The organism is Halioxenophilus sp. WMMB6, assembly GCF_033283405.1.
Taxonomy (GTDB): domain Bacteria; phylum Pseudomonadota; class Gammaproteobacteria; order Pseudomonadales; family Cellvibrionaceae; genus Halioxenophilus.
The window spans coordinates 230,686-288,356 of the sequence record NZ_JAWMQR010000007.1; the positions used below are offsets into that span (position 1 = coordinate 230,686).

Consider the following 57,671-nt stretch of genomic DNA (forward strand, 5'->3'; position numbering starts at 1 on the left):
CATAGGCCTCCATGCTACCCACGTTAAAGGTATACTCCGACTGCAATGTACCGGTCCATAGGGGCGTGTAGTCGGACCGGAATTTAGCCCGACAGGCGGCTATGTTATCGCCACCGGTAGCAGAGCGAATATCGCTGACTGACGGGATGGCGCCACTGCTGTCGGGTTGGCCATCGGCCGGCAGGTAGTCATTACAGGGGATGGTGCCGTTGTCGAGTTCACCTTTGGAGTAGCTGAGCAGTAAGCCCATATCCCAGTTGTCGCTAAAGCGATAAAAGTTCTCAATCTCCACACCGTTTACGGTAACTGGCACCGCCGCGACGAAGTTAAATTGGTCAACCGACTCAATAAATTGTGGAGTGCCAGAAGTATTGTCAACTTCGGTGCTGACAAAATAGACCCCCTCGCCGCCACTGCGGAACGGATAGTTATCAAACTCCTGGTGATAGACCGTAATGTTGACGCGCAATCGGTTGTCCAACCACTCCGATTTTATACCAAACTCAATGGAGTCTGACTCTTCGGCATCGAGATTTTGGAACGAGTCTTCGCGCTCTGTTTGAGCAAAGCTAAAATCACCCACGACATTAATGCCCGGCCGCCAGGAAGTGCCGTAACTCCCGTAAGCCAAAAGGTTATCGGCAAACTGGTGTTTCAACGACAGCGACACAATATTGGTGGTGGTGCTGTCGTTGATGGCTGAAATAGTATTGCCACTGACAACAACATCCGATTCAGTCTCATAGTCGATATAGCGTCCACCCACAGAGAGTTCGGTGGCATCGTTAAAGTGGTAAGAGATGTTGCCGAAGATCGACTGCTCGGTGGACTTGCTGCTGGTGGTGATTGGAGTATTAGCAGTAAGAATATATGTGGCCGGAGAAGCAACGGTACCGAAGAATACCGGTGTTTGATTCCCAAGCTTGTTGTGTGGCTCGGTCACCTGATGCAGCGCCCCTACCACAAAATCGACCTTGCCATCGAATAGGCCGTTGGTGGTCTGCAGTCGAATTTCATGGCTTTCGGCATCGGCCTGGGCATTGAGATCCTGACTAAAATATTGGAGCTCTTGCGCGTAGGTGGTATCAAAGTAGCCACCTGGATCTTGAATATCGTTGCGCAGAATAATCTGCTCGGTAATAGAGCCGGCGTAGTTCAACGAGAAGTCACTAAACTGCCAACTCGCCTCCAGACCGGTGCGGCGTAGATCCTGCTCCGAATAGTTGGTGTCATTGGAGATCGCTTTGCGATCTTCAGCGCGAATAAACGGATCGGATACCGCTAAGCTGCTATTGGCAATCGACGCCGATTCAACATGAACGGGCAGGTTGCGTGTTGGCTCCAGCTGTTGGTAGAAAAGATTAAAGCTGAGTGAGTCGGTGGGTTCAAAGCCGGCCGAGAAGCGCCAGCCTTTGTTGCGAAAGCGGGCCTCCTCGCTGCTGGTCAGGCTCTCTACCTCTGTGCTGTCGTTCTCTTCCAGAATGCCAGCCAGGCGGATGGCCAGCATATCTTCCACCAGAGGAATATTGATGGCCGCTTTGGTGTTGTAACCGTCGGCATTGATGGAGGTAACATCGACAAAACCGCTGAATTCATTCATCACCGGCTTTTTGGTGGTGATGGTGATCGAGCCGGAGGGCGAGGCGCGACCGCGCAAGGTGCCCTGGGGGCCGCGCAACACTTCAATCTGTTGCACATCAAACAGGGCCTGCATGGCAATAGTGGCAACCGCCGGCGCATCATTTAAATAGAATTCAACCGTTGGGTTAAAGCCGCTGGCAAAGCTATCGAAGCGCACACCACGCACAGACGCACTGGGCGCCAGTGGGTCTTCCGCCAGTGTTAAACCGGCGACAACACTCTGCAGATCTTCCAGTTTACGGATATTCAGGTCGGACAGCGCCTGTTCCGATACCGCGTTAACAGTGATTGGCACATCCTGAAGGTTTTCGTCTTTGCGGCGAGCCGTGACGATAATCTCCTCCAGTACGAGCATGTGCTCGCTGTCACTTTGAGCAAAAGTGGGGGTGGTAACTCCCAGGGTGGTGCTGGCAATGGCGATTGTGAGCAAATTACGGGATTGCAAAATACGAGGCACAGATTGTCTCCTGCTTATTATTATTGGTTGGACTACTGATTATCCCTCTCGACGCGCGAGGCGTTGGATCCGAATTGTCTATTATTTTTAGTTGATAATAATGTTGTCGCGGCGGCTCGTCGGAGCAGAGGAGCAACTGGTTGCAGTCACAGTAGCTTGATTGGCCGTAATCAGATTGTTTGCGCTTACTGGTCCGGTCTGTATAAGCCAGTACATCATTATTATGGCGCTAGTATAAGCGCAGGAGTCGGCAACTTCCTAGTCGGCGACCCCTTTTATTGAATTATCGTCGTTAACCTTAAAGGGATCTGAAATGGGACCGGCCGGTTTTGACTGCCGCCGGGCTAGTAAAAAGGAGTGCCGTAAACGGCAATGGTGGGGCGGGTTACTGGCTTTGTTGTACCGTTTTCAACAGTTCCTGGTCGGCGAAGCCATCGGCCACCAGGCTCTGGCTGGCCTGGTAATCGCGGATGGCGCGGCGGGTTTGGGGGCCCAACTGGCCATCGATAACGCCCGGGTCGAAGCCGTGCTCGGTGAGCGCCTGTTGCAACACCATGACCTGATCTTTAGTCAATGGTGTGGTGTTGAGTGGTGGCTGGCGCAGGTGGCCGGCGCCGTTGATGCGGTCGGCCAGGACGCCCACAGAGAGGGCGTAATACTCCGAGCGGTTCCAGCGCATCATCACCGCAAAGTTGTCGTACACCAGAAATTTAGGGCCATTGTGGCCGGCTGGTACCAACAGTGCGGCGGAGAGCGTCTGTTCGGCGTCACCGGCCAGTGCGCTGTTGTCGGCCTTAACAACCCCCAGGGCCTGCCATTGGCCCAAGGTTTGTGGGCGATCGAGGCCGGCCAGCTGATAGGGGAACTCGGCTGGCAGTTTGACCTCCCGCCCCCAGCGCAGCTCGCGCTGCCAGCCCAGTTGCTGCAGGTAGTAGGCGGCGGAGGTGAGGGCGTCCGCCCGGCTCTGCCAGAGATCCACGCGCTGGTCACCATCGCCGTCGATACCGTATTTCAGGTAGGCCGAGGGCATAAACTGGGTCTGGCCAATGGCGCCGGCCCAGGAGCCCTGCATATCATCCACCGCCACCTGGTGGCGATCCATCAGACGCAGGGCGTTGAACAGTTCGCCAGTAAAAAAGGCGCTGCGTCGCTCGTCGCAAGCCAGGGTGGCCAGGGTATTGAGAATCGGCATCTTGCCAATGTTGCGGCCGAAGTTGCTCTCCATGGCCCAGAAGGCGACCAGGTATTGGCCGGGCACACCGAAGCGTTCGGTTAACCCCTTGAGAAAATCGCGGTGCTCGGCCAACAACTCCCGACCCTGGCTAATGCGGTAGTTGGTCACACGCCGGTTAAAGTAGTTGGCGAAGGTCTGTACAAACTCCGGCTGATTGCGATCGAGTTCGATGGTGCGTGGGATGGGCTGTACCTGGCCGAGAACGGCGATCATTGGTTCTGGCAGGTTTTCATGGCGGGCTTGGGCCTGCAGGCGGGTTATGCACTCGGGGAAGGATTCGGCAATGCTCTCTGCGGGATTCTCGGGGTCGCTCTCTACGGGGGGGGCCTCTGCCGCGCTGAGATTGGCTGTCCCCCAAATAGTGCTACAGATGAGGGCTATGCGCAGAGGGTTTAAAACTTTTACCGACACGGAAACAACACTCCAACAGCAAATTATCGGCCTGGAAATCTATACGACTTCACCACTACCCGGTAGTTCTGCAACAAATTGTTTACCAAAACGCCGGTTTCATCAAAGGCACAGTGTGATCCAAGTGCGGCTGCGGGCTTTAGGTGCCCCTAGAGCGGCAGATAAAAACCGGCATTGACGGTGTTGCGTTCGGTAAAGGTATCGTCATCACTGTAGGTGTAGTTGAGCGTAACGGCAAAGTTAAAAACGTTGAGCACCAGCAGATCAAAATTGAAACCGACCACCGCCTGGTTGATATCGATATCGCCCTGGCCGTTGGCGTTGCTGATGGCGTAGCGGCGCAGGCTGAGGTCCACTCCCTCCCGGCGAATGGAGAGCGGCCCTTTAAAGGTGTAGCCAGAGTAGTTGAGCACTTTCGTCAGCGATAGCTCATTGAGGGCGACACGCTCGGCAAAGAGATCGTGGCTGAGTGCCGGCAGGTAGAAGTTGCTGGGGTCGTTGATGATGAAGTTGGGCTCTTTTTTCAGCTCTACCCCGCGCCGGTTGAAGCGGTCCACTGCGGCTGTGTCGCTGTTGGCGTACTTGCCGTGCAGGCGCAGGTAGAACTCGGCCGGGAAGTCGGTGCCGAGATTAAACTCGGCACCGTTGATGGTGTCGCCCCGGTCATCGACGGTAAAGAGGTTGGCGGTGAACAGCTGGTTGGTGAGCCAACTGGTGCCGTAGCTTTCCCGGCGGTCGATAGCCAGCTGCCAGGCGAGGGGCTCGCGCTCGTCCAGTTGGTAATCCTGGTAGTAGTTGCCGGCCAGCTCCGCCCGCCAGAAGCCGGTTTGCAGGAAGGGCAGGCGCAGTTCGGCACTGACACCGAAATCCCGGGTATCACGGCCGAGGCTGGCATCGGCGTAGCCGTCGTGGGCGACGTAGTAGGTGTTGAGGCCGGCCAGCAGAAAAAACTGGTTATTGGTGAAGCCGACGCCCATTAAATCGCTCAGCTCTTTATCGCGCTGCGCCCAGAAGTTAATTGAGTTGCGCGCCAGCGGGTCGGCAAAGCGGAAGTTGACGGCGTACAACAGCTCGGTGCTGGTATCGCCGTTGTCATCCTCGGTTTGAGTGCTGAGGGCGATATTGCCGCCGCTGTAGCGGATATTGCGCAGCAGGCCGTAGGGGGTGTCGGTGGTCAGTGGCTCCGGCTCCAGCTCGGCAAAAAACTGCGCTTGCTGTTCGGCCAGACCGCCGGGGCCGTCCCAAAAGAGCTGCAGGTCGAAGGGGGTGTCGCTGCTGGCGGCTAGGGGCTCCAGGCTGTAGTAGTAGTCATCGGCGGAGATGGCGGCCACCAGTACCTGATCGCCCTGGGTCAGCCGGGCATCGATCACGTTATCGGCGGCGAGCACCCGCTCGGTGGTCTGGCCGTCGGTGCGAAACAGCGAGCTGCCGGTTGCGCTGTTGGCAATAAAGTAGACCCGGCCACTGTCGTCGACATCGCAGACAATGCTGTAGAAACCCGGCACCGTCGCCACCGCCTCCCGGTTGCGAAACAGAGTTCGCTCGCGGCCGTTTTGCACAAAGTAGTAGAGGTCGTCGTTGTGCACCAACACCGAGGAGTTGACCGCGCCGTAGAACTGGTCACCGACATAGAGTTGCGGCTCCAGGTAGGAGGTGACGGTGTCGAAATAGACCTCGCGGCCGTCGGCCAGGCTGCCCTGGTAAATTTTACCCGCCGTGCCGGGTTTGAGCCGGCCATCCTCATCAAATAACCCCTGATGAATGCGCCACACGGAGGTCTTGCGGCTGTCGACGGTGTAGCTTGCCTGGTCCAGCTCAAACACGCGGCCGGTGGCCAGGCTGCTCTGCTGTTGTTGGTTTTGGGCTGTGGTTGTGTCGTAGCGATTGAGCAGTGGCGCGTGCGCAGGCTTCGGGCTGGTTAAAAAGAGCAGTTCATTCTGGCTGCGGTTTAACGGGCCGAAATAGTGTGAGCGGGCCACCACCGGGCCGCTGGCCAGCTGCATGGCTTCTGCCTCCTGGGCCATAGTGGCAGCCCAGGCGCGAACACTGCGATCGAAATTTTCACCCACCGAAAGCCGCATTGGCCGGTTGACCATAAACGGCCAGAACCAGTAGCGGGAGCGGTTGTTGAAGTAGTGGTTGGTGGCCTCCAGGCCGTAGTTTTCCGCCAGAAAGTACTGGAATTGCGCGCCGAAGGTGTAGGCCCCCTCGCCGTAGGGGAAGTTGAGCGTGGCGTTGTAGAGCCGGGCCGGGGTCAGGTAGCCGGCCTTGGCGTGGACGTGGGTCATGGCGCGAAACCGGCCACTGTAGAGTCGGCCACCCTGGCCGTGCCAGGACTCATTTAAAACCGCATTGCCCTCCAGCATAAAGCGCGACTCAAATAGATTGGGCACAATCGACGGCAGCAGCGGTGTGCCCACGGAGCCGTTGCGCAGCACCTTAAACAGCGAGCGGGAGACGACATTGTTTTTGGCGTTGTGCTGGTAGTTGTGGGCGGTTTCGTGACTGAGCAGGGTATCGAGCCAACGACTGGTGGCGAAGTAGTCCACCGCTTCGGCTCCGGCTAGGTAGTTGATCTGCCGGTTCAAGGGGTACTGGGTGGAGTAGCCGTTGGCAATCTGGTTGTGGGAGGACATCAGCCCCACCGCCATCCGATAGTCCATGGCGAAACCGAAGTTCGCCTCGTAAAGGCTCTGCAGGCGGCGCTCCACTGCCGCCGCGTGAGCGGCGGCGGGCAGGTTCTGTTCGGTAAAAATCAGTCGGCTATTGCCCACATCCTGGGTGAAGTAGGGCTGATCCTGGGCCACGCCGGAGAGATTCTCCTCCACCAGGTTTTGTGCCAGTGCCACGTTGGGCAGCACCAGCGCCAGCCACCAAAAACGGGTCGACATCCACTATCCTCTCAATCTTATGGCGGCGATGGTATGTCGAATTGGGCCAACAAACCAGATGGCGCCCGACCGTTGACGCCGTTAAACAGTCCGGTGAGTGGCTTTTTGTGACGCGTTACAGATGGCCGCTGTTGCTCACCGCCTGTTGCCAAAAGTAGATATCGGTGCCTACCTGCTGGCGCAGCCCGGCCACCACCTCATCGGCGTCGTCGGTGGCTAGGATCAGTTCAAACTGTATGCGTTTGCGGCGGCCGGTGACCTGCTCGGCCAGCGACAGGCGGGCGTGCTGGCCGTGGCCGGCCACCGGGTAGGAGGTAAAGCCCGGGGCTGAGGGAATGGCCAGCAGATAGTCGACCAGCTCATCCTCCAGCTCCGGCGGAATATTTAAAACCAACAGTTGTTGCATGGTGAGTCTCCTCGGGCCTAGGCCGTGCGGTGGAAGTAGCGGTAGATGATCGGCAGCAGGAAGAGGGTCAGCAGTGTCGAACTGATCAAACCGCCAATCACCACCACCGCCAGCGGTTTTTGAATCTCCGAGCCGGGGCCGGTGGCCAGCAGCAGCGGCACCAGGCCCAGGGCGCAGGTGGTGGCGGTCATCATCACCGGCCGCAGGCGGCGCACCGCCCCCTGCAGCACCACGTTGTCGATGGTCAGCCCCTTGGCGCGCAGCTGGTTGAAGTAGGACATCATCACCACGCCGTTCATCACCGCAATCCCCAACAGGGCGATAAAGCCCACCGAGGCCGGTACCGACAGAAACTCCCCGGTCAGCCAGAGGGCGAACAGGCCGCCAATCAGAGCGAAGGGGATGTTGGAGAGGATGATGGCGGTCTGCTTGATGGAGGCAAAGGTGACGAACAGCAGCAGTGCAATCAGGCCGAGGGCAACCGGCACCACCAGCAGCAGACGCTGGGCGGCGCGCTGCTGGTTTTCAAACTGGCCACCCCAGGAGAGCGTGTAGCCGGTGGGCAGTGGCACCTGCTCGGCGATCAACGCCTTGGCCTCATCGACAAAGCCGACCAGGTCGCGTCCTTCAACGTTGGTGCGAATCACGGCAAAGCGTTGGCCCGCCTCGCGCGAGACGCTTACCGGCCCCTCAATGCGCTCGATCCGGGCCAGCTCCGAGAGGGCGATGGTGCCGCCCGCAGGCAGGTTGATCAGGTCGTTGCTCAGTTGCGCCACACCGTCACCGGCGGGCTTGGCGAAGCGCAGGGTGAGTGGTACCCGCGCCCCCTGTTCGATGATATTGCCCAGCGGCAGCCCTTCGAACTCGGCGCGCAGGCGGCGTTGCAGCTCATCGGTGTTAATACCCAACTGGCCCGCCCGGGGGCGGTCGACATTCACCTGCAGGTACTGGGCGCCCTCGTTAATGGCGGCGATGGTATCCACCGCACCGTCGAGTTTGCTCACCTGCTGGCTGATGGCCTGGGCCAGACGGTTGAGCTCGGCCAGATCGGTGCCAAACACTTTGATGGCGATATCGCCGCGGGAGCCGGTGAGCATCTCCGACACGCGCATATCAATGGGCTGGGTAAAGCCAAAGTTGAGTCCGGGAAACTGGGCCAGCACCTGGCGGATCTTCTCCTGCAGCGCGTCCTTATCGGCCACCTGCCATTGGTCGTGTGGTTTCAGCTGCAGGAAAACATCGGTTTCGTTGAGCCCCATGGGGTCCATGCCGATCTCATCCGAGCCACTGCGCGATACCACCCGGGCGATCTCCGGTACCTTACTAATCAGCGCCTTCTCCACCTGCTGCACCATATGAATATTGGCCGGCAGGTTGATTGAGGGGATGGACTCCAGCTGCACGATGATATCGCCCTCGTCCATTACCGGCAGGAAGGTTTTGCCAATAAAGGGTAACAGGCAGCCGGCCGCCACCAGCAGGCCGGCGGAGAGCACAATGACCGGTTGCGGGCGCTGCAACACCCGGCTGAGCAGCGGTTGGTAGAGTGCGATCAGTTTGCGGCTGAGCCAGGGCTCCTCTTCGCTGGTCTCCTGCAACAGCAGCGAGGCGATCACCGGGATCACGGTTAGTGAGAGGACCAGGGCGCCGATCAGGGCGAAGACGATCGTCAGCGCCACCGGCACAAACAGCTTGCCCTCCAGCCCCTGCAGGGTCAGCAGCGGCAGGAAGACGATAATAATAATGGCCACGCCGGAGGTGACCGGTACGGCCACATCTTTCACCGCCCGAAACAGAATGTGCAGGCGTGGCAGGCGCCGGCTCTGATCGCTGCCGTGGCGGTGCTGATCGGCCAGCAGCGAGAGCATGTTCTCGACCACCACAATGGCGGAGTCGACCAGCATACCGATGGCGATCACCAGCCCGCCCAGGCTCATCAGGTTGGCGCTCATGCCCAGGCGCTGCATCATGAAAAAGGTGAACAGGGCCGAAAGCGGCAGAATACAGGCCACCGTCAAGGCCGCGCGCAGGTTGCCGAGGAAGAGCCCAAGTACCACCAGCACCAGCACCACCGCCTCCACCAGGGCGCGGCCGACGGTGCCGACGGCGCGGCCAATCAGGTCGCTGCGGTTGTAGAAGACATTAATGGTGGTGCCCGCGGGCAGGTTGGGCTGCAGCTCGGCCAGTTTGGCGTTGATGCCCTCAATCACATGGCGGGCGTTGGCGCCGCGCAGGCCAATCACCAGCCCCTGCACCGCCTCGCCCTGGCCATCCACCGTCACCGAGCCGTAGCGCTCGAGCTCACCCAGGTGAATATCGGCCACCTGGCTGAGGGCGATGGAGTCGCCATCGGCGTTAGTGAGGCGGATATTGGCGATATCCTCGAACGAGGTGAGTGCTCCGGCAACCCGAATCAAAATCGCCTCTTCGCCCTGGTCCAGGCGGCCGGCGCCATCGTTGGCATTGTTGGCGGTGAGCGCGGCGATGATCTGCTCGCTGCTGATCTTGAGGGTGGCCATGGCCGCCCGATTGGGGGCTACCTCATAGGTTTTAACAAAACCGCCCAGGGAGTTGACGTCGGCCACACCGTCGACCGTGCGCAACGCCGGGCGAATGGTCCAGTCGAGCAGAAAGCGGCGCTCGGCCAGGCTCATCTGGTCGTTGTCGACGGTGAACATAAACATGTCACCGAGTGGTGTACTCATCGGTGCCAGGCCGCCACTGATGCCGTCGGGCAGCGCCTCCCACAGGTTGTTGAGCCGCTCGGCCACCTGCTGCCTGGCCCAGTAGATATCGGTGCCCTCGTCAAAGTCGAGGGTGATGGCGGTGAGTGCGTATTTGGAGATGGAGCGCAGCATCGCCTGCTTGGGAATCCCAAGCAGCTCCACCTCGATGGGTTGGGTGATCAGGCTCTCCACCTCCTCCGGGGTCATGCCGGGAGCCTTGATGATGATCTTCACCTGGGTGGGCGAGATATCGGGAAAGGCATCGATGGTGAGGTTGAGCATGGCGCGGGCGCCAATGCCCATCAGCAGCAGCGTCAGCAGGCCGATCAACAGCCGCTGACTGAGGGAAAACTGAATCAGTCGGGCGAGCATTATTCACCGCCCCCCAGGCCCAGTTGTACCCCTTTCAGCTGGGCGGTGCCCTTCACCACCAGCTCCTCGCCGGGGACGATATTGGTCACCGCCAGGTAGTCGGCACCGAGCGGCTGCAACTGCAGCGGGCGCACCTCAACCCCCTGCACCTGGCGTACATAAACGTAGGTGGTGTCGCCGGTGTGGGTCACCGCACTGGCCGGCACCCGTACCCCGGCGACGGGGCTGGCGAGCACCAGCGTCACCTGTTGGCCGGGGGCCAGCCCGGTGGCGCCATCGAAGCGGGCCAGAATCTCCAGCGTCTGGCTGGAGCCGTCGAGCTCGGCGTTTTTACTCATTAGGGTGAGGCCCACCTGCTCCCCCTGCACACCCAACTGGTCGCCGGGTTGCAGCCCGGCCATCAGCGCCGGCGGCACCTGGGCGCGCAACCAGAGCTGGTCACCACTGGTCACCGTGGCCACCGCCTGGTTGGCGGGAATATAGTCGCCCGGGGCGAAGAATGCCCGGCTGACCACGCCCGCCTGGGGGGCCACCAGGCGGTATTGGCCGGGGGCGAGGTCGCCCTTGAGCAGGTCGTTGAGATCGCTGTCACTGAAGCCGGCCTGGGTCAGAATGCGCTGGCGACCCGAGAGGGCAAAGGCGGCCGCCTGCAGCTGACGCCGACTACTGTCGAGTCGCTCCTTGGCGATGATGCCCTCGGCGTAGAGCTGCTTATCCTTGGCCAGTTCAACCTGGGCGGCGGTCAACTGGTTGCGGGCCTCGAGCCACGCCTCCTGACTCTGCAGCAGGGTGGCGCTGGAGAGGGTGGCGATCACCGTGCCGGCCGCTACCTGGCTGCCACCGGCCGCCTGCCAGGTCTGCAGCTGGCCATCGTAGAGGGCGCTGAGTTGCGCCTGCGCCTGGGGTGAGTGGATCACCAGGGCGGGCAGTTGAAAACCGTGCGCGGCGCTGTTGGCGGTGACCGCCTCAAAATCGATTGCCAGGCGCGTGATAGCCTCGCTGTCGAGTTCGATCAGGGAGTCGCCTTCGGCCCGGGCGAGGGGATTGTGCAGCAGCAATACGCTGGCCAGCAGTGCATGGAGGGTTGCATAGCGGGTAGTGCGGGCAGTAATCATGGCAGTTCTCCCAGGGTCTGTTTGTAGGTGGAGATGAGCGCCTGTTGGCGCAATCGCAGGTGCAGCCAGCGCAGCTCGCTTTGGCGGTGCTGTTGCAGGGCGAGGATGGTGGGTTGAATGGTGGATTCGCCCAGGGCAAAGGCGGTTTTGGCCATCTGCCACTGGCGCTGGGTGAGCTCGCGGCTCTGTTGCGCGTAGGCCAGTGCCGATTCCAGGGTATGCAGCTGGTGTTCAACCTCGTGCAGCTGTAGCTTGAGGTCGAGACGGGCCTGTTCTATGCGGGCGTCGAGCTCGGCCAACGCCACACTGGCGGCGGAGCTCTGTACGCGGCTATAGCTTTTGCCGCCAAACGGAATCGACAGGCTGAGGCCCAGGCTGTCGTTTTGCGGGTCGTTGTCGGCAGCCTGCTGGCGGCGCACACCAATACCGAGCGTGGCATTACCGGCGGTCTGGTGGCGCTGCTGGTCGGTGGCGGCCAGTTGCTGCTGGCGCAGGCCCAGAAGATAGGCGAGTTGCGGGTGCTCCGGGGTGATCTCACTTGGCTCGGGCAGAGCCTCCAGCCACTCTTTGGGTGCTGCATCCAGGCCGGTGAGTAGATGGTAGCTGCGCTCGGCGTCGACCATCTCCGCCTGGCTGGCCAGCAGCTGCTGTTTGGCATCGAGCACCAGCGCCTCACTCTGCAGCACGGTGCTTTCGGCGACCTCGCCCGCGGCCAGCCGTTTGTTGCTGATCGCCAGCAGGGCTTCGCTATCGGCCAGCGCCTGTTCGGCGTGGTTGAGGTTGAGCCGGGCCAGGGTCAGTTGCGCCAGGCTCTGGCGCACCCGGCCGGCCACCAGTAGGGTGAGGTGTTGCTGCCAGTTCTGGCTACCGTTGCTGTAGGCTTCGGCCAGTTGCCGGGCGTTGCGCTTCTCGCCCAGGCGCCAGAGGTCAAATTCGACTCCGGCTTCGGCCTCGGTGTTGCCGAGGTTATCGAAGCTGGCGTCGTCCCAGTAGCTGAGGTTGAGCCGCGCCGGCGCCGGGCTCAGGCTACGGCTGAAGCGCGTCTGCTGCTCGGCCTGTTGCTGGTAGGCGCCACCGATACTCTGTTCCGGTGCTCGCGCCAGGGCGGCCGTGACCACCTCGGCCAGGGTAAGGCGCTCGCTCAGCACCACTGCGCTGTGCGCTTCGGCCGCTTCGTTCGCCATGGCACTGGTTGCCGTGCCGAGCAACAGGGCCATTGCCCAATGTTGTAAAAATCGAGGCATAAACACGCTCGCCACCTAAGTAATGGAGTTGGCGGCATGCTACGGGGTGGTTTGTCAAAACTTTGTCGACAAATGGCTGGTGCAGGAAATATTCATGGATGGCTGGTAATCCGCCCGAATTTTGACATTCTCTTGGCGTTTACTGTGGCACCCTGTGCGGCTAGTGACCCATTTCAGGAATTAAGATCAGCAGCGCATGAAACTGTTAATAGTGGAAGATAACCGCGATATCTCGGAGAACATTGCCGACTACCTGGAGCCCAAGGGGCACCAGCTGGACTTTGCCGGCGACGGCGTGCAGGGGTTGGCACTGGCGCTGAATGACGACTTCGACGCGATTGTGTTGGATCTCAATCTGCCGCGTCTGGACGGCATCAGCGTCTGCCAGCAGCTGCGCGCCAACAATATCGCCACCCCGGTTATTATGTTGACCGCCCGCGACCAGCTGGACGACAAACTGCTCGGCTTTGGTGCCGGTGCCGACGACTATCTGGTCAAGCCTTTTTCGGTGAAGGAGCTGGAGGTGCGCCTGCAGGCGCTGTTGAAGCGGCTACACCATTTTGGTGAGGCCGAGGAGCTGGTGGTGGCCGATCTGCACTACAACCCCAACACCCTGGCGGTGAGCCGGGCGGGAAGGCCGCTGGAGTTGAACCCTATCCAGCGCAAACTGCTGGCCCGGCTGATGCAAAGCAGCCCCAATGTGGTTAAACGCGCGGAGCTTGAGACTATCGTCTGGGGCGACGACCCGCCCGACAACGACATCCTGCGCACCCACGTTTACAGCCTGCGCAACATTATCGATAAACCCTTCGCCAGCAAGCTGCTGCACACGGTGCACAGTGTTGGCTACTGCTTGGCGGAAAAATAACAGCGCGATTGCCTATGGATATAAAAGTGCCTACGGATATAAAAAAGAGAACCCTGCGTCGGCGTTTGATTGTCAGTACGGTGGCGATCGTGTGGGTGATCAGCAGCCTCTTTGCCGGCGGTCTGTTTCTTCTGAAAAAGCAGCTGGAAGAGGCCACCTTTGGCCGCTATGTGCAGAAACATATCGAGGCGGTAATCGCCAACAATCTGGATGAGTCGTCGCTCAATAACAGCTGGTTCAGCGAGTGGCTGCTCTATCGCGGCGAGCGGGTGGCTGAGCTGCCGGTGGCCATGCGTGCGCGAGCACCCGGCTCCTACCACAACATTACCTTCAACGGCCGCTACTACCACCTGGATATCGCCGAGGCCGATGGTGAAAAGGTCTTTCTGCTGTACGACATCACCGACTGGGAGCAGACCGAGCACTCGCTGCTGATCTCGCTATTCATTGGTGTGCTGGTGGTGTTGGTGATTGCCCTGCTGCTGGCCAGCCGCCTGGCCGACAGCATACTGGCGCCGGTGAAACGGCTCAGCGCCCGGCTCAAGTCGATTCAGCCCAACCAGCGCGGGTTGCGCATCGCGCCGGAGTTTGGCGACAGCGATATCGAACAGATCGCCCAGGCGTTTGATGCCTACCTCACCCGCATTGATCACTTTGTCGAGCGCGAACAGCTGTTCACCGCTGCCGCCAGCCACGAGCTGCGCACGCCGTTGTCGGTGATGCTGGGCGCGGTGGATGTGCTTGAAGCCAACAACCCCGCTGCCGCCGGCGGCCGGGCCCTGCAGCGTATTCGCCGGGCCTGTGCGGAGATGCAGGCCTTTATCGAAGCGAGTCTGTTGTTGTCCCGTGAAAAAGACAACACCACGGGCGAGGCTGACAGCTGCCAGCTGGCCGAGGTGGTGGCGCAGGTGGTGGAGGATTTTCGCGGTGCCATCGCCGGCAAGGGGCTTGAGCTGGTGGTCGAGTGTGAGCCGGGCGGCTGCCTGCCGGCACCGGCCAGCATCGTTAAAATCAGTATTGCCAATCTGCTGCGCAACGCCCTGGAGCATACCGCGGCGGGGACGATCTCGGTCAGTTGCGGCGGCGATTGGCTGACGGTGGCCGATACCGGCGAGGGTATCGCCAGCGAGGATATTGCCAAGGTGTTTGAGCGCAGCTACAGCACCAAGGCCGAGGGTACTGGCCTTGGCCTCAATCTGGTGAAGCGTATCTGCGACCGTTTCTGCTGGGCTGTCAATGTCGCCAGCGTTGCCGGCCAGGGTACCCAGGTAACGCTTAACTTTGCTGCCGGCGGCCAGGCGCTAGGGAGCGCCTAACGGCCGCTTGTTGGTCAGAGGACGCCAGTAGGAGGGGTCCTCTTTGTTGCGCAGGGAGAGGCCGTTCAGGTGTAGGTCGGCCACTTCGGCAAAGGGGATGGGTAGGCTCGGTGCGCTGCCGCTCCACTCAATGACATTGTGGCGATAGGCGATCTTCCACTCGCCATTACGCCGCTCGAAGCGGTCGAGATAGCGGCCACCGGCCAGCCAGTTGCTGTCGTCGCGATTGCGGCCGATAAACAGATAATAGATCTCGCTGTGGGCGCTATCGCCGTCAATCTCGCAGCTGTGATTGAGTAGATTGTGTTGCGTGGCGACCTGGCCGTGCTCGTGCAGCGGCTGGGCCCAGTCGTAAATCTCCGCGGGGCCGGCCACATACTCGCCGGCGGAGAGCAAGGCGTCGTCGTGAAAGGCCGATAAAAACAGCTCGCGGTCAAAGCGATCCATGCCGCGGCTAAAGCGCACCAGACAGTCGTAAATATCCTGGCGATCAAGCAGGGTGGCCAGGCGGGCGTAGTTATCGTTGGCAGCCGATTCGGTCGTCATGGTTTTCTCCTCTGGGCGAGCCACGCTCGGTGCCCGCCAGCTGGTTATTGTTATCTTAGGTTGCTTTATACCCCGGGCTTGCGCGTTCAGCGGCCGATGGGCTGCCAGATGGGTGCTCCCCGGGTTTCGCGCAGCGACGGAATCTCCCGGCCATCGATATCCTTAATGGCGTACTGCTGGGCCATCTCGGCGGTAATAAAGGTACCGCCGGAGTGGCGCATCAGCTGATCATCGGCGGCCAGGGCGGCGATCACCCGGCCGGGAAACTCCGGCGTGCAACCATCTTTTATCTGCGTGGCGGCACCGCTCTTTAGGCCGGGAATATTGGCCAGATTGCGTTCGGCCCGTTCGGTCATGGTCAGCCCCTGCCAGAGGGAGATGGAGGCGACCTTGTGGGGTTGCAGCTCAATGGCCATATCCCGCGCCATGCGATCCACCGCCGACTTAGCGGTACCAAACACCACGCCGTAGGTGTAGGCAACGCCGGTGTAGCCGGAGATGGCGACAATCAACCCCGATTGCTGCGGCACCATTATCTGGGCGGCGTGCCAGGCGGCGACAAAATTAGAGCGCACGCCGACATCGATCATCTCCCAGTTGCTGAGTGGTTTCTGCCAAAAGCCTTTGGCCTCGGTCAGGTCGTCGGGTAGGGCAAAGGCGTTATTGACCAGTATATCGAGTCGCCCCTGCTCCCGTTTTACCTGCTCAAACAGCTTGGCTACCTGCTCGTCATCGCTGTGGTCGACGGCCACGGCAATACCCTGGCCGCCGCGCTCGGTTACGGCGGCGGCGGTGGCGCCGACCGTGCCGGGCAGTGGCTGGCTGCCCTCAACCAGGGTGCGGCCGGTGACATAGACCGTGGCACCGGCTGCGCCGAGGGCCAGGGCGATGCCCTTGCCAATACCGCGGCTGGCGCCGGTGACTACCACCACCTTGCCTGTTAAATCGCCCATAGGTTCACCTCATTCTCTTTTTTTATTAGCTTGCCTTTTTATTGGCTTGGGGGGTGGTTGGCCGCGGCGGCTGCGACTCTGTTATTGCTCCCTGTCGGGGTGACCTTCAATGAAGAAACTCTCGCTGAAATCATCGAAGGTTTTGCCAATAAACTGGTCACCGCTAAAGGCCATGCCCATCAGCCCCTGGCGCCAGTCCGCCGACTGCCCCCAATCCTGGGACCAGTCGTAGAGCATTGTGCGCTCGATAATACGCCACTCACCGCGTCGTTTTTCCAGGCGGTCGAGATAGCGCCCGCCCAGTACCAGGTCGCGCTCTTCACTACCGGTGTTGACCCGGTGGTAGGCCATAACGTGGGTCTCGGCGGCGGCCTCCTCGTCGGATTCCAGCTGAATCAAGGTCTGCCCGAGGATGTGTTGGGTGAGCACCACCGCGGGCGAGCCGGGTACCACCCACTCCAGGTAGGCGGGCAGGTCACCGGCAAAGATGCCGTAGTCGGTGGTGGCAGAGGGCCAAAAACAGCGCTTGATGCGCTCGTCGCAGCGGCGGTCCTCGCCGCGGGCGAGACGGGCAATGCAGTCGCGGATCTTTTCCCGGTCAAGCAGCGCCTGCAACTCGACGGGAATGGTCGCTGTAGCCATAAAGCATCTCCGAATGTTTATTGTGTTTGAGTGGGCAGTTCGATTTCCGCCTGGGCGGTAGCCGAAGTGACTCCCAATTGATTAGCCATTCTGAAATCAACCTGCACCAGGTGGCGGCCGTCGGCATCGACCAGTTTATCGACCACCGTGGCATCCATCACCGAGATGTCGCCGGTAAAGGAGGGGCCCCGGTAGGCGCAGTTGGAGTGGACCACCGACCCCCACTCCCCGGCCCAACCGGCGAGGTAGTCGAGTATCCAGGCGCCCATCGAGGCGCCGTAGCCGTAGCCGCGCGGCATGCCAATCTGGCGGGCGAAGCGGGGGAAGAGATGGCCGCGCGATGGGCCGATGTAGGCACCGTCGGTCATCTCCGGGTTTTCCAGCTCAAGCACCGGGTCCTGCTCCTTGCCGGCCATATCGCCGGTAAAACCCAGGGCTTCGATATCGAGATCGGTGCGTCGTTTGACGCCACACCAGATGGTGAACAGGTAGGCGCGCCACTCGGTGGTAAAGCTGGCGATACTGTGTGGACCAATGATGCGGGTGGGTAATTTGTCACCCACCTGCACCGACTCCCAGCAGCGCTGGCCGTGGCCGAGCTCGTGCAGCATCTTGATCCATTCAAATTTTTTGGCTTCCAGCTCGCGCAGCTCGTCGTCGCCCCACACCGGGTCATCAGCGTCCCCTGGCGAACCGCCCATCTCCCGGGCCAGGTCGGGCCGATAGCGAATGGCGGTGGAACGCTGGGTGGCAATCAGGTCGCCGTGCTGATTGTAATAGTAGTTATCGCCGCGTTGAAAACAGGTGGGGCCGGCGAATTTGGTCTCTTTCACGGTGTAATCGATGGGTACCCGGTGGTTGTGCAGCCTATCTCCGGGAAATATGCGGGGCCCGTGAAACCACCACTCGTCGCCGCCGAAGATCAGGTGCGAGTGGGGAATAGCGCCGACACAGGAGGGACCGGTGCCGTGGGCATCGTCCATGGCCACGCAAAAGGACTGCGGCGCGACCAGGCCGGCAAAGCGGCTCTCGCTGGCGAAATCGGAGTCATAGTGCAGGCGGTTGGGGTAGTGCATCGCCTGTGCCCAGCGGCGAATATCATTGTGGGCAAAGGGCTCGCGCATACGGGCCGGCTGAATAGGGACGCCGATATGGCGGTCGAGATCGGAGCAGTCCAATACTTTGTCGTTCATGGTTGTTTCCTGAGCGGGCTTCGCGCTTGGCGGGTGTGGCCTGTTGTCGTTTTGTGGGCCGGGAAACAGTCATTGTATTGAGCCGAATTTGTCCCTGGTTAGTCAGTTGGCGCAAAAAGGTGGCACTTGGCGCAGTGCTCGATTAGATGGTGCCCTGGCTCAGGCGGTACTGGTGCGGTGAGAGGCCAGTCCAGCGACGGAAGGCGCGGCCAAAACTGGTGCGCTCGGCGTAGCCCAGAGAGTCGGCAATTTCGGCGATGGAGAGGCTGCTGTGCAGCAGCACATACTTGGCGTGCTCGAGCCGCTGCTGCTCGACGATACCGCTGTAGGTTTTGCCGGCGTTGTGCAGGCGCGCTTGCAGTGTACGCAGTGGCAGGTTGAGGCTGCGGCCGCAGGCTTCAATAGAGAGGTCGCCACCGGCCAACTGCCTGGCAATAAAGTGTTGCACCCGCTCCACCACCGACTGCCGCGGTTCGGCCTTGAGCCGATACATATAGGCGTAGAGCAGCTGAAAGAGAGGTCCGTTGGCGCTGGCCACCGGTGCCGGTAACAACTGGCTGGCAAAGGCGATGGCGGATTTGTGGGCGCCCAGTCGTACCGGGCAGTTCAGGCGCTGCTGCAACTCCTGGTGGGTGGCCGCTGGCAGGCGATCGGGCAGGCAGACATAACTGGGCCGAAAGTCGGTGCCGCCGACCGCTTGCAGTACCCGCAAATTGAGCCAGAGCCCTTGGAAATTGGCCTGGGTGTTGGCTCCCATGGGCGTGCGCTCGGCCCAGCAGAGCTCGGCGATCTCATCACCCTCGACCAGCGTCAGCACGCTTTCGGAGCAGTGCGTGATGGGCAGAAATTCGATCAGGCAGGCAAGGGCATCGCGCAGGGTGGCGGCGGCTCGGCAGAGGCTGAGTACCGAGCCATACACCTCAGGTTGCTGATGCTCGGCCAGGTGTAAGCCAAACAGTGGGTCGGCCAGGCTTTCGGCGCAATCTTCAAACAGGCTGGTCAGCACCCGGCAATCGATAAAGTGGTCGCTATCGTTGAGGATGCGCTGTTCCAGGTTGTGCCGGGCCAGAATCTCCCGGTAGTCGCCACCCAGGCGGGTGATCAGTTGCGGCAGCTGCTCAAGATTGGCGGCGCGTACCTGGCAGGGTTCCGGTAGCAGGTGCAGGGGGCGGGGCAAACTGAAAAAGGGCTCACTGGGCATGGCGGTTTTACTCGCTTGCTGTCAGACCAACCGGTCTGCAATGGTTATTATTTGCGCGTGGCTAATAGTGCCGAGTAAAGCACGGCCCGGGTAGCTAGACAAGGCGGCTGGTCGGGGCGGGTGACCCGATTTCGATAGCGATAGATCAGTTTGCCGGGCACCTGACGGGGGCGGCTGCTTATAATGCTGCCAACCAACCGCAGAACTATAAAAACCGGCAGAGGTGCAGTAACCATGACCAATTCACGTCCCCATCCTTCCGAACCCCTCACGGCGGTCGTCACTGGCGCCAGCTCCGGTATCGGTAAAGAGACCGCCAAAGCCCTGGCCGGGCTGGGCTATCGGGTATTCGCCCTAGGGCGGGACCCGGAGCGGCTGGCTCAGGCCGGGCGGGAGATAACCGCCGCTGCCGCCAAACCGGAGGCGGTCAGCCTGCTGCGCGGTGACTTTGCGCTGCTGGCCGACAGTGCCCGGCTGGCCGTGGAGATTCTCGCGCAGACCGACCGCATTGATGTGCTGGTCAATAATGCGGGCGGGGTTAACGACTCTCTGCAGATGACCGCCGAGGGCTTCGAGCAGACCTTTACCAGCAACTACCTAAGCCCGTTTCTGTTTACCCAGTTGCTGCTGCCGGCGCTCGCCGCCAGTGCAGCCGAACGCGGCGAGGCGCGGGTGCTGGCCACCTCTTCCATCGGCCACCACAGCTGCCCGGGTATCGACTTTGACGACCTGCAGCGGCTGCAGAATTTCACCACCGGAGGCGCCTACACCAGTGCCAAACTGGGCAATATTCTGTTCACCCGGGAGTTGGCCAAACGCTACGGCGGCCAGGGCATCACCGCCCACGCCATGGAGCCCGGCGTGGTGCTGGAGAGCAACTTCGTCAGCCACGCCGACGCAACCATGCAGGCCTACATGGGCACCCTCACCGAGCAGGCGGTGACTTCAGCAGAGGCAGCCAAAACCCTGGTGTGGCTGGCCAGTCACGCGGATCTGGATCACGCCAACGGCGGCTATTTCTATCAACTGGCGCCGGCGGCGATGAGCGAGGCTGCCCGCGACGACGCCATGGCCGAACGGCTCTGGGCGGAGAGTATGGCGTTGGTGGCGGCCTACCTGAAAACTGGCGATTAAGGCATCACGCCGGCAGCCAGCGCAGTACTTCGGCCAGGGTGTGCGGGCGGGTGAGCATCGCCTGGTGGCCGGCATCGATACTCACCCGATGGTCGGCGTTAAAGCGCTCGGCAAAGATAGCCTGCCAGTGCAGCGGCAGGCTCCTGTCCTGCAGGCAGAACAGAAACGTGGCCGGCACCTGGGTGTGCGGGCGGTAGTCCCAGCTGCTAAAGCGGTAGCTCTGGGCCGGCCAGTTGTCGGCGCCCAGCTGTGCCAGAAAGTGCTCGGCCTGCCCGGCCGCCATATCCCCACAAAACATCGCCCGGTAGCGCTGCTCAAGTGTTGAGCTCTGCGGGCTGAGTGGCCAACCCACCTCGTGCTCCTGCTCGCCATGGCGGCCACTGCCCAACATGGCCAGTACTGTTTGCCCGGGCAGGGGAATGGAGCAGCTGAGGTAAACCAAGCGTTGAAACAGCTGCGGGCGCGCCGCGACCATCAGTGACATCACCTGGCCGGCCTGGGAGTGGCCAACCAGCGTCACCTGGTCAATGCCGGCCGCGGTAATATCGGCAATCAGCTCCTCGGCGATAGCCGGCAGGGTCAGGTTGTCGGTGGTGCGGCCGCGTTTTACACCACAACCGGGGACATCCAACGCCAGCAGCAGGCCGAGTTCGGCGCCGGCCTGCTGCCGTAGCTCCGCCAGCGTATCGCGCCACACCCAACTGCCCTGGCCACCGCCGTGAATAAAGGCGTAGTGGCGTGGGCTGGGGAAGTGAGTCTGGTCAGCGGCGTCGGTGGGCCTAGGTGCTGGCATCGCGCTTGGCCAGGTCCTGTTGCAGATTGCCCGCCGCCAGGTAGAAAAAGAGTGCGGCCAGGGCCAGTGGCACAATCGACACCAGGAAGGCGTAGCGGATGGCCAGGTCGCCATAGCTGGGGGTGAGCAGATCGCTGATCCAACCCACCGCCGAGGGGCCGATACCCATGCCGACGATGTTGTAGGTAAGGGTGAAGAGCGCCGCCGCCACGGCGCGCATATGGGGCTTGGCCAGGTTCTGCACGGTGGCCAGGGCGGCCCCCATCCACCAGCCGCCCAGTACCAGCCCGACAGCTCCGCTGGCAATCACCAGGCGGTAGTTATCGAGCATGATAAAACCGAGGTTAAAGGGCACGCATAAGAGGCCGCCCACCGCCGGCAGCCACATGTAGTAACGCACATCCCGCTGGCCCAGCTTGTCGCTCACCACAGCGCCAATCAGCACGCTGAACATGGCAAACAGGTGGATAAGCCCCAGGGCACCACCGGCCTGTTCGGCGGTGACGCCGTGCACCCGGCGCAGAAAGGTGACATCCCACATATTGACGCCAAACTGGGCAAACATGGTGAGGCTGGCGGCAATAATCAGAAAGCGAAACGAGGGCAGTTTCAGCAGGTAGCGGCACACCGCCAGGAAGGAGGCCTCATTGGCGGCAACCTGGGTTTTAACGGTATCGGTGGCGCCGCGCTGCGGCTCGCGCACGGTGAGGAAGATCACCAGCACAAACAGCACACCGGGCAGACCCAGGGCGATAAATGCTGTGCGCCAGCCGTAGTGGGTGGCCACATAACCGCCCACCATCAAGCCCAAAATAGCCCCCAGTGAGCCCCCCAATCCGTAGATGGAGAGCGCCGTGGCCCGCCGTTTTTGCGGAAAGTAGTCGGCCACCAGGGAGTGGGCCGGCGGCCCGCCACCGGCTTCACCCACGGCCACGCCGACGCGTAACAGCAGCAGGTGCATAAAGCTTTGGGCGTAGCCGGAGAGGGTGGTCATCAGGCTCCAGACCAACAGCCCCAGGCCGATGATATTGCGCCGGCAGCCAACATCCGCCCAGCGGGCGACGGGTACCCCGGCCAGCAGGTAGAAGGCGGCAAAGGCGAAACCGGTGAGCAGCCCCAGTTGAGTATCGGAGACGGAAAACTCCTTCTGGATATCGGGCAGAATGGTGGAGATGAGCTTGCGGTCCATCACGTTAAAGATGTTGATGGTGAACAGGATGGCGAGCACATACACCGAGTAGAGACGGCGGCTAGCGGTGATCTGTACAGCCGCCTCAGGGTGGAGGGAGTGATTCATAAATTATTATTGGTTATTGGTTATTGGTTATTGGGCTTAGAGACAGTCCGGGTTAGGACGCCAGTCACTGATGTTTTGGCAAGGACGCAGAGTACCGCCTGTTCGTCTTGCACGCCAGCCTTGTTGTGCCGGCAGCTGTAGACGTTGGCTGCTGGTGGAGTAGGTCGATAAACATGGCTTATTTCCGACACGGATATAAGTTCGTAATAGCGGACAGTATAAATAGACTAGAGTGACTAACCACAGGCTTCATGCGCCGCTTATAAGTTCGAATAAACGAGGTCATTTATGTTGGAAGGTCACCATTTTCAAAACGCCTACATCACCCGCGATATTGGCAAGGCTCTGCAACAGTTTCGCGACCGCTGTGGCCGGGAGAATGTCGCCAGCTTCGAAGTGGAGGTGGATGTCAAAACCCCCGGCGGTGAAGGCAAAGCAAAAAACAAACTCGCCTTTATTTGGGTGAACAATCTGCAGTACGAATTGATCGAACCGGTCTCTGGTTTGGTCGATGTTTACGGCGATGAACTGCCCGCGGATGACCAGTTGAAATTTCACCACGTCTGCATGCGCGTCGACGATTGGGAGGAGTTTAGAAGCCGTGTTGATGAGCTGGGCTACCCGGTGGTGTTGGAAGGTGGCAGCCCGGAATTAAAATATGTCTATCTCGATGCCCGGGATTTTTTAGGTCACTATTTAGAATACGTTTGGATGACCCCGCAGCGCTGGCAACAGATTGGTGGCCAGTAAATCGTTAGTTTTACTCCTCGGCGGGAAAATTCAATTCCAATAAAATTCCATGGGGATCGCGCGTAAAAAACTGCGTCATTTTTAACGCCTGAAGCTCGTTTGTGGCGAAGTCGGCGCCCATCGTTTTTAGTCTTTCCAACATCTCCTTTTTACCGGTGCAGCATAAGGCTACGTGGTGAATGGGTAGGGTTTGACTGCTGGGTGATCTGCTGTCGCCGGCAGCTAACAGGGGAATGGGCCACTGCCGGATCATGCTCGCGTTACTGTCGGTCGACAGGTGAATAATCGGCTGCTCGTTATGATCGTAGAGCCACTGCGACTGGCTGCTGCTGAACATCGATAGGGTATTGCGCGCACGCAGGCCGAGCAGCTCACTGTAAAACTGAATAGTGGCGTCGATATCCGGCGTGCGAATATTGATGTGGTCCAGGCGCTGTACTTTCATTGATTATTTTCCTGTGGCCCATAGGGTAAAAAAATTAACTGGGGCGGGCCTTGCCCATGCTGCCAATCATGCCGCCATCCACCAGCAGGTCGCAACCGCTGATAAAACTAGCCTGGTCGGAAATTAAAAACAGGGCCACCTTGGCGATCTCATCCGGTTCTCCCAAACGCCCCAGGGCAATGGCCTGCTTCATCATGGCAAAGCTCTGGCTTACGACATTCTCTTTATTGCCCGCCTCGGTGGCAATTAAACCCGGTGAAATGGAGACCAGCCGTTTCCCTTCCCGGCCCCAGGCCATGGCGAAGTCGGCCACATAGTAGCGCAGTGCTTTTTTGGCGTAGGCGTAGGCGAGCCCGGTATTGGTTAGTGGGTTTTCGGCCAGGGCGTCGAGTTTGGCAAACAGATCGGTGGCCAGGGGTTCAGCCAGAATCGCTTCCACTTCGCTATGGGTGGGCACCATATAACCGCTCGACGACGAGATACAGACCGCAGCGCCGCCACTGTTTATAACCGGGCGCAGGGCCTCCAGAAATTTCACGCTGGCGATCAGGTCGATATCGACAATGCGTTGCCAACTGGTCATGGTGGGGGTGACTCCTACCGTGTGAATAACGGCATCGATACCACCACCACTGGCCATGGCCTTAACCAGGGTGTCCACGCCACTGTTGTCAGTGACATCCAACTGGAAGGCCTCCACCAGGGTTTCGGTTGGTAGCCGGCCTTGCAGTTCGGCGAGCCCGGCGATGGTCAGGTCGGCCAGAATCAGATCGTAACCCGCTTTCGCTCCCAGTTCGGCGCAAACCTGCCCCATGCCACCAAAAGCACCAGTAATTAACAGACGTTTACTATTCATGGTGTCGCGACTCCTTACAGCTTTTTTTATTTTTTGATAATTGATTAACACACTGCGGATGGCAGCTGTGCTCGAAGACAAAACTCGAATTACGGCCGCATGTTTTTCGCCATGGCCAACAGCGCCTGCTCGCGGGGCAGGGCGGTGAGTTGCTCAAACAGTTGCTGGTAGTGGGGGCTGCTGATAAACACCGGGCCATTTTTAATATTGGCCAGGGTGCGCTTGGCCACCTCATCGGCGCTCATGACATTGGTCATTTTACTGGCGTCCAGGCCGCTGTTGCTGAGTGCCTCGGTATCGGTGGCGCCGGGGCAGAGGGTGAGTACGTCGATATTGTGCTCTTTCAGCTCCGCCCACAAACCTTCGCCCAGATTTTTAACCAGGGCCTTAGTGGCCGAATAGGCGGTGGAGTAGGGGCACCCCAGCAGCGCTTCCACCGAACTGGTAAAGATAATACCGGCGGATTGACGTTGTTGCAGCCGGGGAATAAAACCGTGCGCCAGCACCAGCGGCGCCTGACAATTGACCTGCAGCATGGCCAGCATCTGCGCTCGGTCCACTGCACTGAATTCACCCTTGGTGCTGAAGCCGGCATTGCTGATCACCAGGCCGATATCCAGGTTGCGGGTGGCGCTGAGCAGTTCATCCAGTTGGGCGAGCTCGGCGAGATCGGTGGGCAATACCACCACGTCAACGGCGTGCTGTTGGGTTAGGTGCGTGGCGAGGCTCTGCAAACGCTCCGTGCGCCGGGCGGCGAGCACCAGATTAAAACCGGCGCTGGCGAGATTAGTTGCCAGTGCCAGGCCAATACCGGAGGAGGCACCGGTGATTAATGCACAGGGGCCGTAATCGTTGAGTAGTGCCTTAGCGTCGAACATCAAAATTCACTCGGTTTTTATAGTTTTGCCGCAACCGCGGATTGGTAAATTTATTTAATAACATGGGGAGATTCCAGGCTAATAAAAACAGTGGTGACAATGGGAAGTTGTGCCGCGATTAGGCCACTGTGTTGCCGCCGGTTGTTCCTGATCGTGCCCAATTATTACGTTTCTTTCTTATACGTGGGCTCACCTGGGCCAGGGCTCGCACTGGCTCCCTGGCCGGATCATCCTCAAGGTCTGTGGTTGTTTCAGGACTCTTTCGGCTCTGCGCCACGCTTGGCCATGGCAAAGCTGCGGCCAAGGTGATCCCTATAGCCATTCGGCACCGGTGGGAGGTGCCAGAGTTTGCCCTCGTCGCGAATGGCGTCCAGCTGTTCGGCGATGCTGTCTATGGTCCAGTGGGGGCGATAGACTCCCGCCGTCTCGGCGATAAACGCGCGCGCCACCCGTCCGGCCATGGCGATATAGAGTTCGCCGGTGACGGCGCAGGATTCGTGGGCGAGATAGCCCACTACCGGTGCCACCAACTCCGGCCCCATGGGTGGGTATTGGGAGATATCCAGCCCCTCGGCCATGCGGGTAACCGCGCCGGGCAGGATGATATTGCTTTTGATGCCCTTATCCGCCCCCTCCAGGGCGATAACATTGTTGAGTCCGATGGTGCCGGCTTTGGCAGTGCCGTAGTTGGCCACCTGCTGCGTGCCGTAGAGGCCGCCGATGGATGAGGTGAGCACAATGCGACCATAGTTGGCCGCCGCCATGCGTGGAAACGCGGGGCGCACCACATTGAAGGCACCGAGTAGGTGCACATTCAATACCGCCATAAAGTCTTGGTGGGAGATCTCCTCCAGGGAGCCGTAGCGCACATTGCCGGCGTTGTGGATCAGCACGTCAAAGGCGCCGTAGTGGTCCATAGCCGCTTCGATGATCGCCTGGCCACCGGCTTCGGTGGCGACCGTGTCGGTGTTGGCAATGGCTGTTCCGCCGGCGGCACTAATCTCGTTCACCAGCTGCTGGGCGGGGCCGGCGTCCACCGGTGAATCGCCGTGCACGCTTACACCCGGATCGTTGACCACCACGCGGGCACCGAGGCTGGCCAGTAGCAGGGCATAGGCTCGTCCCAAACCGCGGCCGGCACCGGTAATCACCGCCACCCGGTCATCAAATCGTCGTTCGCTCACAATTGCCGTCCACTGTTCTTATTTAGGCTGCACGCAAACCCTCGCCATGAGTTCGGCTTGCGTAGATGCGCAGACATTTTAGTGAGCGAAAAATCCTCTTGGTTAGCCATTACCCGCAAGGATGTGGCTTTTGGTGCAGAAGTGAGCAGCCGATGGCAGGGCATGGCTAAAAAGGGCGTCGGTGTGGCTGTCGGCCAAATAGACTCACGGGGAGAGGTTGGCGGGCACTGCCATGCCCGCCCGGCGTTTTAATCGCGGCGTTTGTAGCCGGTGAGCATCGCTTTGGGCAGGGACTCCCCGTGCAGGCGGCTGGAGATAATCACACCGCCCACATGCAGGATGATCATCAGAATCAGGAAGTTAACGCCGGCCTCGTGGACCTCTTCCCAAAACTCCTCGCCGGCGCTCTCGGCGCGTTGGTCGTCATCGTGGTCGTCGTCGGCCACGGCCTGGGGCAGGGCGCTCATCTGCCAACTGGCGGCCAGGGGGCCGCGGCCTTCGCTAACGGCATAGAGCTTGAGACCACTGACAGTGGTCAGCAGCAGGCCGGCCAGCAACAGCAGGATCATCACCCCGCCCAACGGGTTATGGCCAAGGAAGCGTTTGGGGTGGCCGCCCACCATACTTTTGGCGTATTCAATTACGGCGGCCGGGCGTTTTACAAAATCGCTGAAGCGGGCGTGTTTAGAGCCGATAAATCCCCACACAATGCGTGCCAGCAGCAGGCAGACGATGGCGTAGCCGGAGTAGATGTGAATAGGGCTCTCGCTCTCGCCGGTGAAGTAGCTGAGGGCAAACAGCGCCACCAGTGACCAGTGAAAAATTCGTACAAACTTATCCCAGACATAAACCTGATCGCTCATAAAAGACTCCCGTGGGCGGAAAATTAACGACCCCGGAATGATGAGATCAAGGCGGGGGCTGTATTGGCTGCTACTATGCTGGCGCGGTGGTCAGCGTACCATCGGACAAATGTCCCAAAGCCACATCAATCAAGGGCTTGGGACTAAAGTCGGATCAGACAGCGGGTGGCTAAAAGTCGGTGAACAGATACCTGAACTACGAAACTTTACTGGTTGGATTTTTACTGCTGGTGGCGCTTGCCAGTGCCGGTGACCTGGTTACCGACCTCGCCAATGGCGCCGCGGCCGGGCACCTGCTGCAAGAGCTGATTCTGCTGTTGTTGGCGCTGGCAATTTTGGCGTGGCTGATACGCCAACTGCTGCGTGGGCGGCAACAGCTGACGCGGTTGCAGACTGAGCTGGCCGAGGCGCGCAGCCACGCGGCTGCCAGCTCGGCGCGGCTAAGCCAGGCCCGGCAGGCCTTTAGCCAGGCGATTGCCGATCAATTCGAGCAGTGGCAGTTGAGCCCGAGTGAGTCTGAAATCGGCCTGATGCTGCTGAAGGGCTTGAGTTTGAAAGAGATCGCGCTATTGCGTGGCACCATGGAGAAGACCATTCGCCAGCAGGCCAGCGGCCTCTATCAAAAGGCGGGGGTTAATGGCCGGCACGGTTTTTCGGCCTGGTTTATGGAAGATCTGCTCAGTCCCCCGCAGCCTGCCGACGAGTCAAATCAGGGGCGATAAGCGGGCGGCCACTGGCGCCAAGGCGGGCTTCCGGTCGCTGCAGGTGTCCTGATCGCGATACTCCCCGGCGTTTTAACGCCCAACCGGCTTGAGTAGACTCGATCAGGCGCACTGCCAGTGCCTGTTAACCAACAAAAATAACAATAAAGCGAGTTGGCCATGAATCGAACCCTTCTTCCTGCCGCACTCATCAATCTGCTGGCTGCTCTTATCGTTTCCGCGCAGGCGAGTGCGTTAACTACCAACGAGCAGCGTTTGCAACCCCAGTGGCAGCAACTGGACGGCAATGGTGATGGCCACGTCAGTCTGACTGAATTACACCCACTGCAGGCGCGGGCCATGCAGCTTAGTGATAACAACCATGATGGAGAGATCAGCTTGAGCGAGTATGTTGAGTACAACGATGATCCGGGCGGTGCCGCCAACATTCCCCTGCCCGAGAATGTGACTGTGCAGCTCGACCTTCCCTACGCCGGCAGTGACGACCCACGCCAGCGGGTCGATCTTTACCTGCCGAAAAAGCCCGCAGTCGATGGGCCACTGCCGGTGGTCTTTTACCTGCACGGTGGCGGTTGGTTAATGGGCAGCAAGATCATGGCGCGCTCGCAGGTGTTGAACCTGGTCCACAGCGGCCGTTTTGCGGCGGTCTCGGCCGGTTACCGGCTCTCCTGGGCGGCCAGCTGGCCGGCGCAAATCCACGACGTGAAAGCCGCTGTCCGCTGGTTGCGCGGCAATGCCGGCCACTATGGCCTGGATGGCAACCGCATCTGCGCCATGGGCGCCTCGGCCGGTGGCCATCTGGCGGCACTGCTGGGGACCACCGCCGGCGATGCGGCGCTGGAGGGCGACTTGGGCGACTACCCCAAGGAGTCGTCGGCGGTGCAGTGCGTTATCGACTTCTTCGGCCCCGCCGATCTGGCGGCGGTGGTCAGCCAGGGGCAAGTGAGCCTAAGCAAGCCGGTGTTTGATCTGCTGGGTGAAAGCGATCCAGAGCAGCGCCTGGCCAAAGCCCGGCAGGCATCGCCGTTGTTCTATGTCAGCCGCCAATCAGCGCCGTTTATGATTTTACACGGCACCCGCGACCCGCTGGTGGCCTACTCCGACTCCGTTGCTCTGCGGGAAGCACTGCAGGTGGCTGAGGTGCCGGTGATCTTCCAGTCCATCGAAAACGGCGGCCACGGCGATTTTGCCAGTGTGGTCGATGAGGTGAACCGGCGGGTGGCGGCGTTTCTTGAGCAGCAGTTCTACGACCCGGCAACCCTGGTGGCGGCCCAGGTGATGGTCCACCAGCTGCAGCCTTAAGGCTTCATACCTGGGGGTTCACTCCGCGCGGTTCATGGCCTCCAGCGAGCGGCGCATGCAGTGGGGGTCGAGCAACTCCCGGTGCAGCTCGTAGGTGATGGTGGCGGCGATCACGACATTGGCCTGGGTCTGAAAGTCGGTGATGGTGTCGAGTGCCTGGCTGAACTGCCACAACTCCCGTTTGCGGCCGTGGAAGGCGGTGAGGTAGTTGAGGGCGCTGTCGGGCAGGCCGTGATTCTGGCGCAGGTTGGCAGCAATCACTTCGCCGGCGCTGGCCAGATTCTGCTCCAGCATATAAACAACCCCCAGCAGGGCCACGGAGTAGACCTGGGCGGTGCGTTTGATGTAGGTGATCAGCTCGCTCAATTTGACGTTTGTGGGCCCGGTGAGGGTGGTGGGCAAACCCAGTGCAGCCAGGTCCCGGCGAATCAGGTTGGCCTTGTGGTTGGCGGGCGAGAGGTAGTCGGCCAGGGCAAACTTTTTGTGCTCATCGAGCAGCAGGTTGACCACATCAAAGCGGCCACCCAGAGCCTGGAAGTGGCTCTCCAGCGTTTCGCGCAGGGTGAGGTGCAGGCGCAGGAAATGGCCGTATTCAGCTGGGCTTAAGGTCATCAACCAGAAGCGCATATAGGGGAAGGAGCGCGACAGCTCGCGTCGGTTTTCCCGGGCCAGCCGTTTCAGGCTGACCGATATTCTGGCCGGTTTGCCATACAGCGCTTCCCGGGCCTGTACTAAATCAATGACCTGTCCCACCGCAAAATCCCTCCTAGATCAGCCGCATTCCCTGCGCTCTGTTGGCGCGAAATTCAACTATAGCCAGTTGCTTGACTAAAATGCAAGCATAAGCTACGCGGCGGTGGGGAAGGTGGATGAATGGTTGTTCAGGAGCGTCCGGTGCCGGCCGCTTACCACCAGCTGCTGTGGCTGCCGGCCTCCTTGGAGGGGACTCGATAGCGCTCGGAAGCGCCGCCGGTGGCCGAGGATTCGTTCATCTCCTCGGGGCCGTGGTAGGCGGCCAACGAGCGGTTCCAGGCCTGATTGGTGGAGCGCGGTTGGGTGTGACCGATGCGGTTCCAGTGGCCGGAGGCACCCGGCGGTCGGTGGCCCAGAATGGCCCTGCCAAACTGAAAGATGGTGGTGGTGACCACACTGCGGTACCAGGCCTTGGTCTGGTGGTAGGCGGCACTGGTGGCCCGAATCGGCTGCGGACTGCGATTGCGCAACAGGCCAAGGGTGAGCACCTGCAGACCGACTGGGGAGGTCTTGGCGGGGTTGGAGTAGCCGTACTTGGCACGGTTGTTGGGGTTGGTCTCCCGCTGCCCGGCCTTGCTGGCATCGAAGGAGTAGAGGGTGAGTGGGTCTGACGGGGCCGAGGCGAGGGTGTGCAGTGCCCCCGCCGACTTCCACTCGTTGATGCGGCGGTTGGCGGTGGAGCCGCTGACGTTGAGGTTGCCCTGTAACTCCTGACGGGAGAAGAGCCGGCTGCCAAAGGCGGCGCGGGCCTGGGCCTGTTCGGCGCTGTCGCCGCCACTGCCGCTGCCGACGCCTAGATTGGTCTCGGTGGCTGGGTTGATGGTAATGCGTACCCACCAGTTGCCGCCCCGTTCAAAGGGTTCGATGGTGGTTAACCCATAGCGGGCGCGAATGGCCGCCAGCAGCGGTTGCAGAAGGGCGGCGGTTACCCGGTTGCCGCTCAGGCGGCGGGCGGCGGCAATGGCGGCCTGGCCGGCCAGGCGCAGCCGTTGGTTGGGGTCGTTGGGGACGCCGGCCTGGGCAACAAAGCGGCCGAGCCGGCGCGCCTGGGTGACAATCCAGGCCACCACCCGGTCGATACCCCGGTTGATGGGGGCGCGCACCCGGTTGATCAGATTTTTCACGGCATCGGAGACCCGGCCAAGGCCGGCAAAGCGGGCCAGAAAACTGATCACCAGGGTGAGCATGCCGGCCATGGTCGACTCCACCCGGCCGGCGGCTGCGGCCAGACGCCCGGCGGCGATGGCGGCAATGGAGTTGATAAACGACATGGCCACCTGGGCAATGGTGCGCAACCGTTCAACGAAGAACATCACCGTGTTGTAGATGGAGATGATCGCCTGCACAAAGGCGCCCACCGGCGACAGCATGGAGGCGAGCTTGGTGATCGCCTGTACCACTATGCGGTTGCGGACAAAGGTGATGATCTGCTCGATCACCATATCCTTGAGGTTGCTTAAGCCCTCCAGCAGTTGTTGCCAGGCGGCGGCCGGTCCCTCGGTGACCAGGGTGCGCACCAGGGCAAAACCGGACTCCATAGCACCGACAGCGGTTTCGCCCACCACCCGCACCAGTTTCTGGCGAATGTTCTGCCAGGTGAGGCCCAACACACTCAGCACAAATTTGAGAATCTCCTTCAGGGTGAAGGCCTCGGGAATGTGTACCCCGGTGCCGGCCAGGGTGCCGGTCAGCCAGTTGATCAGTGAGGTTTTCAGGTGGGTGACGAAGTTGTTTTTAAACTTCATAAAGCCGAGCTTGCCGGCGCGCACCAGGTTGCCGAGAAAGCCGATGGGGTTGCGAATAATGCTGGTGAAGGCGCCGGCCGCACGGCGGATATAGGGCATCACCCCGGGCGCCACCACCTCAAAAATAATCTGTAACAGCTGCATAACGGTGCCGCCGGCCCAGCTGAAAAAGCGGCCGGCAAAGCTGCCAAACACCCGCGCCACCCGGGCAAAGGCGCCGGGGATATCGAGCAGGTCGCGAATGCCCAGGGAGCGGAAGACGCTTAAAAAGAGCGTGGGGATAGAGCGCACAAAGCCGATCAGCCCGGCCATGGCCCCCTGGAACCAGGCCCAGGCGCGGCCTACAGCGTTGGCGCGCTTGATGTTTTGCCACACGTCCTGCTGGCCGATCATGGTCATAAAGCCGCCGATAATGGTGTCGGCAGTGCGCGCCACCGGCTCGCCGGTGATGGGGTTGGCGCCGAGCACGGCGGTGAGCAGATTCCAAAAGGGGGTGCGTGAGGCGAGCTGGGCCAGGGGCCGCAAAATCACCTCTTTGATCATCTCGATAATGCCGTTGTAGAGGCTGCTGGCCAGGGCCTTGATGCGGTTGATGGGCTCGGAAAAGATGCGCTTGGCCCGGTTCCAGACACCGCCCAGGTCGAAGATATCGGACCAGCTCAGGGAGTCGAGGAAGCGGTCCAGCGCCTGGCGAATGGTGGAGAAGGTGAGCCCCAGGGCGCTGATCTGACGCTCCACCCAGGCGCCGGCACGTTCGAAAATGCCGTGGTTATCCAAGGCGCGGGTGATCAGGTTGCCACCCGGCAGGAACTCGATAATGGCGCGCAGAATATTGGCGGCGCTGCGCTCCACCCGGCTCTGGTTGATGGGGTTCATGCCGAGGATGATGGTCAGCATGCGGAAGCCGGGGATCAGGTAGGCGCGGTCGGCAAAGTAGTCGAGGGCATCACTGATGCCCAGGCGCTGCACTTTCGGGCCACTGCGCCCGGTGACGGCCACCGGGCTACGCTGCAGGCTGGGTGCCTGACTGGGTTCGGCAGCGGCCACACGTTGCACGGGCGGTGGCTCCTCCTCCGCCGCCCGCTGCACGGCGCCGCCCTGTTGTATGGTGTGGGTCAGCTCGTGGGCGATCAGCTCCTTGCCCTGGTCGCTGTCGGGTTGGTATTGGCCCTTGCCAAAGAAGACGTGGTTGTTAACGGCAAAAGCTTTGGCATTCACCTGCCTGTTGAGGCCGGCGGCGTTGTCATCGGTGTGTACGCGCACATTGCTGAAGTCGGCGTTGAAGCGGGGCTCCATAAACTGGCGCACCGACAGTGGCAGCGGCTGGCCGCTGCTCATGCTGCTGCGAATATTGGCACTGACATTACTGGCCACATCCGGGTTGCCCTCGGCCTTGCGTTGCACGGGCTCCTGCTCTTCTGTCACCGCCTTGCGCTGCAGCGTCTCTTCCTCCTCTTGCTCGGGTTGGCGCTGGACCATGGGCTCTTCTTCGTTTATGGGTTTGGCTTGAACCTTGTGCTCCTCCTCCTGCATGGGCTTGGCCTGAACCTTGTGCTCCTCCTCGTGCATGGCCTTGGCCTGAACCCTGGGCTCCTCGTCGTTCATGGCCTTGGCCTGAACCCTGGGCTCCTCCTCGTTTATGGCCTTGGCCTGAACCTTGGGCTCCTCCTCGTGCATGGCTTTGGCTTGAACTTTGGGCTCCTCCTCCTGTGCCTTTTTCTTGATCGCTTCCGGCTCTTCACTGGCCGCCTGGCGCGCCATTTTTTCTTGCTCCGGCGCCGGCTGCGCAGTGCCAAAGCGGGCAATGTAGGGGGAGCGCAATTTGGCCGTCAGCTTGTCGTCGCCATTGGCCATTCTGCGAAAGGTGCCGCCGCCTCCCTGGCGCACATAGGCGACGCTGGCAGCGGGGATGGCCATGCGCATCACTTTTTGTGCGGTGTTGTCGGCCTCTCGCTCCTCTGGGTCGTGGGGGACGGAGACCTTGCTGGCCATCTGCAAACGGGCGTTATTGACCACACCCTTGCCGGGCATAAAATTGGCGCCGGCGGCGGCCGGGGATGATTGACTGCGTGTGGTGGTGCTTTTTTTAACGCTGTCCATGGTGGTGCTCGCTTAGATTCTGCGCCCCTCTTTTAGGTATTCCCGGCGCATACCCTCTTCAATATCTTCGTGCAGCATCAGGCAGTCGCCGCGCACCAGGGCTTTCAACGAGGCAAAGCGCACGACGTTGGCAATGGTGCCGCCGGCGACATCGTATTTGTCGGCAATGGCGTGTAGCCGGATACCCTCTTCCAGCTGAATCTGTTGGGGCAGGGCGTGCTGCCATAATTTCAAACGCTCGTTGGGTTTGGGCAGAGTGAACTCCACCACCGACTGGAAGCGCCGCATAAAGGCATCGTCGATATTGCTTTTAAAATTGGAGGCGAGAATCACCACGCCGTCGAACTCCTCCACCCGCTGCAACAGAAAACTGATCTCTTGATTGGCGTAGCGGTCGCGGGAGTCATCGACCTTGGTGCGTTTGCCAAACAGGGCATCGGCCTCGTCGAAAAAGAGAATCCAGTTGCGGTGCTCGGCCTCATCGAATACGCGCGACAGATTTTTTTCGGTTTCGCCAATGTATTTCGAAACCACCATGCTCAGGTCGACCCGATAGACAGCGCAGCCACAATATTTGCCCAGCAGACAGGCCGAGAGGGTTTTACCGGTGCCGGGCGGTCCGTAAAAGAGGCTGGTGTAGCCGCGGGCGAGCTTGTCGCCCATACCCCAGTCGTTGAGCAGCTGATCGCCGTATTCAATCCAGGCGCGAATCTCCTGTAGCTGCTCGAGGGTGGCGTGGGGCAGTACCAGGTAGTCCCAGTCGAGGCTGGTGTGAATGCGTTGCGCGGGAAACTCTGCGCCGAAGCTTGGCTGGTAGTGTTGGCCGGAGGTGAACAGGGCGATTAGATCGCGGTTGAGTTGCAGGGCGCTGCTGGTGCGCGGTTCATTACTGGGTGCTTCGTTAATTTGCAGCAGACTGTTGTGCAGCAGGCGACTCTCCCGGTTAAAAAATTGCAGCACGCGCAGGCGTTCACTGAGGTTGTCGCCGGCAAACAGAAACAGCACGGTTTCAATGGTTGGCAGAAAGCCACCGTGCTGGTTACCCAGGTGGCCGCCAAATTCGGTAAAGCCGCGTCCGGTCTCTGAATTTTTAGTAAGCAGTACATCAAACAACTGTGGCCGCACAGTGGGAACTAAGGCGATCAAAATAATCAGCCGCTCTTCCAGTGAGAGTGCATTGGCAATCAGAAAATGGGTGTAGTCGGAATCACCAAGCATGGGTGGTGCGGTCAAATTTAACGGCAGGCTGGGCGGTGGTGTGGCGCCTTCGTCACCACCGGTAAAGTATTGGCCCAGCCGCTGCTGTAACAGATGGGCAAGCCAACTCAGGTCGCGGTCGATATCCCGGGCGTTGTTCTCCAGCCGGTGTTGGCGGTCACTGTTGCTGGTAGCCGGCTGCTCTACCAGGTGATGAACAAGGGTTTGGTCATCCATGGTAGTTTCACCGTGGTTATTGAGTAGGGAAGGTAGTCGAGCAGAATGTCGTGGCCCAAGCGTTCAAAGGTTAACTGCAGGACGCCATCGTGTTGGCTGAGCAGCGCGCTGCGTTGTAGAAAGGCGGTCTGTAAACCGGTGGGCGAGGTGTTTTTCAAACGCGACCAGTGACGAATCATTGCGGCTAATAGGGTGGCGACTTCGCTCTTGTCATCGCTGGTGAGCAGCCCCTCACCAATCAAACCTCCGCCCTCTGGCTGTTGATCCTGTTGCTCGGTGTGGTTGTGTGAGGCCAGGGCGTTCTCAACGGGATAGCGCATTTGGTTTGGGTCGCCAAGCAGCAGATGGGCGATATTGAGTTCAAACGCCAGGGCGACTTCGCGCCCGGTGGCGGCGAAAAAAATCAGCGCCAGCGCGCGCTTGTAATCGGATGGCTGGATGCCAGCTTTGTTGTGGCGTACACCGCAGGCATCAAACAACCTGCGCAGATAGGGATATATAAGAATGGTGCCGCCATAAAGCAGCCGCAGGGTGGTGTGATTTAATTTGGCCTCGGCTGCCGGGCTCCGGCTATTGCCGCTAGTGCTTAGTGACTGTACGCCGGTTGTTGCCGGTTTGGATAGGGTGTCGGCCGTTGCCAGGGCCAAAATTTCGGCCAACTGCGCAACTGAAAACCCGGCGGCCATTAATTGTTGTTGCCACTGCTTTTGTTGCGAGCTGTTTAAGGCAAGATCAGCCGTGTGAACCGAGGCGTGTGCAGTGTTGCCTGCGCATGCACCACTCGCCTGTACTATCAAAAAAGCCAACCAGTGTTGCTGTTGCCTTACTGTGTGGCTAATCAGAACGCCATCAATCAACATTTTCAGGGCGCGGCGGTAGTGGCTGTGTGAGCTTGGCTGGGGCAAGGCAGCCAGCAGGGCGCTGATCTGGTCGTCAAGCACGGATGGGGGCAGCAGCTGCAACCAACGCAGGAGTAGGGTGTGGGTTAGCTGTTGATTGAGCAAGATGTGAAGCTCGGTATTGGCGCTTACGGCAATTTTTTGCAAGACGGTAAATGGCTCGTTGAGGGTTAACGCGTACCAGGGTAGTGAGCCTGTTAGCAGATAGTGTTTCAGCCAGCCGATGGCTTCGGTGTTGAGTGCCTCGGCGTTGTCAGGGCTTGCGCTATCCGCCCCGCTATTTTGAGTGGCATCACCCGATTGCAAATTCGCTTCACTGCCGGGGTAAACATTGGCCGCTGTCTGTTTGCTAATTAACTCAGCCAACTCGCGCCGCAACTGTGGCAGTAGTCGCTCTGCTTGCAGGTCGGTTAGTTGCAGTTCCAGCCTGGGAATATGCAGAAAATTTTCAGGCCCCGCGATCTCATCCAACACGCTGTTGAAGGTTGGAAGCAGTTGGGACCACTGTTCGTTAATTTGCCGGCGTAACGCCAGTGCCGCCTCTTCGTGACCGGCACTGGCATTGAGTCGCAGGCGTTTTATGCGGTGGTTATTCTGCATCTAAATCACTTTTGGTTAGCGTGAGAAGTTGCCGATAATAGCGTCGATGCCGCCAATCAATCCGCTGTTGCTGGTGCTGCCTTTAATCGTGGTTAGGTTGTTGTTTATTAAGCTGGTGGCAGTGTTGTTATCTTTAATGACCTGCACGCTGCTGTTGACCTCCTGCAGTGCTTTGTAGCCATCACTGCCGAAGCTGACGTTGCTATCGTTAACCGACAGGTAATCGACCAGGTCGGATGTGGTCTGTGCCAGGCTCTGCTGTTTCTGGTCGGCGGCTTTTTGGTAGAAGGTGCGGGTCTCCTCGGGCAGGGTGGTGTCGTTGGCCCGGGTTTGGTAGTTCTCAACAATGGTTTTCTCGCGCGCAACCTGGTCGGCCAATAACCCGATAATGGCATCGTCGTAGCCGGCGGTAATACCGGTGGTGGGCGCGGCAACGGTTTGCGATTTGTAGAGGTCACTGACCAGGTTGAGGGAGTCCTGGAAGACCGAGGTGTAGGCCGTTTGTACGTTGAATTTCTCGGTGTATTCGGCATCGATCCCCTTTTTGAAGAGATCGAGCTTGTCGATAAAAACATGGTCGATGGAGGGCAATATTTTAATGCCGTTGTCGATCACCCACGGCGGGCGGAAACCCGGTTTCGGTAGGGGTGGTTCTTCCACTGCGCTCTCCTGCTCTTCAATCAGATAGTGGGCCAGACAGAAATCGGCGATAACGATTCCGCGGCTGTCGTAGAGCAGGACAAAGGTGCCGCCGCGATTGACACCACCGCGCGGCTCCAGGCCCGGGTATTGGCCAAGGAAGGGTGCCAACAGCCGCTTGTTATCGCGCTGCTCATCTTTTTTATCAATCAGAATATCGAGCCAATCGAGCCAGTCGGGTTTAACAACACCAATTAAATTATCGAACGGTGTGGTGAATTCGGTTTTGACCACCTTGCCCAGTGTGTATTTGTATTCGCCGGCGTTGGTGACGGTATCGGTAAAGTTCACTTTCCAGCTGTTGTCGACCCGATAGCTGGCGTAGGGGAGGTTCATGCTCTGTTGCACAGCGGAGGTTTTGCTGTTGATGGTGGAGTGTTTGATGTTGGAGGTTTCGGAAACCGATGGGCCATCGCCAGAGACTGGTTCATCAATTACCCGTTTGCTGGTAATGGCCTGGTCGATATTGGTTTTAAAGGCGTTGTTAAATTGTTTAACGTCGTCCAGCGAGTGGTAGATATCCTGTCGCAACAGGTGGTGAAAACGGTTGAGATCGGTATAGCCGGCGCCGCGCCGGCCACGAATGCCGGTGCGGTTCTGGCCGGTAAAAACGGTGGCGACCGTAAAGGGCAGATTAAAGTTGGCAATCTGCGTTTCGATGGCCGCTACGGCACTATCAACGCTGCTGCCAATGTGGCCCTCTATGCGGAAAAAATCAAAGCCATCGATGGCGGCAGCCAAAGGCTCGGCGGCGGCACCCTGGGCCTCATAGACGGCGCTGTGGTAGCCGTAGTTGTAAGCCGCCATTTTGCGTGAGGAGAGCTCAAAGTTCCAAAAATTGACGACGCTGTTACTGCTGTCGATTTGGTAGTAGATGGGAATGGCCTTGGCTTCCAGGGTTGTGCTGGAGCGACTGGGGGTGATGCGCAGCTCGCTGGCTGCGGGGATAAAAAAGTTGGCGACCAGGGTATCGAGTTTTTTCGCCAGAAAAGCGATGTGCTGCTTGGCGGTGGTATCGGCCACTGCTGCCGAGGGATAGAACTGAAAGCGATGACTGCTGGGGTTGGCGAGATCGCCCAACAGTAAATGCTTAGCAAAGGCCTGGGTATCCGGGTTGCAGCCAGGTACGGTGTTGGCCATCACTCTGCGCAGCTCGTTCCAGGTGTCGGCCAGGTCTTTTATAAATGCATAGAAATATTGCACGCCGCTACTGCTGTTGGTGAGGGTGTTGGTTAAACTGGTTAACCGCTCCCGCCAGCCGGCGGTTGGGTCGGCAGGGAAGGTATCGGCCAATAAAAAACCGGCGTTACTCCACAGTTGGGTAAAGGCAGGTAACAGCTGTTTGGTCATGGCGCTGGCAGCACTGGCAAAGGCGCCGTTAATCTCCGCGCTGGTATTCATGGCCGGCTTGATCAGCGCCCGGCGTGTGGTAACTTCGGCCAGTGCCCGGGCGGCATCGCGGGCGGTAACAATGGTGGGTGCCAATGGTTGTATGGCGCTGCTGGGAATCAGCAGCAATTTATTTTGGCTGACGTAGTTCTGGCCGCGGTTGTCACAGTCGGTGCCGCTGCAGAGGTCGTTATCTTTGATGTAACTCTCCACCAACAACACAGCCGTCATACTGCTCAATGTGTGGCCGCTGATTTCACTAAACTGGTCGAGGCTGTTAGCACGCAGATCTTCGCCTTCATTCATCACCAACTCGTAGGCCTCGAGCATGGTCTCGTCGCCCGTGTAGAGCGGTGGGTAAACTGGCGCATCGGTGCTGTAGAGTTTGAAGCGGTCGAAGGTGACGGTGTTGCCTATTTGCACCAGGTCGCCATCGCTGGTGATGCCGGTGCCGGGGCTTAAGGTGATTGTCGAGCCGGTTGCGCTCACCCGTAGACCACAGACGATACCAACACCAATTAAATTCACTCGACTAAGCCGATCCTGATCGTCGAGATAGTTGCTTACGCTGTTGAGGTGGGCTTCGGTGAGCACTTGATCTTTTTCAAAAACGCTGTAACCACTGGCTATATCGGCGAGGCTGTTGTGTAAACTGGTCATCGGTAGGTCACCTCTTGGTCTCAGGTAAGTTGTGCCGCTGTTATTGGTCGTCGTCGGTTGCTGGGCTAAAGGAGCCGAGCGAGGCCGAACCCAGAATAAATTTTGAATCTGAGCTGCAGTCGCCCAACTGCTCGGGTGGATAGACATTCTTAACGCGGTACAACTGGTCGATAAAATTGGTCAGTATGGTTGTTCGGTTGGCATTGGTGCGGCCGGATTTAAGTGACACCCAACTGCGATACAACCCCTCCAGTGCTGCCATATCCTCCCGGCTGATCCAACACACCTTGGGTAAAATGTGGGCCGGTACCTCGGCGCGGATAACGGATTCGGCAAACTGCCGAAAATGGCTGTTGCTAAAACGTGCGCCGTAGGCGGGTAAAATAATGTGCAGGCGGTAGGAGTAGGGGTCGAGGTCGCTACACTGCTCGCAATTGACATCGACACAGATTGGCAGCATCGGCTCGCCTTCCTGCTCCGGGCGCAACAACAGGTTTTCAATCACGTACATGCCTTCATCGTTGTAGTGGGTTTGCAGGTAGGTGATCAGTTCATCAATGGCCAGCTCCATGGCCTCGAGGGTTTCGAAATATTCGATGCGCCGGGCCACCACTTCACTGGTGGCGTCAATAATATTGAAGTAGTGGGTACCGTTGCTGGCTACTTTGCGCTGGTAATTTTCGCGCGCTGAAGCCAGTGCGATGGCCTGGTACATCTCTGTGAGCGCATCCTCCTCGGTCTCGTAACGGGTGCTGCTGCTCAACAGTATTTGGGCGGTTTCCCGGTGGCGGATACGAAAGCGAAACTCATCGGTGGGGGTGGCATCGAGCTCGGCGTAGATATCGTAGGCAATTTCGCTCAGATTGCGGCGCCGGTAATTTTTAATATCCAGCAGGTGCGCCAGCCGCTGCTCCAGGCCAGAGACGTTATCGCTGTTCCAGAGCGCGTCGTCATCCTGTAGGGAATAGTTGTAAGCCTGGCCACGGTTGCTGGAGATGGCCGGGTAATTATTTAACACCTGGCACTTGTGCTGAATCAGTTGGCTATCGCTGATGTGAAACGCGGTGGCCATAACACTGGCGTATTCGGTAAAGCTCTCGGCAAAGCGGGCTATCAGGTGGTTGAGAAAGCGCTGGCGTCGTTCAACCAGTGCCGGTTTGTCCTCCACCGTCGCTTCCATGGCATCCACCAAGGTGGTGCCCTCGGGCAGGTTGTAAAGTGCCTGCCAATCGGCAAAGCCATTTACCGCCTGGTAAAAATAGGTGCGTTGCAGCGTTGGTTCGGTGGCGAAGAGGTCGCCGACATGGGCCAGCTGCGCCAGATAGTTGGCCAGCAGTTGTTCAAAGAAGAGCAGGTAGCCTTTCAGTTGTTGTGCTTTTGCCAAGCGGGTTGCGTCACCGCCGGGTGGCAGCCCGGCCGGGCCGACGCCATAAACCGCCGGCAGATCATGGCGCAGCGAGTGGTAAGCGTGGGGGCTGCGGTAACGGCCCAGGGGAATGGCGAGATCCTCCTGGTTTTGCGCTTCCAAAAGTTGCCGGGCTGCCGCCACCCGCTGTTGATACTGTTCGGCCACCTGGTTGCTCTCTGGCAGTATGGGGATGCTCTGCTTATAAAAAATCAGGCGCGAGCCCGCAATATTCAACAGCGCCTTTTTGCCGGGCGGAACGTTAATTAACCAGACGTCGGTGACCGGTACCGCCTGGCCGCTGCGATTGATCACCAGTTTTTTTATCGCCCGCACACCGGGGATATCCATAATGATGTTAATCACATCCGACAGCCGCAGTTGGGTTTTTAATTCGGCCTTGCTCAGCTCGTCATCGGGAATAAACCCACTGTTAAGAGCGGGGCCATTAAATATTTCATCGACGGGGTAGTGGCCGCCATCGGCCTTGCGCCGGGTGAGCATCTCGGTCAGGGAGTAGTTGCGCGGCGCGGGTGCCATGTAATCCTGCAGTTCAAACAACAGCTGGGCGTTGACGGCAACCGGGTCGGCATCGGTTGTGAGTTCAATCTCGCCACAGACGACAAACTCGGCGCTATCGACCATGCCGATGCTGGCAAAATCTTCACACAGGTTGCGATTGTCCTGCAGTGTTTCGCGTACCGAATCGATAATCTCATCCCGTTCCAGAGCGGTGGTAACATCCTCCATAAAATCGATTAACACATCGTACACACCGCAGAGCTCAACCGGTTTGATGCCACTGGCGTGGGTGTCGGTGAGTGGTGGCTCGGCGGTTAACGGGTTTGTGTCGAACAGCCGGGCGTGGGGCAGGTCGGCGTAGTAGGTAATTGAGGCCGGTTTTAACCAGGCGTTCTTTACCCCTTGCAGATCGATTAACAGTTTTCGGTAATCGAGTTCGGTGACTGGCCGGTTGGGCAGAATCTGACGGGCGGTAAAAAATTTCTCCGCCATGGTGCTGGCGTTGTCTTCTTCAGTGGCCAGCAGGTCGGCCACGGGGAGTGCGGCTCGGTAGCTTAAATCGGTCAGCGCATAGCAGAGCACCTCCAGCAGGGTGATGCCCGGGTCGTGGACATTGTAGTCGGTCCACACCTGGCTTGAGAGGTTGCGAATAATTTCCAAGCCACCCGCATAAAGCTGCTCAATGTCGAGCTCGATGGACTCTTTCTCCCGGGTGATAACTGGCTCAATAAGGTTCAACATTATTGTGATCGCTACTCCAGGTATTGGTTGATACTGTGGTTGTTGGCCGATACCAGAATTTCATCGGGGGCCTGGGGCTGCACCTGGTTGGCATCCATCCGGTTGCTGGTGGCATCGACAAAACTGTAGAGCTGGACGTTGGTAATAAAGTCGACGTAGTCGAGCTCGTCGATCAGATCGATCAACACCGATTTATAGATCACCCCGCCAAATTCGATATCGGCCGCAGAGGAGTAAGCCCAGGGTGAGAGCCGCTGCTTGATGGTCTCCTCAAGTTGCTGGCGATAAAAATTAAAACCAAAGCCCGGGCGGAATTTCACATCGAAGGCCAACTGCACCTGGCGATAACGGGGGTTGGCAACGTGCACTTCTGTCTGCCGGCCGACGCGCTCGGTTAAGAAACTGTGCACCCGGTTAAGGGTGTTGCTGTCTACCTTGGGTTGCAGCCGGTTGATGGCATTTTGATTGTTTAAATCGGCAATGGTGATCACCGTAACGTGGCCGGGGGCCAGCCACTGACCGGGCTTGGCGTGGTTGATGGTTTTCACCTTGTGAATAGCGGCAAACTGCTGCAGTACCAGCCGTTCGTAATCCCAAACGGTAACGGCCCGGTCTTTGTGGCGCAGCCGCTCCGCCACCCGGGTGCGGAAAGGCTCCGGCTGTTCCTGCAGGTGGCCGCCGAAGGAGGCGTAGGGTTGCGCAACGCTTTTGATAGCTTCGACGCTGGTGAGCAGCTTGGTTATCCTGCCGGCGGCGAGGGTACGACTGAGCCGGGTGGGGTCGTTGCCGTTATCAATATTGACCACTTCAATGGCATTGGCCACCACATCAATGAACTTCGGCCGCGCTTCGATTGCGCCGTTGAGGCCGATGGCGGCTTTTAACCAGACAGGCCCGGCGGGCAGCAGTGAGTTGGTGGTGGTGGTCTCACTCGGCAGAGTGATGTTAACAATGCCGCTGGTTAACAGCTGGTTGGTAGTGTCGCCGGTTAATTGCGCTTCGTTGAGCGGCTTCCAATAGTTGTCGCACAGCACCGACCAGGTGAGGGGGGTGGGGGCTATGTCTGGGTTGGCACTGCCTTCGGCCACCTGCAACAGCAGGCTGACGGTATCGCCGGCACGGAGTTTTTCCAGGCCAATAATTAACTCGCCGCGATTGGGCTGCTCGGCCAGCAGAGTGACATTGGTACTGGCTAAAAAATTAAATTGGCTGCGCTGGTAGCCGTGCTCCCGCCGTTGGCCAAAATAACCCAATTGATAAAACTGCACATCCAGGTTGGCGAAGTCGTCGGCGTTGGTGGAGCTGATGGCAACGGTATCGGTGGCGGCCTGGTAGTTGAGTGCGACCGATTGCAACACCGGCGTGTAGGGTTCATTGGGCAGATTTAAGCCGGAGCCGGTTTGGGTGTAAGTGAGCACGTTGGTGACATAGGCTTTGCGATAGGCCTCGTGCAGAAAATCGTGGTTCAACTGCAGGGTGATAAAACCGTCGTTGCGGCTGGGTGGCTGGTTTGCCCTGGCGCGGTTGACGGGGCGGCGCAGCAACAGTGTGTTGAGGTTACGTGCCGCCCAACTGGTGTTGGCGCTGTTGAGCGAGTAGTAAAACTGCGTGGTGAAGTTGGAGGCGGTGGTGCTGCCCGATTGGCTAAACAGCAGTGTGTGCTTGGTACCGGCATCGCTGCTGTTAAACAGTGTTTTGCTGGGCTCCTGGGGCGAGCTGTAATCCCAGCTGCCGCCATCTTTAAAGTTGATGTTGGCGGTAAAGGTGCTGTTATAAACCGAATGGCCCGAGTAGTTGTAGTGGCTGTGGAAATTACTGGGGGCATCCTGCCATTGCAGTGTTAATTCCAGTTGTGTGAGTTTTTTGTTGAGTGCTTCGCTGCAGCCCACCAGCCAGCGGCTTCCGCGTTTCGGTTGTGGCCCAAACGGCATAAAGGCCTTGCTTGGGTCAAGGCTGCCAAGGTCGTTCTGCAGCTGCAGTTGTTTAATGCCGGCGACATTCACCGACACTTTTATCGACTGTATAACCAGGTTGGCGAAGGGTTGGTAGCCGGTGTGGCTGGACTCCTTTAACAACAACTGTGCAATGGGCGTGCGGGCATCGTAGTGGTAGCCGTGAATGGCGGCGTCGTAGTCGACAATGGCTTCGGCATCGCTGGCCAGGGTGGTGGAGATGGTCAATTTGCCGTTGTTGTATTGTGGAGTGACCGTGAACGGGCCCAGCCACTGTTTGGCGCCGGTGAGGTAGAGGTCGAAGGCGTTGTGCAACACGGCGCTGTTCAGTGCCCCCGGGGCGACCGTTTGAATATTGAGCGTTAGGGTGACGGTGCGCCGGCCCTCGGCCAACCTCAGCACCGGGCTGGCAATGGCAAAGCCGGTTTCGGCGGCGGGCAGGTAGCTGGCCCCAAACCCGGGCCACTGACCATCGGCGCTGGTCAGCTCGGCGCCCAAGCCGTCGGCGGAGTTGGCAATCGGTGCGGTGCGCACGGTGCCATGGTGGGCTGGGTCGAGCCAAAGGCTGCGCAGCGACGATACCAAGCCCGGATTAATCACCGTTGCCTGGGTGGGCTGATAAATTAATTCAACACCGGTCTCATCCTTGCCGCCGGCAAGGCGATGGTTGCTATCAATTAATACCGGTGGGCTATTTTTTTTCAGGGCAAAAACAACGTGGGCGCGATCGGCCTGGGCCGGCTTGGTAAACAGCTGCAACACATCCTGATAATAAAAATCGAGGTGTTTGTGGGTGAATTGGTTTAACAGCTGCTGCGGGTGTTGGTAGAGGGTTAAAAAACTCTGCAACAGCGCCAGGTGAGGCGTGCGGCTACCATCGCGCTTGGCCAGCCAGGCATTGAGCTCGTCTTCACTAAAGGGGAAGAAGTTTTGCCAATCGCCGGCGGGTGTGTGGCCATCGTTGCTGTCGTAAAAGTGAATGAAAGGCGACAGCCGTTTTATAAAACGCAACAGGTCGGCGCTGCTGCGCTCGTCGATATCAACATAGCCCGCTTTCAGCCCCGCCGGGGTGCGCTGCCCCTGGTGCTGGCCGGAGGCGATGATCAACTGTTTGATGATATCGTCTTCGGTCATTGGCCAACTGCTCCTGCGTTGTTGCCGACTTCGCTGCCATCGTAGAGATAGAACGGGTAGACCAGATTAAAACGGGAGTTGGTGGTGCGCACCCGATAGTCGATATCAAACGCCAACACCCCCTCCAACAGACGGCTCTGGTCAAGCTCCAAGCGCTCCACTTCGATGCGGGGTTCATACACCAGCAGATTGGTTTTCACCTTATCTTTGAGCAGGGTTTGCATGCTGGTGTTGAGTGATTCAAACAGGTACTGCTGCAGGTTTAAGCCGTACTTGGGGTGCAGCAGTCGCTCGCCGGCGGTGGTGCCCAACAGAATGGTCAGGCTGCCTTCGATATCCTGTTCCTCTTCGGTCATGCGCAGCTCGCCGGCAATGCGGTCGAACTCGGGTGGGAAGCTCCAACCGCGGCCGAGAAACGAGGTGGTGGGTTCCAGTTTATTGTTAGACATTATTTTTCCCGGCTAGCCTATGATCACCGTTGCTGCACCCACCACTGCCATGGCACCGCACAGGCAGGTGTCGCTGGTGCGCAGTGCCGGCCGGCCGTTGATTAACACCGTGGCACTGCCCATGGGAAATGGGCTGGCGGTGGGTTGGTGGCCGGTGGGTGGCAGGGCACAGACGTGCATGTCGCCGGCTACCGCCGCCGGCATGCCGCCAATCAAAACTGTGGCGACACCGGGGCCAACCACCACGCCGCCGTGGTTACTGATATCGCCAACTCTGACTGCTGCGGGCATTGTCTTTCTCCGTTAATTGATCGGTGCCATTAATTGATTTGTACGATGCCGCCCTTAACCGTGGTTTGGGCGGCACTGGAAATTTCGGCACTGACACCGCCTTCGAGTTTCAGCTCGGTACCGGCTTTGATGGTGATCGCCTGTTGCGCGTTTAACTCCAGATCGGCGGTGGCATCGAATTTGATGGCTTTCGCGCTGCTTAAGGTGATGCCCTCTTCATTGAGGGTAATGCTGTTGCCGTGTTGGTCCTCCAGGACAATCGCCTTTTGCTCTTCCGATAGCTGCAGTTTGTTACCCGCGGGTGTTGCCAGGCTCATCTCGACTTTTTCGTCGTTGAGCAGCCACTTCATTTTGGAGCGGGTTTGAATCACCTTTTCGTGGTTGTCGTCACTGCCGGTGAGCGGAGCCGGTTTGGCGCTGCTGTTGAGCATGCCGAGGATTACCGCCGCGCGTGGGTCGTCGTTAATAAAACCGACAATGACCTCATCGCCCACCTCCGGCCGGAAAAACGTCCCGCGCTCATTACCGGCGTCCAGGCAGGCCACCCGTGCCCAGGTGCCTTCATCGTCTGAATCAATTTGGGCCAGTTTTACCCGCACCCGGTGTTCGGCCTGGGGGTCTTCATTGCTGGTAACGATAGCGATGTGCAAGCCGTGAATGGCGGGTATTACCGCCGAGGCGGGTGGTTCACTCATGGGCGGAATTAAGCACTCGAGAGGCTCAATGCCGCCGAACTGGAGATCGGTTTTCCAGCCTTGCACGGTATCGTGCTGGTGGCGTACGCCGGTGATAAAGGCGGTGCCGTTGAAGCGATCGCTAAAGCCCGCCAGAGTGACCAGATCGCCCACCTGCAGAGAGCCAATGCCTTCGCATTTAATGCGGCCCTGAACACGGTTGGCCTGCGACTCCTGCCAACTGGCGTTGGCCCACTGGCTGGCTTCGTCTTGGCTTAGCTGCGGGTGTTTTAAAATGCGCTGGTTGTTGTCCAGGGCATTGGCAAGATCGCTGCCGGTTAAATTGCCAGGGGTGGTGAGACCCGGGTCGCTGCCTTCCTGTTCGATCAGCTCCTGATTGGCGCTGTCCCAAATTTTGGCGTTAACGCCGGTGAACTGCTGGCGGCTCTCCAGTTGCAGGTCGGCCTCAAGTACCGTTGCACCAAATACCAGGTCGGCTTTGCTTTCGCCCTCTGGGTTGATCCCCTGCAGCACAATGCCATCCGGCCGGGTGAGCAGGTGTTTGCTGTTAAGCCGCGCCCGCGCCAGGCTGAAGTGCCAGTCGCTGCATTGGTACTGCACCAGCTGTGGGTGGGTGATATGGGTGGCTTCGCTCTCCAGCGCGACACCGGCGTCGCTAAACAGCGTGCTGATGGCATCGCTGTCGGTGCCATCAAAAAAGACGCGGCTCTTTTTATGGATGGTCATTTTTATCGCGTGGTGTTTTGCTTCAACAATTAACTGCGGCGCGCTGTTGTTGCGCACTTTACTGCTGTGCCGGGTGATGATGCCGCTAAAGAGAATTTGTGGGTCGTTCTGGGCCCCGGCTTTTATCTCAATTTTATTGCCAGGTACCATCGATTCACCGCTGGAGAAGTTAAAGCCACCGGCCGAGGCGGAGCCATCTTGAAACACCAGGCGTGCGCTGGCGATACGATCAATGGTGGTGTTGATCGTTACCGACAGCAGGTGTTGTCCCCGGGGTAGGGTTTCACCGTTGATCGCCACGATGAATTCCCGTTGCTCGGTGGGGATGGGTAAGCGCCTGGTGGTGTTAATGATTTAATCTCCGTTGTGTGGCAAATCGAGTGAGCTATTTTTCAAGTGGCGGAAAAAAAATCCGGGTGCCCGGTGCAATGTTGCGAAAATTATCCAGTTGATTGACCCTGGCCACCTTCAGGTAGTAGCGCCCATCGCCGTAAATCTGTTGGCAGAGGCCGGCCAGGGTTTCGCCGGCTTTCAACAGGCGGACATGGGTGAGATCGGGGGATTGATCCTGAGCCAGGGCCACCCGGGTTTCGTCGTCGGCGGTATCGGTGAAGTTGGCGGTGATCACCGCGCGCAGTGGGGTGCCGCTGGGTTTAAAAATTTTGTAGGCAATGGAGGCAGACTTCAGTACGCAGCGTTTCACCTGCAATGTGCCCCACACCACCTTCAGGTAGTTGGGGCGGTGAATATTGCCGTTGTAACCGGTGGTGGTTTGAAAGGCCTCGACCTGCTGCTGCACGTCGATTTTGTTGCCGTTGGCACCGGTGCCGTCGAGAAACAGGGTGAGGGCTAAATCACCGGGTTTTACCTTTTTAAACTCCATGCGGCTGCCGGTGGTGCCGGAGCCCTGGGCGCTGTCGTACTCCATTTCGTAGGCGATGGTGATCTCTTTCGGATTGACATAGGCCGCGAACTCACTGATGGGCTCGCCGGAAAAATCGGCCGCCTCGTAGGCCTGAATCATCAACTTTTCCAATTCACCGTTCATGTCCCATTCCTTTTAGTAGGATTTCAAACCGTGGATTCGCTAACAGCCTCTGTGGCTGGCTGTAGTGCGGTTTGAGAGTGATGTGTTAGGGCTCTTTGCGCTGCTCCAGAATATCCAGTACCCGCTCGACACACTCTTCAATCAGCGCCTGCTGCTCTTCCAGTTCGGAAGGTTTTTTGGTGGCGCCACCGGCCGCCTGGTTGTTTACGTCGATGGAGATAACCACTTCGTCGATAATGACTGGCATGCGGCCCCCTATGAATCGACCGTAAAGTACTGATAAAAAAACTGCATGGACTCCACCACTACCGCATTGTTGGTGGCCGAGAATTCGGAGGTCGACCACTTGGTGGGATAGGCGTTGACCAGATGCCAGGTGACCAGTGGTTGGTGCTCCTCGTTGAGCAGTTTTACATCGATGTTTTTCGGTTCGATGTTTAACTCTTCGATGCAACGTTTAATCCACTTGGTAATTTCCGAGTTGGTTAACAGGCCCCGCTTTAGGGTGAGTTCCGGGTATTTACTGCTGGTGGGGTATTTTTGTAAAAACCGGTTCTCCCCGCCTTCGGCCACCTCCTCTGTGGCCAGCTCAACATTGAGCCCGCCTACATCGGTAAAGCGAATGTCGTTGTCGTTGGCAGCCAACCCCAAAACTTCCACCTTGAAATGAAAGCCGGGGGGCGGATAGTAGTTGGCCATAAAGTGTCACGCGCAAAAAAGTGGATGTTTGTTAAATGCTTTTTATTCGCCGGCTACTCGTTCTGCACCTGCAACCCTTCATGAGCCAGTTCAATGGCTTCAATGGCCACCTCGTTACCGGTGGCTTTCAGTTGCGGCCCTTCGACTTTTACCGGAAAGGCATTAACCACCTTCCACACCATCACCGGTGCGTGCTCTTCATCGAGCAGCTTGATGACGATATCGCGCCGCTCGATCTGGTTGAGCTTGACGGTGCTCAGCCAGCTGAAGAACTCGTTGTCTTTTTTTACCACGCCGCGCTTGAGCGTAATGTTGCTGTATTTGCGCAGCCCCGGCATTTTGATGGGCGAATACTCCGGTGACGCGCCTTCGCGATACTCGATGGCTTGTACCTCCTGGGTGAGGCCGGAGATTTCGGAAAACCCCACACGTTCGCCACCCCAATCACATACAAAGTGGAAAACCGGCATTGGATAAGCTTCTGGCATGATGCACGCTCCTTATAAAAAAATGGGTGTGGCCACTTACGATGTTTGTACTTTGTGAGAGAACTTCAGAATGATGAACTCCGCCGGTCGCACCACGGCCATGCCGATTTCAACGTTGATGCGCCCTTCGAGAATATCCTGAAAATCCATGGTGACGCCGAGGCCGCAGCGCACAAAAAAGGCGTCCTGGGCGGTGGCGCCGGCGAGCGCCCCTTCGCGCCATTTTTGGGTAAGGTAGTTTTCGATCAGGCCGCGGATCTTGACCCAGGTGTTGGCGTCGTTGGGTTCGAACACCGCCCAGTAGGTCGATTTTTTAACGGACTCCTCCACCTGGTTGTAGAAACGGCGCACGGAGACGTAACGCCACTCGTTGTCGTTGCCGGCCAGGGTGCGCGCGCCCCACACCAGGGTGCCTTTACCCATAAAGGCGCGCAGGGCATTGATCGATTTACCGGTGGTGGCATCGACATTCATGCCGTCCTGCACGCTGTTATCAATCTTCACCACAGGCTCGATGACGTTGGCCAAACTGACATTAGCCGGCGCCTTCCAAACACCGCGGTTGCGGTCGGTAGTGGCATAGACGCCAACTACGGCGGCGGAAGCGGGCAGCACCAGGTAGTGCTCTTTAAGGCGGGCTTTAACGAAGTTGTAGAGGGCGGTGTTGCTGGACTGGAAAGAGGAGAGCGCCGCCGCTGGGTTGAGGTCGGCGGTGACCATAACGTTGCTCTCGTTGCTGGCGACGGGGAAGTTGAGCGTGGTTCTCACAAATGGGTAATAGGCGGCGCCGTAGCGCAGGTTGTTATTGCCAAACAGTGCCCGGTTTGCCGCCCAGCCGCTGTTGTCGAGGGTGATCGCACCGTCAAAAATATCAAATACGCCAAAGCGGTCCTGGAGATCGTTGCACTGGGTCAGTGCCGCCTGTACCAGGCTTTGGTAGTCGGTGTTGATCAGCTTTACCGCTTCTGGAATCACAATCAGAGTGGGTTCGTCTTCCGAGCGTACTATGTTCAGGCCATCGAGCAGGCCGTACATGGTGGTTGGGTCGGAGCCACCATCGCCGGCGTTGCCAATGGCCGGTGTGGCCTGATGCAACCCCACCGAGACGATGTAACACCTGCCACCGCCGTTGGCGAAAAATAGGCGCATGCTTTCATACAGCAGGTAGCTGATGGCGGGCTCGGTAAAGCTGTCAACGGCGAAGCTGCCATCGCTGTTGGTGGTAATGGCGATGGCAATCTCTTCAATATTGGCACCGCCGTAGTACTGCTCGTATTGCTTGAGCGAGTTGATTTCGGTGGGTTTTAAAATAAGGTCGTTGGCGGTGGTTTTGGTCGCCTTTTCGGTGTAGCCGATAAACACTGGAATAGCGGTTTCCACCTCGGCCACCGAAGGCGGAAAGGTGGATATTTCATTGATATAAACTCCGGGTGTTTTATAGATTGCCATCGTTGGTCTCCTAAGGCTTTTCCAAGTAGATGAAAAGTTCCTGTTTGTGTTGGTCGGCACCGGGTGTGGGCAGGTTATCGATCAGGGTGTCGCCGTTGCGATTCAGCTCGAGCTTGCGGCGCGGCGTTTGCCGGCGTTTTTGCAAGGTGGTGGATTTAAACAGCGCCAGCTGATCACTGCCGTTTTGCAGCAGGCTTGGGTCGATGTCATCACTGGTGAATTGCGCGGGCGTCAGTTTGTTGAAAATAATTTGGCCGCGGCCATCGTCGATAAAACCAGTGTCGCTAATGGCCAGATTGTTAAATTCTGAGGGTGAATAATTTTTTGCGACCACGTAATACTTTAACAGCTGCTGCTTGGCGGTAATGGGCAGTGTGAATGCCGGTGGCGTTAGGTAGTGGCTGTTATCGATGGCAATCTGAACGATGGCAAACAGGCCCGCACTTAACAGCTCCTGGCTTATAAAATAGTCGCTGACCGGGTTGCTTCCGGAGTAGCTCTCCTCTACCTGGTAGAGGCCATCCGGCAGGGCGCGGCAGTCGAAGGTGACTTCAGTTTGCGGCTGGTCGGCCGCCAAAGAGACGCTATCGGCTAGGGCTCCGGCCGCTGTTTTTAAGGCCACCACCACCGGCCGTTCTGTGCTGGCCAGCGTTTGAGTTAGGTTGCCGCCGCGCAGCGCCACCGAAGTTGCTGGCCCCAGGCTGTTAATTGAGAGTTGGTTGCGGTAGAGCGGGGTGAGGCCGGTGGTTTGGTAGTCGCTGTAGTTGGCAAAGTAGGCACTGTTTAATTTCAAGCCAATTACCAGTTGTATGCCGCTGATGGTATTAATGGCGTTGCCACCTGCGTCCGTTTCGTAAAGGCAGTAGAGCGTGTGGTTGCGCTGTTTGAAAAGAATTCTGCCCTGGCGTGCCGCCCGCTCGCTGCTGGCCGGAACCATAAAATCAAAATCCGGGCAGATGCCACCGTAGTATTCGTGAGTGACGGCGAGTGTGAAGAGGGTCTCGAAGCGCGTTAGCATTTAATTTCCCTATGCACGATTACCACAATAATTTACACACCTCTGTTTTGGCTGTTGATGATTGTTAGTGGCGGTTGGGTTTCGGTAATGGCGTTATCTTGGATGGCGACGGCGCGCACGCGGTAAATAATAGAGGGCAGATGCTTGCCACCAATATAAGACCAGATCTGATTCAGCTGGTCGTAATTCAAGGTTTGCAACTCCACGCTTAAACGCTCCACAGTGGGTGCCAATGCCGGGAACTGGCTGGGCGTGAAGGTGCGGTTGCTTTGAAAGTAGGTGAGAATTAATGAGAGATGCTTGAGCGACTGCTCATACAACTTGTAGTTGGCAGCAAATAGGATGCACAGGTTTAAGCGCAGTTTGGGCTCCATTTTCAGATTTTGGCCATCCCGGAATTTGACTTCGGGCACCTGGTCTTTAAAAACGGACTCCTCTTCTATGTTGATGACGGTGACACCAATGGTGTCATCCTTGATAGCGAACTTGCCGTCGTCGCGCACCACTACGCTTGGGAAAACCGCTTCACCAATAATGCCGGTCTTCGCCTGGAAGTAGGTGTTCAGCTCGCTCGCAAAAAAATTAATAGCGTGATCCAACATGGTTTTAATATTTTTTGTTATTTAACGGTGCGAGGCTTAGTTGGATTTATCCTTATAAACCGAATCGCTTGCTCTTTAATGGTTTCGAATTGTGCTTATGCTGGCTTAGGCGCCATAAGTTAAAGATTGTTACCTAATAATACTGCGCGCTATTTTGCATTTTTTGTATTACTGGTTTGTGCAGACGTGGCGTTAATTAACTCATTTGTTTTGAAAATTAAAATGAATTTCTCTCTATTTGAAGTAGATCAAAATACTCCGCCCGGAATATTTTTTCTTCTCTGTTTTTGTAATTAATAAAAAAGGTTTTGATGAAGAAATAGTATTTCTGATGGTGTGTGAAAATTGATCAGAAAAAATAATCGGTTGGTCGAATCGGTTTTGCTTCAGGGTTGAATAATTTTAGCGGTGGTGATGGGTTTGGTTTTTTTGGCTGTACGACAGGGTGGGTTGATCTTTAAGGAAATCAGCAATGGGTTTGGGTGTTTAAGACGTATTTAAAATATAAGTTTATTAAGCTGGAAATATGGCCGAATTTATATTTTTGGTTGAATTTAGATGATTTTAAAAGCTGATTTTCAAACCCTGGTTGTCGGTCGTGAAGATGCTTCGGTTCAATATTTGTATTTGGGGTTTAGATTTATAGGCTGTAAAAAATGTAAGGCGTAAAGGCAGCCGGGTTGGCAGCGTGCTCGGTTCTGGGGGCGCAGATGTGCTGGAAAAAAGTCCGAAACAGTGTTGCTCGTGTGTAAATAACTCGCGTATAAATAAAAGGTGGTGCTTGAGCAGTGCGGCTGGTGGCAGTGCTCAAGCAAAGTGAAATTATAATCGTTGAGGCCAGGGCCGCAGAGCCCAGGTTACTCCCTGCCAGCCTGGTACTCTTCATCGCTGACCTTCTCCTTCCAAACCACATTCTCCCCATCCTTGCTGCCGGTGATCACCAGGTGAGTCATGGCGCTATCGGGGCCGGCGCCGTGCCAGTGATCGATATCCGGTGGACACCAGACAGCATCGCCGGCTTTGAAGGTGAGGATGGTACCGTCGCGGGTTCCGGTCAGGCCCACGCCATCGGTGATCACCATATGCTGCCCCGCCGGGTGGTAGTGCCAGGCGGTGCGGGCGCCGGGCTGAAAGGTGACGTAGGCGCCGGAGTAGTGGGCGGTGTCGTTGCCGGGGAAGAGCATCTGCACCTGCACATCACCGGTAAAGAACTGCTCCGGCCCTTTGAAGGATTGTTGCGAGCCCTTTGGGTACAACTCCTGGCTGGTTGCCGGTGCTGGAGTGGCGTCACCGGCAAAGCCCGTTTGGGCGAGGCAGGCGGTTAGGACAGCCCACAATGATCGGACGGATCGGTTTCTGTTTTGCATAATCAACTCTCCTCAATTGGTATGGTTGTCAGGCGAACCTCTGACTGCCAGCCGTTGTTCAACTCGGTGATGGTAACGGCTGTTACAGCTGCTCACTAAAGAACGCGTTCAGCTTCTGCCAGGGGATAACCTTTACGCCATCGTACAGATCAACATGGCCCGCGCCCGCGACCACAAACAGCTCTTTGGGTTCGGCGGCCCGGTCGTAGGCATCCTGGCTGAACTCAAACGAGTGGGCCTGTTCGCCGGCAATAAAGAGCAGTGGCCGCGGTGAAATTAACTCCATATCGTTAAATGGGTAGAAGTTCATAAACTTGGTGTTGCTGCTCAGCGTGGGGTGGGTGGTCAGTTCCGGCAGCGAGCCGGCCGGTGTGTATTGGCCCCTGGGCGTGCGATAAAAATCGTAAAACTCCTTGGCGATGGGGTGCGACTGGTCATCGATTGCTTCCGGCGTACCGCCAGTGTATTGAACGGCGGCACCGGCCACCTCTTGCGAGCGTTGCGCTGCCGCTTGGGCGATTATCTGCCGGCTCTGTTCCAGGGTTTGGCTGCGGCCATAAAGGTGGCGGGTGAAGGCGCCCATGTTGTACATGCTGACGGTGGCTATAGCCTTAATGCGTGGGTCGATTTTAGCGGCCGCAATAATAAAACCACCGCTGGCGCAAATACCGATGCCGCCAATGCGCTCGGGGTCAACCAACGTCTGGCTGGCCAGAAAGTCCACGGCGGCACTGAAATCCTCCACATAGATATCCGGGGCGACGCTGTTGCGTGGCTCGCCTTCGCTCTCGCCCCAGAAGGACAGATCAAAGGAGAGGGTGACAAAGCCCAGCTCCGCCATTTTGGTGGCGTAGAGGTTGGCGGCCTGCTCCTTAACGGCGCCAAAGGGGTGGCCCACAATCAGTGCCGGGTGGCGCTTGCTGAGATCCAAGCCGTTGGGCACAAACAGATTGCCGGCCACCTGCATCTGATAGTGGTTGTTAAAGGTCACTTTGCTAACGGTGACCGCAGCGCTGCTATAAAAGTTATCGGATCCAATATCCATACTGCCCTCCGCGGCGGTAAATGAGCTGATCAGCAATCCGAAAAGAACCATAAGATATTTCATCGTGTTTCCCGGGTTGCGAATGACAGAACTATTTTCCGGGATGGCGGCAGATTATTGGTAAAGTAATTCGCTAGAATTATTGCCTAATCCTATCGATTTTCTGATTTTTGATGGTGGGGCGCAGGGCTCTGTAATAGAGTCGCCAGGGTTGATGGCAGAGAATCCCCCGCAGGAGGTGTCGTGCAATGACCGGCAAAACTAACCCAATTATCCAAACTGACAAGCTTGCTGAATGGCACCAGTCGATGGCGGGAGTGATCGCCTCCCGGGTTGCCAGTACCGCTGACTGGGCCACGCCCATTGCCAACCTCAACTTTTTCCGGCGTGATGAACCCGCCGAACCCTGTATCTGCCTGGTGGAGCCAAGTGTGGTGGTCGTGGTGCAGGGGGCCAAACAGATGCTGATTGGCAGCGAAGCCTATCGTTACGATTGCTCACGCTATTTGATTACCTCGCTGGATCTGCCGGCCAGCTCCGGCGTACTTGAGGCCAGCCGCGAACAGCCCTGCCTGGGCTTCTGGTTAAAGCTGGATCTGCGCCTGCTGGCGGAGCTGATCGCCCAGGGTCACCTGCCGCCGCCCCGGGCGCGGGCCGCTGCCAAGAGCGTCGGCCTGGGCACCATCACCCCGGCTATTCTGGAGCCGTTTAACCGCTTGCTGGCACTGCTGGACGAACCCGAAGCCATCGACATCATGGCGCCGCTCATCCAGAGGGAGATTCACTACCGGCTGTTAACCGGTGATCAGGCGGCTTTGTTGCGGCAAATTGCCGCCATCGACAGCCAGGGCTACCGCATTGCCAAGGCCATCGACTGGCTTAAGGTTAACTTTTCGTCGGCACTGCGCATTGAAGAGTTGGCGGCGCGGGTGCAGATGAGTGTGCCTACCTTCCATCACCATTTTCGGCAGCTGACTGCCATGAGCCCCCTGCAATACCAGAAATGGTTGCGCCTGAACGAGGCCAAGCGGCTGATGCTCAACGAACATAAAGATGCCGCCGGCGCGGCCTACGAGGTAGGTTACGAGAGCCCGTCGCAGTTCAGCCGCGAGTACAGCCGCCTGTTTGGCGCGCCACCGAAGCGGGATATTGAGACGTTACGGCGCCAGGCGACCGGTGCCGGGTGAGGGCTGTTGGATGGTTGACTGCGTGCTGGCCCGGTTAGAAGTCGTTAAATCAGCAGGCGCACCGATTAACACCGGACAGCGACTATCAATCCTCGAAACTTTCGGCGCCGCGCAGCATGGCTTCAATCAGCTCCGGGGCGTTGAACTTGGTTAACGCCTCATTGGCACCCACCTGATGCGCCTGGCCGACGCTGATCTCGCTGGAGAGCGAGGTGTGCAGAATGATATAGGCGCGGGCGAGGGCGGGGTTGTCGCGCACGGCAAAGGCGAGCTCGTAACCATCCAGCCCAGGCATTTCGATATCACTGACCAGAATATCCACCGGGTTGCCTTCTGCGGCCTGGTCGCGCATGTAGTCCAGGGCCAGCTGGCCGTTATCGGTAAAAAAGTAGGGTACGCTAATGTAGTCCAGCGCTTCGCTCAGCTGTTTGCGGGCGGCGCGGGAGTCATCCACCAGCAGAATGTGCCGGGCTTTGAGTTTTTCCCGCTGCACATCGGTCACCGGCGCTTTCGCCCGGTTGTGTGCCAGGGGGAAGAGCCGCAGCATGATCACCTCCACATCTAACAGCTGCACCAGCAGCCCGTCGGTCTGCACCAGGCCGGTGATGTAGGTCTGCTGGCCCAGGGCGGTGTCGGGTGGTTGGATGTCCCGCCAGTTGATATTGATAATGCGCTCAATCCTACGCACCAAAAAACCCACTAATTGGCGTTGTACGTCGGTAATGATAAGAAAGCAGTGGCCGCGCTCGGCCTCTGGTATCGCGCGTTTGCCCATGGCCTGGGCCAGGTCAATAACAGTGATGGTTTTCCCCCGGAAATTGAGCGCACCGAGCACGCTCCCGCTTTGGTGGGGAATTGGGGTGATGGGTGCGTAGGGGATGATCTCTTTGATCTTGAGGGTCCCCAGGCCAAAAACCTGGCTACCAGAGAGGCGAAACAGGAGCACGCCTTGTGCGTGCTCGGCCTTAAGGGTGGACATCGTGCGCTACCGTTCGAGAGTGAATCTTAAGTTTCTGTTGTTTGACTATTAACTATAGCTTGGGAATTGGATGAGTGTGGTGCCAATAAGCCCTAGGTGGGTGGAAATCGCTTGCCATTCTGGCTGGCGCGAATGGGAATGCGGGCAATATTAGG

47 protein-coding genes (1 of these 47 running past the window's edge) are annotated in these 57,671 nt (G+C 58.5%); 8 read left to right on the forward strand and 39 right to left on the reverse strand.

Going from position 1 to position 57,671, the window contains the following annotated elements; translation table 11 throughout:
- The 7 genes from SBL51_RS16930 to SBL51_RS16960 all read right to left on the reverse strand — a co-directional run.
- Positions 1 to 2,098 carry the 5' portion of a TonB-dependent receptor gene (locus SBL51_RS16930; protein ID WP_317932278.1) on the reverse strand. It extends 320 nt beyond the left edge of the window, so only the first 2,098 of its 2,418 coding nucleotides appear in the window; the start codon lies at positions 2,096 to 2,098; its stop codon lies beyond the left edge, outside the window.
- A 385-nt stretch (positions 2,099 to 2,483) separates the two neighbouring features.
- On the reverse strand, positions 2,484 to 3,743 hold the full coding sequence (locus SBL51_RS16935; RefSeq protein ID WP_317932279.1) for a lytic murein transglycosylase: 1,260 nt from the start codon (positions 3,741 to 3,743) through the stop codon (positions 2,484 to 2,486).
- A gap of 149 nt (positions 3,744 to 3,892) precedes the next feature.
- A complete protein-coding gene (locus SBL51_RS16940; protein WP_317932280.1) occupies positions 3,893 to 6,634 on the reverse strand; it encodes a hypothetical protein in 2,742 nt (913 codons plus the stop codon).
- A 115-nt stretch (positions 6,635 to 6,749) separates the two neighbouring features.
- A complete protein-coding gene (locus tag SBL51_RS16945) occupies positions 6,750 to 7,040 on the reverse strand; it encodes a DUF3240 family protein (RefSeq protein WP_317932281.1) in 291 nt (96 codons plus the stop codon).
- Positions 7,041 to 7,057: 17 nt separating this feature from the next.
- Positions 7,058 to 10,138, reverse strand: a complete 3,081-nt coding sequence (locus SBL51_RS16950) for a CusA/CzcA family heavy metal efflux RND transporter (RefSeq protein WP_317932282.1) — start codon at positions 10,136 to 10,138, stop codon at positions 7,058 to 7,060.
- Complete coding sequence (locus SBL51_RS16955; RefSeq protein ID WP_317932283.1) at positions 10,138 to 11,253, reverse strand: efflux RND transporter periplasmic adaptor subunit; 1,116 nt, start codon at positions 11,251 to 11,253, stop codon at positions 10,138 to 10,140. The genes SBL51_RS16950 and SBL51_RS16955 overlap by 1 nt, the downstream gene beginning before the upstream one ends.
- A complete protein-coding gene (locus tag SBL51_RS16960) occupies positions 11,250 to 12,497 on the reverse strand; it encodes a TolC family protein (RefSeq protein ID WP_317932284.1) in 1,248 nt (415 codons plus the stop codon). The genes SBL51_RS16955 and SBL51_RS16960 overlap by 4 nt, the downstream gene beginning before the upstream one ends.
- A gap of 196 nt (positions 12,498 to 12,693) precedes the next feature.
- Between SBL51_RS16960 and SBL51_RS16965 the strand changes: the two genes are divergently transcribed.
- Both SBL51_RS16965 and SBL51_RS16970 read left to right on the forward strand, forming a co-directional pair.
- Complete coding sequence (locus SBL51_RS16965; RefSeq protein WP_317932285.1) at positions 12,694 to 13,365, forward strand: response regulator transcription factor; 672 nt, start codon at positions 12,694 to 12,696, stop codon at positions 13,363 to 13,365.
- A gap of 26 nt (positions 13,366 to 13,391) precedes the next feature.
- Positions 13,392 to 14,681 carry a HAMP domain-containing sensor histidine kinase gene (locus SBL51_RS16970; RefSeq protein ID WP_317932286.1) on the forward strand — a complete coding sequence of 430 codons (1,290 nt, stop codon included), beginning with the start codon at positions 13,392 to 13,394 and terminating at the stop codon, positions 14,679 to 14,681.
- Here SBL51_RS16970 and SBL51_RS16975 read toward each other — a convergent pair.
- From SBL51_RS16975 to SBL51_RS16995, 5 genes are all read right to left on the reverse strand, one after another.
- The gene (locus SBL51_RS16975; RefSeq protein WP_317932287.1) at positions 14,667 to 15,227 is read right to left on the reverse strand and encodes a nuclear transport factor 2 family protein; all 561 of its coding nucleotides are present in this window, start codon (positions 15,225 to 15,227) and stop codon (positions 14,667 to 14,669) included. The two genes, SBL51_RS16970 and SBL51_RS16975, sit on opposite strands and share 15 nt — an antisense overlap.
- Positions 15,228 to 15,313: 86 nt before the next feature.
- A complete protein-coding gene (locus tag SBL51_RS16980; RefSeq protein ID WP_317932288.1) occupies positions 15,314 to 16,180 on the reverse strand; it encodes an SDR family NAD(P)-dependent oxidoreductase in 867 nt (288 codons plus the stop codon).
- 81 nt (positions 16,181 to 16,261) lie between these two features.
- Positions 16,262 to 16,822, reverse strand: a complete 561-nt coding sequence (locus SBL51_RS16985) for a nuclear transport factor 2 family protein (protein ID WP_317932289.1) — start codon at positions 16,820 to 16,822, stop codon at positions 16,262 to 16,264.
- 17 nt (positions 16,823 to 16,839) lie between these two features.
- Positions 16,840 to 18,015, reverse strand: a complete 1,176-nt coding sequence (locus SBL51_RS16990; protein WP_317932290.1) for a MaoC family dehydratase N-terminal domain-containing protein — start codon at positions 18,013 to 18,015, stop codon at positions 16,840 to 16,842.
- Positions 18,016 to 18,157: 142 nt separating this feature from the next.
- Complete coding sequence (locus tag SBL51_RS16995; RefSeq protein ID WP_317932291.1) at positions 18,158 to 19,216, reverse strand: AraC family transcriptional regulator; 1,059 nt, start codon at positions 19,214 to 19,216, stop codon at positions 18,158 to 18,160.
- Between the two features lie 234 nt (positions 19,217 to 19,450).
- Here SBL51_RS16995 and SBL51_RS17000 point away from each other — a divergent pair, with 234 nt between their 5' ends.
- A complete protein-coding gene (locus SBL51_RS17000; protein ID WP_317932292.1) occupies positions 19,451 to 20,350 on the forward strand; it encodes an SDR family NAD(P)-dependent oxidoreductase in 900 nt (299 codons plus the stop codon).
- A 4-nt stretch (positions 20,351 to 20,354) separates the two neighbouring features.
- On the opposite strand, the gene SBL51_RS17005 is transcribed toward SBL51_RS17000, so the two are convergent.
- Positions 20,355 to 21,143: an alpha/beta hydrolase gene (locus SBL51_RS17005; RefSeq protein WP_317932293.1), complete on the reverse strand. Its 789-nt coding sequence runs from the start codon at positions 21,141 to 21,143 to the stop codon at positions 20,355 to 20,357.
- Positions 21,130 to 22,440 carry an MFS transporter gene (locus SBL51_RS17010; RefSeq protein WP_317932294.1) on the reverse strand — a complete coding sequence of 437 codons (1,311 nt, stop codon included), beginning with the start codon at positions 22,438 to 22,440 and terminating at the stop codon, positions 21,130 to 21,132. Before SBL51_RS17010 ends, SBL51_RS17005 begins: the two co-directional genes overlap by 14 nt.
- Before the next feature lie 288 nt (positions 22,441 to 22,728).
- On the opposite strand from SBL51_RS17010, the gene SBL51_RS17015 reads away from it, so the two are divergent.
- Positions 22,729 to 23,190, forward strand: coding sequence for a VOC family protein (locus SBL51_RS17015; RefSeq protein ID WP_317932295.1), 462 nt, complete (start codon positions 22,729 to 22,731; stop codon positions 23,188 to 23,190).
- A 10-nt stretch (positions 23,191 to 23,200) separates the two neighbouring features.
- Here SBL51_RS17015 and SBL51_RS17020 read toward each other — a convergent pair whose 3' ends face one another.
- The 4 genes from SBL51_RS17020 to SBL51_RS17035 all read right to left on the reverse strand — a co-directional run bounded on the left by SBL51_RS17020 (position 23,201) and on the right by SBL51_RS17035 (position 26,553).
- On the reverse strand, positions 23,201 to 23,635 hold the full coding sequence (locus tag SBL51_RS17020; protein ID WP_317932296.1) for a VOC family protein: 435 nt from the start codon (positions 23,633 to 23,635) through the stop codon (positions 23,201 to 23,203).
- Between the two features lie 34 nt (positions 23,636 to 23,669).
- The gene (locus tag SBL51_RS17025; protein WP_317932297.1) at positions 23,670 to 24,491 is read right to left on the reverse strand and encodes an SDR family oxidoreductase; all 822 of its coding nucleotides are present in this window, start codon (positions 24,489 to 24,491) and stop codon (positions 23,670 to 23,672) included.
- Between the two features lie 89 nt (positions 24,492 to 24,580).
- A complete protein-coding gene (locus SBL51_RS17030) occupies positions 24,581 to 25,369 on the reverse strand; it encodes an SDR family NAD(P)-dependent oxidoreductase (protein WP_317932298.1) in 789 nt (262 codons plus the stop codon).
- A 251-nt stretch (positions 25,370 to 25,620) separates the two neighbouring features.
- A complete protein-coding gene (locus tag SBL51_RS17035; RefSeq protein WP_317932299.1) occupies positions 25,621 to 26,553 on the reverse strand; it encodes an SDR family NAD(P)-dependent oxidoreductase in 933 nt (310 codons plus the stop codon).
- 81 nt (positions 26,554 to 26,634) lie between these two features.
- Here SBL51_RS17035 and SBL51_RS17040 point away from each other — a divergent pair, with 81 nt between their 5' ends.
- Positions 26,635 to 26,805: a hypothetical protein gene (locus tag SBL51_RS17040; protein WP_317932300.1), complete on the forward strand. Its 171-nt coding sequence runs from the start codon at positions 26,635 to 26,637 to the stop codon at positions 26,803 to 26,805.
- Here the strand turns inward: SBL51_RS17040 and SBL51_RS17045 are convergent.
- The gene (locus SBL51_RS17045) at positions 26,802 to 27,416 is read right to left on the reverse strand and encodes a cytochrome b/b6 domain-containing protein (protein ID WP_317932301.1); all 615 of its coding nucleotides are present in this window, start codon (positions 27,414 to 27,416) and stop codon (positions 26,802 to 26,804) included. The genes SBL51_RS17040 and SBL51_RS17045 overlap by 4 nt on opposite strands.
- A gap of 179 nt (positions 27,417 to 27,595) precedes the next feature.
- Here SBL51_RS17045 and SBL51_RS17050 point away from each other — a divergent pair, with 179 nt between their 5' ends.
- Complete coding sequence (locus SBL51_RS17050) at positions 27,596 to 28,138, forward strand: DNA-binding response regulator (RefSeq protein ID WP_317932302.1); 543 nt, start codon at positions 27,596 to 27,598, stop codon at positions 28,136 to 28,138.
- Between the two features lie 159 nt (positions 28,139 to 28,297).
- A complete protein-coding gene (locus tag SBL51_RS17055; RefSeq protein WP_317932303.1) occupies positions 28,298 to 29,440 on the forward strand; it encodes an alpha/beta hydrolase in 1,143 nt (380 codons plus the stop codon).
- Positions 29,441 to 29,458: 18 nt separating this feature from the next.
- Here the strand turns inward: SBL51_RS17055 and SBL51_RS17060 are convergent, their stop codons facing one another.
- From SBL51_RS17060 to SBL51_RS17150, 19 genes are all read right to left on the reverse strand, one after another.
- Complete coding sequence (locus SBL51_RS17060; protein WP_317932304.1) at positions 29,459 to 30,193, reverse strand: hypothetical protein; 735 nt, start codon at positions 30,191 to 30,193, stop codon at positions 29,459 to 29,461.
- A 152-nt stretch (positions 30,194 to 30,345) separates the two neighbouring features.
- Positions 30,346 to 34,038, reverse strand: a complete 3,693-nt coding sequence (locus SBL51_RS17065) for a DUF4157 domain-containing protein (RefSeq protein WP_317932305.1) — start codon at positions 34,036 to 34,038, stop codon at positions 30,346 to 30,348.
- Between the two features lie 12 nt (positions 34,039 to 34,050).
- Positions 34,051 to 35,472, reverse strand: a complete 1,422-nt coding sequence (locus SBL51_RS17070) for an ATP-binding protein (protein ID WP_317932306.1) — start codon at positions 35,470 to 35,472, stop codon at positions 34,051 to 34,053.
- Positions 35,439 to 36,971, reverse strand: coding sequence for a contractile injection system tape measure protein (locus SBL51_RS17075; protein WP_317932307.1), 1,533 nt, complete (start codon positions 36,969 to 36,971; stop codon positions 35,439 to 35,441). The genes SBL51_RS17070 and SBL51_RS17075 overlap by 34 nt, the downstream gene beginning before the upstream one ends.
- A 15-nt stretch (positions 36,972 to 36,986) precedes the next feature.
- Positions 36,987 to 39,719 (reverse strand): hypothetical protein, encoded by a 2,733-nt coding sequence (locus SBL51_RS17080; RefSeq protein ID WP_317932308.1) that lies wholly within the window; start codon positions 39,717 to 39,719, stop codon positions 36,987 to 36,989.
- A gap of 40 nt (positions 39,720 to 39,759) precedes the next feature.
- The gene (locus SBL51_RS17085) at positions 39,760 to 42,387 is read right to left on the reverse strand and encodes a hypothetical protein (RefSeq protein ID WP_317932309.1); all 2,628 of its coding nucleotides are present in this window, start codon (positions 42,385 to 42,387) and stop codon (positions 39,760 to 39,762) included.
- A gap of 11 nt (positions 42,388 to 42,398) precedes the next feature.
- Entirely contained in the window at positions 42,399 to 45,473 is a 3,075-nt protein-coding gene (locus tag SBL51_RS17090; RefSeq protein WP_317932310.1) for a baseplate J/gp47 family protein, read from the reverse strand.
- Entirely contained in the window at positions 45,470 to 45,922 is a 453-nt protein-coding gene (locus SBL51_RS17095) for a GPW/gp25 family protein (RefSeq protein WP_317932311.1), read from the reverse strand. Before SBL51_RS17095 ends, SBL51_RS17090 begins: the two co-directional genes overlap by 4 nt.
- A 12-nt stretch (positions 45,923 to 45,934) precedes the next feature.
- Positions 45,935 to 46,213: a PAAR domain-containing protein gene (locus SBL51_RS17100; protein WP_317932312.1), complete on the reverse strand. Its 279-nt coding sequence runs from the start codon at positions 46,211 to 46,213 to the stop codon at positions 45,935 to 45,937.
- Between the two features lie 29 nt (positions 46,214 to 46,242).
- Complete coding sequence (gene vgrG, locus SBL51_RS17105) at positions 46,243 to 47,934, reverse strand: type VI secretion system tip protein VgrG (protein WP_317932313.1); 1,692 nt, start codon at positions 47,932 to 47,934, stop codon at positions 46,243 to 46,245.
- Between the two features lie 85 nt (positions 47,935 to 48,019).
- Positions 48,020 to 48,682: a peptidoglycan-binding protein gene (locus tag SBL51_RS17110; RefSeq protein WP_317932314.1), complete on the reverse strand. Its 663-nt coding sequence runs from the start codon at positions 48,680 to 48,682 to the stop codon at positions 48,020 to 48,022.
- An 85-nt stretch (positions 48,683 to 48,767) separates the two neighbouring features.
- The gene (locus SBL51_RS17115; RefSeq protein ID WP_317932315.1) at positions 48,768 to 48,929 is read right to left on the reverse strand and encodes a DUF5908 family protein; all 162 of its coding nucleotides are present in this window, start codon (positions 48,927 to 48,929) and stop codon (positions 48,768 to 48,770) included.
- 8 nt (positions 48,930 to 48,937) lie between these two features.
- Complete coding sequence (locus tag SBL51_RS17120; RefSeq protein ID WP_317932316.1) at positions 48,938 to 49,381, reverse strand: phage tail protein; 444 nt, start codon at positions 49,379 to 49,381, stop codon at positions 48,938 to 48,940.
- A 53-nt stretch (positions 49,382 to 49,434) separates the two neighbouring features.
- Positions 49,435 to 49,869 (reverse strand): phage tail protein, encoded by a 435-nt coding sequence (locus tag SBL51_RS17125; protein WP_317932317.1) that lies wholly within the window; start codon positions 49,867 to 49,869, stop codon positions 49,435 to 49,437.
- 36 nt (positions 49,870 to 49,905) lie between these two features.
- Positions 49,906 to 51,318, reverse strand: a complete 1,413-nt coding sequence (locus tag SBL51_RS17130) for a phage tail sheath family protein (protein ID WP_317932318.1) — start codon at positions 51,316 to 51,318, stop codon at positions 49,906 to 49,908.
- Positions 51,319 to 51,328: 10 nt separating this feature from the next.
- Positions 51,329 to 52,336: a hypothetical protein gene (locus tag SBL51_RS17135; RefSeq protein ID WP_317932319.1), complete on the reverse strand. Its 1,008-nt coding sequence runs from the start codon at positions 52,334 to 52,336 to the stop codon at positions 51,329 to 51,331.
- Between the two features lie 32 nt (positions 52,337 to 52,368).
- Positions 52,369 to 52,938 carry a DUF4255 domain-containing protein gene (locus SBL51_RS17140; RefSeq protein WP_317932320.1) on the reverse strand — a complete coding sequence of 190 codons (570 nt, stop codon included), beginning with the start codon at positions 52,936 to 52,938 and terminating at the stop codon, positions 52,369 to 52,371.
- Positions 52,939 to 53,795: 857 nt separating this feature from the next.
- The gene (locus tag SBL51_RS17145; RefSeq protein WP_317932321.1) at positions 53,796 to 54,305 is read right to left on the reverse strand and encodes a cupin domain-containing protein; all 510 of its coding nucleotides are present in this window, start codon (positions 54,303 to 54,305) and stop codon (positions 53,796 to 53,798) included.
- A gap of 82 nt (positions 54,306 to 54,387) precedes the next feature.
- On the reverse strand, positions 54,388 to 55,350 hold the full coding sequence (locus tag SBL51_RS17150) for an alpha/beta hydrolase (RefSeq protein WP_317932323.1): 963 nt from the start codon (positions 55,348 to 55,350) through the stop codon (positions 54,388 to 54,390).
- A 248-nt stretch (positions 55,351 to 55,598) separates the two neighbouring features.
- Here SBL51_RS17150 and SBL51_RS17155 point away from each other — a divergent pair, with 248 nt between their 5' ends.
- Positions 55,599 to 56,537: an AraC family transcriptional regulator gene (locus SBL51_RS17155; RefSeq protein ID WP_317932324.1), complete on the forward strand. Its 939-nt coding sequence runs from the start codon at positions 55,599 to 55,601 to the stop codon at positions 56,535 to 56,537.
- 85 nt (positions 56,538 to 56,622) lie between these two features.
- Here SBL51_RS17155 and SBL51_RS17160 read toward each other — a convergent pair whose 3' ends face one another.
- The gene (locus SBL51_RS17160) at positions 56,623 to 57,516 is read right to left on the reverse strand and encodes a chemotaxis protein (protein ID WP_317932325.1); all 894 of its coding nucleotides are present in this window, start codon (positions 57,514 to 57,516) and stop codon (positions 56,623 to 56,625) included.
- Positions 57,517 to 57,671: the final 155 nt, after the last annotated feature.

Bases quoted from the DNA above. Each gene is read 5' to 3' on its own strand.
- SBL51_RS16940 (WP_317932280.1), bottom strand. From the start codon at position 6,634: ATGTCGACCCGTTTTTGGTGGCTGGCGCTGGTGCTGCCCAACGTGGCA.
- SBL51_RS16945 (WP_317932281.1), bottom strand. From the start codon at position 7,040: ATGCAACAACTGTTGGTTTTAAATATTCCGCCGGAGCTGGAGGATGAG.
- SBL51_RS16950 (WP_317932282.1), bottom strand. From the start codon at position 10,138: ATGCTCGCCCGACTGATTCAGTTTTCCCTCAGTCAGCGGCTGTTGATC.
- SBL51_RS16955 (WP_317932283.1), bottom strand. From the start codon at position 11,253: ATGATTACTGCCCGCACTACCCGCTATGCAACCCTCCATGCACTGCTG.
- SBL51_RS16960 (WP_317932284.1), bottom strand. From the start codon at position 12,497: ATGCCTCGATTTTTACAACATTGGGCAATGGCCCTGTTGCTCGGCACG.
- SBL51_RS16965 (WP_317932285.1), top strand. From the start codon at position 12,694: ATGAAACTGTTAATAGTGGAAGATAACCGCGATATCTCGGAGAACATT.
- SBL51_RS16975 (WP_317932287.1), bottom strand. From the start codon at position 15,227: ATGACGACCGAATCGGCTGCCAACGATAACTACGCCCGCCTGGCCACC.
- SBL51_RS16980 (WP_317932288.1), bottom strand. From the start codon at position 16,180: ATGGGCGATTTAACAGGCAAGGTGGTGGTAGTCACCGGCGCCAGCCGC.
- SBL51_RS16985 (WP_317932289.1), bottom strand. From the start codon at position 16,822: ATGGCTACAGCGACCATTCCCGTCGAGTTGCAGGCGCTGCTTGACCGG.
- SBL51_RS16990 (WP_317932290.1), bottom strand. From the start codon at position 18,015: ATGAACGACAAAGTATTGGACTGCTCCGATCTCGACCGCCATATCGGC.
- SBL51_RS16995 (WP_317932291.1), bottom strand. From the start codon at position 19,216: ATGCCCAGTGAGCCCTTTTTCAGTTTGCCCCGCCCCCTGCACCTGCTA.
- SBL51_RS17000 (WP_317932292.1), top strand. From the start codon at position 19,451: ATGACCAATTCACGTCCCCATCCTTCCGAACCCCTCACGGCGGTCGTC.
- SBL51_RS17005 (WP_317932293.1), bottom strand. From the start codon at position 21,143: ATGCCAGCACCTAGGCCCACCGACGCCGCTGACCAGACTCACTTCCCC.
- SBL51_RS17010 (WP_317932294.1), bottom strand. From the start codon at position 22,440: ATGAATCACTCCCTCCACCCTGAGGCGGCTGTACAGATCACCGCTAGC.
- SBL51_RS17015 (WP_317932295.1), top strand. From the start codon at position 22,729: ATGTTGGAAGGTCACCATTTTCAAAACGCCTACATCACCCGCGATATT.
- SBL51_RS17020 (WP_317932296.1), bottom strand. From the start codon at position 23,635: ATGAAAGTACAGCGCCTGGACCACATCAATATTCGCACGCCGGATATC.
- SBL51_RS17025 (WP_317932297.1), bottom strand. From the start codon at position 24,491: ATGAATAGTAAACGTCTGTTAATTACTGGTGCTTTTGGTGGCATGGGG.
- SBL51_RS17030 (WP_317932298.1), bottom strand. From the start codon at position 25,369: ATGTTCGACGCTAAGGCACTACTCAACGATTACGGCCCCTGTGCATTA.
- SBL51_RS17045 (WP_317932301.1), bottom strand. From the start codon at position 27,416: ATGAGCGATCAGGTTTATGTCTGGGATAAGTTTGTACGAATTTTTCAC.
- SBL51_RS17055 (WP_317932303.1), top strand. From the start codon at position 28,298: ATGAATCGAACCCTTCTTCCTGCCGCACTCATCAATCTGCTGGCTGCT.
- SBL51_RS17065 (WP_317932305.1), bottom strand. From the start codon at position 34,038: ATGGACAGCGTTAAAAAAAGCACCACCACACGCAGTCAATCATCCCCG.
- SBL51_RS17070 (WP_317932306.1), bottom strand. From the start codon at position 35,472: ATGGATGACCAAACCCTTGTTCATCACCTGGTAGAGCAGCCGGCTACC.
- SBL51_RS17075 (WP_317932307.1), bottom strand. From the start codon at position 36,971: ATGCAGAATAACCACCGCATAAAACGCCTGCGACTCAATGCCAGTGCC.
- SBL51_RS17080 (WP_317932308.1), bottom strand. From the start codon at position 39,719: ATGACCAGTTTACACAACAGCCTCGCCGATATAGCCAGTGGTTACAGC.
- SBL51_RS17085 (WP_317932309.1), bottom strand. From the start codon at position 42,387: ATGTTGAACCTTATTGAGCCAGTTATCACCCGGGAGAAAGAGTCCATC.
- SBL51_RS17090 (WP_317932310.1), bottom strand. From the start codon at position 45,473: ATGACCGAAGACGATATCATCAAACAGTTGATCATCGCCTCCGGCCAG.
- SBL51_RS17095 (WP_317932311.1), bottom strand. From the start codon at position 45,922: ATGTCTAACAATAAACTGGAACCCACCACCTCGTTTCTCGGCCGCGGT.
- SBL51_RS17100 (WP_317932312.1), bottom strand. From the start codon at position 46,213: ATGCCCGCAGCAGTCAGAGTTGGCGATATCAGTAACCACGGCGGCGTG.
- SBL51_RS17110 (WP_317932314.1), bottom strand. From the start codon at position 48,682: ATGAACGGTGAATTGGAAAAGTTGATGATTCAGGCCTACGAGGCGGCC.
- SBL51_RS17115 (WP_317932315.1), bottom strand. From the start codon at position 48,929: ATGCCAGTCATTATCGACGAAGTGGTTATCTCCATCGACGTAAACAAC.
- SBL51_RS17120 (WP_317932316.1), bottom strand. From the start codon at position 49,381: ATGGCCAACTACTATCCGCCCCCCGGCTTTCATTTCAAGGTGGAAGTT.
- SBL51_RS17125 (WP_317932317.1), bottom strand. From the start codon at position 49,869: ATGCCAGAAGCTTATCCAATGCCGGTTTTCCACTTTGTATGTGATTGG.
- SBL51_RS17130 (WP_317932318.1), bottom strand. From the start codon at position 51,318: ATGGCAATCTATAAAACACCCGGAGTTTATATCAATGAAATATCCACC.
- SBL51_RS17135 (WP_317932319.1), bottom strand. From the start codon at position 52,336: ATGCTAACGCGCTTCGAGACCCTCTTCACACTCGCCGTCACTCACGAA.
- SBL51_RS17140 (WP_317932320.1), bottom strand. From the start codon at position 52,938: ATGTTGGATCACGCTATTAATTTTTTTGCGAGCGAGCTGAACACCTAC.
- SBL51_RS17145 (WP_317932321.1), bottom strand. From the start codon at position 54,305: ATGCAAAACAGAAACCGATCCGTCCGATCATTGTGGGCTGTCCTAACC.
- SBL51_RS17150 (WP_317932323.1), bottom strand. From the start codon at position 55,350: ATGGATATTGGATCCGATAACTTTTATAGCAGCGCTGCGGTCACCGTT.
- SBL51_RS17155 (WP_317932324.1), top strand. From the start codon at position 55,599: ATGACCGGCAAAACTAACCCAATTATCCAAACTGACAAGCTTGCTGAA.
- SBL51_RS17160 (WP_317932325.1), bottom strand. From the start codon at position 57,516: ATGTCCACCCTTAAGGCCGAGCACGCACAAGGCGTGCTCCTGTTTCGC.